Genomic DNA, 40,567 nt, shown 5'->3' on the forward strand with positions numbered 1-40,567 from the left:
TGGCACCACCCCCACGCGGCGGCATTGTTAGTCAACTGGTGGCAGAACCCGACAGCTACCGGGCTGCACGCGCAGCGGCAGCCGGAGTGCTCAGTTGCTGTCTGCGCGGGGCAGCGACGCCGTGGCGATCATGGCATCGGAGTTCATTTCAATGCGCGGTCCCACTGATTGGATGAAGTCTCGGCGGACCCTGGCAATGGCCTCGGGATCGCGGGGGAGGAAGGTGCGCCAACCGCTGCCCATGACCAGGTTCCAGGCCATGGCGTCGTCGACCGTCAGGGTCAGCGGATGCGTCGAGACTGAGACGTCCTTAAATCCCCGCTCGCCTAGCCAGCTGGTCAGCGATGCAACGGAGGCGACGCGTGCCATGTTTTTGTTGGCCAAGGGGACTACATCTGCCAGTCGCGGACGTTCCTTGATGGCGGCCTCAATGATTCGTGCCGCGAATGGTTCCAGGGCGCCTTCAAGCCAGGTGCTCGTGACCAGCCGGCCGCCAGGCCGGAGCATGGATGCCAAATGCTCGACGCCTGCCTCCATGTCGGCAAAGAAGAACATGCTGTAGGAACAGAGCACGGCGTCGAAGGTGCGGTGCCCGCGCCATTCCGTGACGTCCGCCTCTGTCAGGGTGGTGTTGAGAATCCCTTGTTCGGCTAGGTTTGCAGCGGCAATGCGCAACAGTCCGGTGGAGAGGTCCACCCCGTCGACCGTGCCGCCGGGGCCCACTGCCAATGCAGCGGGAATGGTTGCGGCGCCAGTGCCGCAGCAGGCATCAAGCACCTTTTCGCCGGGCTGCAGCATGGCTTCAGCAACCACGTCGCGGCCCATGGGGTCCCAGAGCTTTTCCGACCACGCCTCAAATTGCAGCGCCCCGTCGGTGAACGCCAGGCCAGGATCGCGAGCGGACATGCATGCCTCCAGTTGATGAAATGGGTCTTGGCTGAACCGGCACGCGGGCCGGCCAGTGAGTTTTAGGCCTGGATTTGTGCCCCGGCAAAATTGTTTTGGCGCCACGCCTCGAAGACTGCAATTGAGGCTGCGTTGGCCAGATTCAGGGAACGCAGTGCCGGGAGCATCGGCAGCCGCACCCTGGCAGTGAGGTGCGGGTCCTTTTTAACGTCCTCGGGCAGGCCTTCGGACTCGCGGCCAAACATCAGCACGTCCCCGGGCCGGTAAGCAATGTCCGTGTAGCTGGTTTCGCCGTCCGACGTAAAGGCAAAGACTCGTTCAGGAGCCAGGGCTTCCCACGCTGCTTCGAGGTTCTTGTGGACTGTCACCACTGCAAGGTCGTGGTAATCCAGCCCTGCCCTGCGCAATTTGGCGTCAGAGAAGTCGAAACCGAGGGGTTCGACAAGGTGCAGCTCGGCGCCGGTGATGGCGGCGAGTCGGATGGCGTTGCCGGTGTTGCCGGGAATCTCTGGGGTCAGGAAAAGGATGCGAAACACGGTTTTATCCTACCGTCAGACGCAGACGCGTTTGCACCAGGGGGCGGGCGCTGGTGCCGGGTGCAGGCGCCGACGGTGGAGGTCCCGCGTTAGTACATGCCGCCGAGGAGCCTGTCCAAGACGTGCAGGTCAACCACGTTGGGCGAGGGGCCGGATGCCAGGAAGTGCTTGACCTCGCGGGTGAAGCGGGCGGCGTTGGCGACGTTGACGGCATTGGAGCCGTCCGGGTCGGTGCCGCGGGCGTAGTCGATGACCGGTTCAAAGAGATTGCCGGTGTTGCTGTGCACGCACACCCAGGCTGTGACATTGCATTCGGGAAAGAGGTCCTGGAATTGGCGGGTTGCCGGCAGCAGCTGTGGCGGAGCGACTGCTTTGCTGCCGTGGACCAGGGTGCTGCCGTCCCAGCGGAATGCGCCGTTGGGGACAAGCATCGAGCCAATGATGGCAATGCGGTAGCCCGACACCAGGACATGGTCCACATAGCCGCTGTTGAAGGGTGCAGTCAGCCCGTTGATGAGCCGTGCGGCCGGGATGCCGGGCAGCACCTGCTGCATGATCAGCTGGGCCGTTCGCGCTTCGCGGGCCAACCGGGAAGAGGCGCCAAAAAGTCCTCGTTTGCGCGGCGCCCCGTGGACGGGTTGGGCGGCGGTGGGCCGGGGCATGATGGGCACTTCGCCCTGGGCGGGCCCCTCATAGGGCGGGAAGTACACGGCTGGATCCCCGGCCGTGCTGCTGTGCTCGGGTGCGCGGTGCGTGTTGAAGCCGCTGAAGCCCGTGCTGCCGGCGCGGGCGGAAGAGCCGTAGGAGCTGCCGCGGTAGCCTTCGCGTGCCTGTGCGTGCGCGCTGCCGGTGGGTGCTGGCGGGGTGGAACGGCCGGCGGCACCGTAGGATTTGTCGTAGGCGTTGCGTTTTGCCGGATCGACGAGTGTTTCGTATGACTCCGTGATTTGCCGGAACAACGCAGGGTCTCCGCCGCGGTCCGGGTGGGCAATTTTGGCCGCTTTGCGGTAGGCGATCTTGACGTCGCGTTCGGTGGCCGTGCGGGCAAGCCCTAGGACTTGATAATGCGTGAGGAACTTCTCGCCCACTGGTGGCCTTTCGCTAGCCCGGCTGTGCCAAGAGTTCAGTCTAACCGCCCAGCCAGGGCGTCACATCCTCTGAGTCAGCGGTCTCGCTGGCATACTTGCTTTTGCCATGAACACCTTCCATTTCACCGCGACGTGCCGCGGCAGCGGTCCATCCCGCAGCACAGCCGTGCCTGCATGAACGGGCCGGCGGATCCTGCGGGGCTGCGGCTAGCCGTGGCCATCAACCCGCGCGCTGCCTTCGGCGGAAAACGGAAGCGGTCGGCCGGACATACCGGCGATGTGGCGGTGCGCGCCCTGCGGTCGGCCGGGCACCGCGTCACGGTCCTGCGCCGCCGCGACTATGACGCACTTCGTGAAGCCGTCGACGCCGCAGTCGCCGCCGGTGCGCAGGCCCTGGTTGTTGTGGGCGGGGACGGCATGGTCCACCTTGGCGTCAATGCGCTGGCGGGCACCTCCATCCCGCTGGGCATCATCCCGGCAGGGACCGGCAACGATGCCGCCCGCGGACTGGGCCTTGACCCCGGTGACCCGGGCACCGCCGTCGAACGCTTCTTGAAAAGCTGCCAGGGGGAGCCGCGCAGCGTTGACCTGGGCCGCCTCGAACGCGCAGGCGAAGCCCCCGTCTGGTTTATGTGCGCGCTCTCAGCCGGGTTTGACGCCCTTGTCAACGAACGGGCCAACGGCTGGCGCTGGCCGCGCGGACCCCTGCGCTACCAGCTGGCAATACTGCGGGAACTGGCCGAGCTGAAACCGCTGCATTACTCGCTGGTGGTTGACGGGCAGGTCCGCACGCAGCGCGCCGTGTTGATTTCCATTTCCAACGGCGCCTCCGTTGGCGGCGGCATGAAGATCACCCCGGATGCCAGGTACGACGACGGCCGGCTGGACTTGTTTATCCTCTCGCCGGTGTCGCGGCTGGGGTTCCTGCGCATTTACCCGCTGGTCTTTTCGGGCCGGCACACGCGGCGCGCCGAGGTGCGGATTGAGCAGGTGGAAGAGGTTTTCATCGACTTGCCGGGGATGGTGGCGTATGCCGACGGGGAACGGATTGGGCCGTTGCCGGCGACCGTGAAGGTTGATCCGGGAGCCTTGAAGCTGTGGGCGTAGATCCATGCAATTTTGCTGCTGCTCGACTGGCCATGACGGGTTGGCGGTGGAGGACGCGGCAGGATCTGTACAGTGGAGCGTGTGAATCTACGAGGTGGCGGAATGAAGCAGGCGATTGCTGCTGCGGGGGCGGCGGTTCTGGCGCTCGCAGTCCTGAGCGGGTGCAGTATTTCCATTCCCGCACCGGCCCAGCCCACAGCTGGCCAGTCAGCCGCCCCGCCCACTTACGCCCCGCCAACAATCGTTGCCGGGCACGACGACGCAGCGGTGGCGGCAGCGCCCATGACCTTTGAGGCTGGCAACACACTTATGCCGGGCGTGCCGGTTGCTTTCAGTGACATCCTTGACCAGCCGCCGCAGGACTACGCCGAAACACCTGGCCCGCCGGAATGGAAACTGGTCAAGAAGAACGTGGCCGGACAGACACAGTACAGCAATGTTTCCGGCTGCCAACTGGCCCATTGGATTACCGCCAAGCAAGGGCCGCTGGTCACCGAGGGCGACGACAAGGCATCGACGGTGGCTCTCATGAAGTACTTGATCCCTTCGGCCATGGAAGGATCGTTGGCGGAGGCAAAGCTGCCATGGGCGGCCGAAGCCGGCAAGGCAGGACAGCAGATTTCCTTCCTCAGCTTCAACACCAAGGCTGCCAAGGACGTCATGGCAAGCACAGTGTGGGGACGCATGCTGGGAACTGCCGACACCGGTCTCGTGGTCAGCCTGGCCTGCCCCACTGATGAACTGCTTGCTGCCACCGCACCGAAGATGATGGAGAAGCTGTCGGTGGCTCCGCCGTCGAACTAGTGCGTTCCGCAACCCCGTGCAGCAGCGGTACTACGCGATGCTAGGTGGCGGGACGGACGTAGCGCAGGAACAGCATTGACTCGGCCTTGAGGATCCGGGTCAACGTCATGCCCGAGGCCACCGCCGCCTGGGCCCCGGCCACGTGGGACCCGGTCGCGTGGGACCCGGGGCTGTGGGCGATGCGCCCGGCCGAACCGCCCACCAGCATGGGGGACACCGTCAGGTTGAGCTCATCCACCCTGCCCGCAGCGGCAAAGCTGCCCAGCAGTGTGGGCCCACCTTCCGAATGAAGATTCTTGTAGCCGCGCCCCGACAGTTCCGTGATGAGACGTGCCACGTCCAGCGAATCCTCGCCAACAGTGACCACGTCGGACACCTCCGAGAGCGCCTCCCGCCGCTCCTGCGGTGCGGAGGCCAGGGTCAAAACCAGCGGCCGGACGGGTGCCTGCGTAAACACCTCAAGCCCCGGGTCCAGGTTGAGGGAGCCGGAGACAATGGCCACGGGGGGATGCTCCGAGAGCCAGTTCTCCGCACGCCACTTTTGTGCAGCCTTGCTCAGCAGTTCCCCTCCGTACCCCTCGGCCCTGACAGTTTGTGCGCCCACCAGGACGACGTCGGCGGTTTGGCGCATGAGTGAGAAAACGCGCAGATCCCACGCGTTTCCAAGTTTTCCCGACAATCCGTCCATGGTGGCCGCACCATCAATGCTGGCGATGAAGTTGAAGCTCACCCACGGCCTGGTGCTGCGCCGGTTCTCCGGCGGCGCAGCCAGCACCTCGTGTTCCAGGGCCGCTCCGGAGAGTACGGCCGGGTCGGGAAAGATGCGCTCCATCATGCGTGGCTCCTCGTTAAGTTAAGCGGGCGGCGGCAGGGGTGGCGCCCATGCGCAAGATCCTACACATCTGCCGGCTGCACGGGGTGGGCGGGCTCGTTGATCTGGCCCATGTTGTGTTTCAGGTATGCGGGTTCCCGCCAGCCCAGGACTGCTTCCGTCATGCGGATGGCCGAGCTGGCGGCGGCCACATTGTGCATGCGCAACACCCGGGCGCCGCCCAGAATGCAGATCACCCCGGAGGCAATGGAGCCTTCCAGCCGCTCATCCTTGGACTGGTCCAGGGTTTCCCCGATGAAGTCCTTGTTCGACACGGCGGCCAGCGCAGGGAAGCCGAGTGCGGCGATCTCGTTGAAGCGCCGCGTGATTTCCAGGGTGTGCAGCGTGTTTTTGTTCAGGTCGTGGCCGGGGTCGATGATGATCTTGTCGGCCGGGACGCCCAGCGACATCGCCAGCTCAACCCGGGAGGACAGGAAGGCCGCCACCTCGGTGACGACGTGGTCGTAGCGCGGCCGGGGATATGCGGTGCGGGGCGCGGCCAACGAGTGGGTGATGACAATGTGCGCGCCCGATTCTGCCACCACCGAGGCAATGTCGGGGTTGGACAGCCCGGTGGTGTCGTTGATGACGTTGGCGCCGGCCGCAATGCTGCGCGCCGCCACCTCCGGCAAAAACGTGTCAACGGAAATGATCACATCACTGGCGGCTGCCACCGCTGCAATGACCGGAACGACCCGCTCACTTTCCTCGTCTGCACTCAGCGCCGGCCCCGGCGCAAAGGGGACACCGCCAATGTCAACCCAGTCGGCGCCGTCGTTCACGGCAGCCAGTGAAGCGGCCACCGCAGCATCCAACGCAAAGGTGGCACCGCCGTCGTAAAAGGAATCGGGGGTGCGGTTGATGATCGCCATCAGGGCCACCTGGCGGCTGAAGTCGATGGTGCGCGGGCCGAAGCGGTGAACCGGGTGGAGCAGCGGCGGCGTGTGGAACGGGGCGGTGGTCATACCCTCCATCAAATCTCCTCGAGCGGGGTTTGCGGGTCAGCCAGCTTCACCGTGTCGACAATGCGGCGGGAGGTGATGAGCGCCTTGATGGCGTCCTGGACGTCCCAAATATTCACGTTCATGCCTGCCACGACCCGGCCTTCCAACACCCAGAAGGCGATGAATTCGCGCTTGGCGAGGTCGCCGCGGACCACGAGTTCGGCATCCTTGGTCAGCGCGCCGAAGCCGGAGTACTCCATGCCGAGGTCAAATTGGTCGGTGTAGAAGTAGGGGATGTCATCGAGTGCGGCAGCCCGGCCGAGCATGGATTTCGCCGCCACCTTGCCGCTGGCAATCGCGTTGGCCCAGTGCTCGGAGCGGGCAAATGTCCCGGTCACCGGGTGCATGGCATTGGCAACGTCCCCGGCGGCGTACACGTCCTCGGCGGAGGTCGCCAGCGCGGCGTCGACCTCAATGCCGTTGTTGATGGTGAGCCCGGCGTCCTTGGCAAGTGCGGTGTTCGGAACCACGCCCACGGCCACAATGACAATGTCGGCCGGCAGCACCTCCCCGGTGGTGGTCAGCACGGCGGTCACCTTCCCATCGGTGCCCCGGATCGCGGCGGCGCTGGCCGGCAGCACGAACTTCACGCCGGCCTCCTGGTGGCGGTTGACGAACACGCCGCCCAGCTCCGCGCCGATCGCCGCGGACAGCGGCACGACCTCCAAACCCAGCAGCGTGACATCGTTGCCCAGCTCGCGGGCAGTGGCGGCAATTTCCATGCCAATCCAGCCGGAGCCGATCATGACCAGCTTGTGGCCCCCGGCAGAGAGCAGCTCCTTCAGGGCAACACTGTCGGCCTTGGTCCGGAAGGTGTAAACGCCGGCAAGTTCGACGCCGGGAAACGGGATCCGGCGCGGGGCGGCACCTGTTGCCAGAAGCACCTTGGCATACGGGAGCACGGAGCCGTCAGCCAGCGTGACGGTGTGGGCGCCGGGGTCAAGGGCCGTGGCCGCCGTTCCGGTCAGGACGGTGACGTTGTTCTCGGGGTACCAGCTTGCGGGCAGGGGGAGGAGTGCGTCTTCGTCTTCCTTGCCGGCCAGGAAGCCCTTGGACAGGGGCGGGCGCTGGTACGGGATTTCGGCCTCGTCGGCCACGATCGTGATGGGGCCTTCGTACCCTTCCGCACGAAGGGTTTCCGCGGCCGTGGCGGCTGTGAGGCCGCCGCCGATGATCACCATGCCGGGAATGTTGGCGTCTGCTGCGCCGGGGGTCGCTGGTGTGCTGGGTGTTTGGCTCATGATCGAAACTCTTTCCGCTGGAAATGGCTGTTTCTGCTATGAAGGTTGGTTCGCCCGGGCGTTCGCTTGTGCGTCTCTCTGGCGAGGGCGAGTGTCAGTGCGGGAACTGCCCGCGGAGGGGTCCGGCGTCGGACAGCAAACCGGTGAAGACCGAGGTGCGGGTCAGGGTGCCGGAGGTCTGGACGCCGCGCAGGGACATGCACATGTGCTCCGCCTCCATGACCACTCCGACACCGCGGGGCGCGAGGGTGTCTTCGAGCCAGTCAGCCACCTGCTGGGTGAGGCGTTCCTGGACCTGCAGGTCGCGGGAGAACAGTTCCACGCCGCGGGCCAGCTTGGACAGGCCGAACAGGCGCTCGCCGGGCAGATAGCCCACATGGGCCACGCCGCGGAACGGCAGCAGGTGGTGCTGGCACAGTGAATGGAAGGGGATGTCCTTGACCAGCACCAGGCCCTGATAGCCGTCGTCGTTGGGAAACGTGGTCCATGACGTCTCGCGCGGGGTCAGCATTTCAGCATAGGCGGCCGCCACGCGGCGGGGCGTGTCCAGCAGGTGCGGGTCCGTCTCGTCACGGCCCAGGGCACGCAGGAATTCGGCAATGGCCGCCTGGGCGCGGGGCAGGTCAATTTCCGGCGCCGCGATTGCCGGCGCCGCCAGGGTTTCGGGATCGTCGAACGCAAGGAGGTCCGGCAGGGACGCGCTGGTGATGGACATATCCAACCCTTTCTAAAGCTTGTATTATTGACTTTAGAAGCGCAGACTCAAAGCGTCAAGTAGGCATGAAACAAACCGCAAACTGCCCACCAACGGCAAGAGAGCAAAAGGCCAGAAGCCATGATTCAACCGGAACGGCATCCGTCCACACGTCCGTCAGCGAAGGAATCTCCCAAGATCGCCGCCCAGGAGCAGGAAGCCATGCCAGCAGCGGGGCCCGCCGCGCTGAATTCCGGGCCCAATTCCGGGCTCGACGACGGTCAGCGCCTGCGTGCCGTGGCTTCCCTGGGCGATCCAGTGCGCAAGGATCTCTTTGACCTGGTCCGCGGAGCCGGTCATGCGCTGAGCCGGGACGAATGCGCGCAGGCGCTGGGGCTGCCCAAGAGCACCGTGCGGGTCCACCTGGACAAGCTGGTGGAGGAACAGCTGCTGCAGGTGGAGTACCGCAAGCTCGGCGAGAAGACCGGGCCGGGATCCGGCCGGCCCAGCAAGCTGTACGCCGTGGCCCAGGCCGAGATCAGCGTCTCCGTTCCGCCGCGCCACTACGACCTCGCCGCCGCACTGCTGGCCGCCGCCGTGCAGCGCTCCATTGACACCGGGGAAAACGTGGAGCGCTCCCTGGCCGCGGTCGCCCATGACGAGGGCCGACGTCTGGGCGCCGAGGCCGGGAGCATCCATCAGCTGCTGGCCACGACCGGTTACAGCCCCGAGCCCGACGGCGAGGGCGGGACCATCATGGCCAACTGCCCGTTCCACCGCCTCTCCCAGGACCACACCGGGGTGGTTTGCTCGCTCAACGGATCGCTGCTGGGCGGCGCCCTTGAGGGGTGCGGGGATTCGGTTCACGACCTGGCGCCGGACGAGGAAATCTCCCACTGCTGCGCACGTCTGGTTCCAAGGGAAGTTTAAACAGTTCCGGCGGCCACCGGGCAAGGTGGCCGCCGGAAGTGCACAAGCCGACGTTTTAGCGGACAGCCTGCAGGGCGTCAACAATGCCTTCGCCGTAGTAGCTGTTGTTGCGCAGGGTGCCGATGCACTCGGAGCCGGTCGGTGTCGCCGACGGCAGGCACTCATGATCCTCGGCCTGCTTGCGCAACTGGGAAATCATCTGCTTCGGCTTCAACCCGGGATGCTCGGACTTCATCAAGGCAAGCACGCCGGCAACCTGCGGCGAAGCCATCGACGTGCCGCTGAGCAGGCCGTATTTGTTGTCCGGCAACGTGGACAGGATCCGTGAGCCGGGTGCAGCCACGTCAATGACGTTCAGCCCGCGGTTGGAGAAGGACGAGAGCTTCCCGGCCTGATCCGTGGAGGCCACTGTCACCACGCCCTCCAACTCGGTGGGGATGTCCTTGCAGCCGTTGTTGATTTCGCGTTCAATCCCGACGACGTCGTTCGGGCTGGCGTCGTCGGTGGTCTTGTTGGCCAAATCGTAGGACGCATTTCCAGCAGCCGCGGCATGGACCACACCTTGTTTCGTTGACCATTTCACGGCGCGCTCAACGGCATCGAGCACGGCTTTCTGGTCGGGCTGGTCGCCGCACCAGAACTGCACGGGGTCCACGTAGTAGCTGTTGTTCGTGACGTCCATGCCCTTCATGCCCGCCCACATGAAACCGCAGATGGCGTACTCCGGGTAGATTGAACCGGCTTCGTTGACGACCTTGACGGAGGCCATGCGCACGTTTGGTGCCACGCCGACGATGCCAACGCCGTTGCGGGCTGCGCCGATGATGCCGGCGACGTGGGTGCCATGTGATGACGTGGTGGGGAACCAGCCTGTGGGCGAGGTGTCCGGGCGTCCGGCATTGGTGCAGTTGACCGAGTTGGCCACGTCAATGTTGGCCGCCAGGTCCGGGTGGTTTGGATCGATGCCGCTGTCCAACACCCCGACGAGCACGTCACGGGAACCGTCTGTGACCTGGTGGGCCTGGTCTGCCTTGATTTGAGCCTGGCTCCACTGTTCGCCTTCGCGCGGATCTGGTGCAACGCCGTCGAACGTGGCATCACCGTAGAGCAGATCGGTGGTGGCCAGTTGCTTGCTGCGCTGTGCAGGTGCCTGCTGCCAGGGGGTGGCAAGGCCCTCCGGGGTGCCCTCGGCCACGGTGATGGTGCGGGTTGCACCCACCGATTCCACGGCTGATTTTCCGAGTTTGAGGACCTGGGTGCGGAAGTTGGCCCGATCGGACTGGACAATCACCACGCCGATCTCGGGCCACTGCTGGACAGCGACGCCGCCGGCCGCCTCAATGGCTTTCACGGCAGTTTTTGTCTTGTTGGCGTTGGCAGCCTTGGCGTTGACCACGTAGCTCATGAGTTGGCCGTCGACGGCGGGAAAATCAATGGGTGTGGACTGGGCTGGTGGCGGCGCAGGGGTGGCGCTGCCGCCAATCAAGGCAGTGGCGGCCATGGCGACTGCGCACAAGGCGGCAGCCGTCGTGCGACGGAAAAATGCTTTCTGCATGGATTTAATCCCCCCGGGATCATTGTGTGATGTGAGACACCCCGATCCTGCCATCGCGGGCAGTCGTTGACAACCTCAGTCCCCTGGAACTGGAACTGCCGTGTGCCGCGTGTATCCGGGCTTCCCGGAAGTTCGACGGCGCGTTCCCGGCCGCCGCTGATGGCCTGCCTTACGGCTCCGGCCCGGATGTCCATGCGTTAGGCTCCGAGCATGGAAGCTGCAAGCGGTGCCGAAGGCCAGTGGATTGCCGATGCCCTGGAGCGGTACCTCACCAAGGAGCGTTGGGACCAGTGGATCGGGACGGTCGCCACAACGGTTCCCGACACCTTTGAAGCCCATGCGCGCATATTTCATCCTGTGGGAGGCCACGGCGAACACGAGCTCCGTTGGGCGGATGTGGCCCGGGCCAAGGGAACCCGGATGCACCCGGAAGCCCAGTTCCACCGGCTGGCACGGACGGAACTCTACGCCCAGGTCGACATCGACGGTGTGAGTCAAACACGGCCAAGCAACGGAGAGCTGGATCAGGGGCAGCTGGTGGCGCTCGCGGACGTGCTGGGCGCACACACTGCCGAACACCAAGATATTTTCCAGGCCGTGTGGGTCGGCTGGGGCGGCTTCGAACCCGGCCGCGGCAGCATCCCAACAGGTCCCGCCACCAAACTGACAGTTGCCAAGGGCCTGCGGGAATATTGGGTCTTCCGCGGCACAGTCGAGGAACTGGCCCGGCCGCCGTGGTTTGACGAGGAGGCGGGCAGGAATGCTCAACCACCAAATCTGGCCTGGCCCGCGGACCGCAGCTGGTGCCTGGCCACCGAGATCGACTTTGACTCCACCCTGGTGGGCGGAACGGCGGAACTGATCGCCGCCGTCGTGCATTCCCTGGATCTGGAGGCGCTTGAGGTGACCCCGGCCGGCAACCTCAGTTCCGAAGGTGACAAGTTCAACGGTCCGGGACGCTGATCCGCGCCGCCCCGGGACGATCCGTGCCGTAGAATTGAGCCGTGCCCGTGTATCTAGATCACGCGGCGACCACGCCAATTTCGGCCCCGGCCCTCGCCGCACTCACTTCCGTTATCGCCCGTAGCGGCAATCCGTCCTCCCTGCACGGATCGGGCCGCCGTGCCCGCGCCACCGTCGAACAGGCCCGCGAAACCATCGCCAAGGCAGCCGGAGCGCACCCCACCGAGGTCATTTTCACCTCCGGCGGCACCGAGGCCGACAACCTCGCCGTGAAGGGCTTGTTCTGGTCCCGGCGCGCCACCGACCCCGCCCGCACCCGCATCCTCGTCTCCAGCGTTGAGCACGCTGCCGTGCAGGACACTGTTGAATGGCTCGAGAAGCACGAGGGCGCCGAAGCCGTCTGGCTGCCCGTCGATGCTGCCGGTGTGCTGGACCTGTCTGCCCTTGAAAAGGAATTGGCCGACGGCGGGGCCTCCTCGGTCGCGCTCCTCAGCTGCATGTGGGCCAACAATGAGGTGGGCAGCGTTCAGCCCATCGCCGAGGTCGTTGCGCTCGCCGACACGTACGGCATCCCGGTCCACTCGGACGCCGTCCAGGCCTTTGGCTCCGTTTCTGTGAACTTCAAGGACTCCGGCCTGGCCGCCATGTCCATCAGCGCCCACAAGATCGGCGGCACCGTGGGCGTCGGCGCGCTGCTGCTGGGCCGCGCCGTGAAACTGACCCCCGTGCTGCATGGCGGCGGGCAGGAACGTTCCGTCCGTTCCGGCACGCTCGACACCGCCGGCATTGCCGCATTCGCCGCGGCCGCCGCGGACGCAACCACCAACCTGGCGGCTGAAAACGAGCGGATCGCCGGCCTTCGGGACGCCGTCATCGCGGCCGTCCGGGACCTGGTGCCCGAGGCCGTGCTGCGCGGGGTGGATCCGGCGGAAAACCCGGCCGGCAGGCTGCCCGGCAACGCCCACTTCACGTTCCCCGGTTGCGAGGGCGACTCCCTGCTGTTCCTCCTGGACATGGCCGGCATTGAATCCTCCACAGGCTCCGCCTGCACCGCCGGCGTGCCGCGACCCTCCCACGTGCTGCTGGCCATGGGCTTGGACGAGGACACCGCGCGTGGCGCACAACGCTTCAGCCTCGGGCATACATCGAGCCAGGAAGACGTTGACGCCTTTGTGGCCGCGCTGCTTGACGCACACGCACGCGCAAAACAAGCCGGCATGGCCGGGCACAAGTCAAGCATTGAAACCGCAAGCACCCGGGCCGCCGGCTGACCAGCCGCATCCTGCACCACCACCGCACCAGCAGAAATGAATTGAAAGGCAAGTAATGCGAGTATTGGCCGCCATGAGCGGCGGAGTTGACTCCGCCGTAGCCGCAGCACGGGCAGTGGATGCCGGGCACGACGTCGTCGGCGTCCACCTGGCGCTCTCCCGCATGCCCGGAACCCTGCGCACCGGCAGCCGCGGCTGTTGCACCGTGGAGGACTCCAACGACGCCTGGCGTGCCTGCGACCTGCTCGGCATCCCGTACTACGTCTGGGACTTCTCCGAACGGTTCAAGGAGGACGTGGTTCAGGACTTCATCGACGAATACGCGGCCGGGCGCACGCCCAACCCGTGCATGCGCTGCAATGAGCGGATCAAGTTTGCCGCGCTCTTGGAGAAGGCCATCGCGCTGGGCTTCGACGCCGTCTGCACGGGCCATTACGCCAAGGTCATCACCGACGCCGACGGCAACCCCGAGCTGCACCGCGCCGCCGATTGGGCCAAGGACCAGAGCTACGTGCTCGGCGTGCTGACCCACGAGCAGCTCAAGCACTCCATGTTCCCGCTGGCCGACACCCCGTCCAAGGCCGAGGTCCGCGCCGAGGCCGAGGCCCGCGGGCTGTCTGTGGCCAAGAAGCCGGACAGCCATGACATCTGCTTCATCCCCGACGGCGACACCGCCGGCTGGCTGGCCGAAAAAATTGAGATGACCGACGGCGACGTCGTCGACGAAAGCGGTGCGAAGGTCGGCGGCCACACCGGCTCCAACCAGTTCACCGTGGGCCAGCGCCGCGGCCTGAAGCTCGGCACCCCTGCCGCCGACGGCAAGCCCCGCTTTGTCCTGGAAATCCGGCCCAAGGAAAACAAGGTCATCGTCGGCCCGCACGCACTGCTGGCCATCGATTCCATCCAGGGCATCAAGGTCTCCTGGGCCGGGATGCCCATCGCCGAGGTCGCCACCGGCGACGAGTTTGACTGCTACGCGCAGGTTCGTGCACACGGGGATCCCGTGCCGGCGCGCGCCTCTGTCACCGAAGTGAAGGACACCGAAGAAACGGACGACGGCGTCACCCGCCAACAGCTGCATGTCACCCTGGTCGAGCCGTTGCGCGGTGTTGCCCCGGGCCAGACCATCGTGCTGTACCAGGGGTCCCGCGTGCTGGGCCAGGCCACCATCGACACGGCCCGCTCCCTGGCCCGCCCCGAGCTTCCCTAGCCAACGCGGCAAAAGGTCCTACAGTCCTGCCTTAGGCAACGCTCTCGCAGCAATGGTGCCATTTCGGTGAACGCTATCGCACCCACTGCGACAGCGTTGCCAAAAAACCGACCATTGCTGCGAGAGCGTTGCAGAAAAGCGGGGCCTTGCGCTGCTGGCGTAAACTTCCAATAAGGTGACTTGACTCACGGAAGGTTTACACAATGCCCCCGCACGCAATTCCCAACCCACTGCAATTTCTGGACAGCGCACTGAATCAGTGCGCCGAAGTTATAAGCTCCATCTCCTCCAACCAGGCGGAATGGCCCACGCCGTGCACCGACTGGAACGTCCAGGAACTCCTGCACCACCTGGTCGTGCAGGACCTGCACAAATACACCGTCATGGCCCGCGGAAACAATATTGACCCGCTCGCCTCGGATGCGACAGTTGGCGCCGACTGGTCGACGCGGTTCAGCGACGGTGCCGCACTGCTGATGCGGGCATGGTCAACCGCTGACCTGAGCGCCCAGGTGGCCCTGCCCGGAGGCGGCGAAGCCCCCCTGCGCAGCCGCATCGGCCTGCAAATCACCGAATTCACCGTTCATGGCTGGGACCTGGTGAAAGCCACTGGCGTGCCGGTCATCCTTGACCCGGTCCTCGCCGACCAGTCCCTGGCCTGGGCCCAGCGGATGCTGAAGCCCGAATATCGGGGCATTGAGAGGGGCATCGGACCTGAAGTTCGGGTGCCCATAGCCTCGGATGCCTATACGAAACTGGCCGGCTGGTTCGGCCGCAGTCCGTATTTTGTGGCTGGGCCGCGGGCGGAGTCCCTTAGGTAACCTTCTGGTTGCAACTTTGGCTTCAGTACGGCGGTGGGCAGCAAAGTCTGATAAAGATTGACTATCAATCAAGTGGTTCAGGTCACACAATGACGTGTGGCCTGTTCCATGTCAGCCACAAGAGAAAGTTTGCTGATGGCAAAAAGTAGGATTGCCTTAAAATCTGTTATTGCCCTTGCCGGTGTTTCCGTCCTGACCATGACGGCCTGTACCGGCCCCGCAGGCGGCGGCAGCACCGAAGACGGTGGGGCCGCGGGCGGGCCGGTAGTTGTGGGCACGACCGACAAGGTCACGTTCCTGGACCCGGCAGGGTCGTATGACAACGGTTCGTTTGTTGTGATGAACCAAATCTATCCATTTGTGTTGAACTCCGAGCCCGGAAGTGCAGAGCCGAAACCGGACCTGGCCGAAACGGCGTCGTTCACCACCCCCACCGAGTACACGGTGAAGCTCAAATCAGGTTTGAAGTGGGCCAACGGCACCGAACTGGACTCCAAGGATGTGAAGTTCTCCTTCGACCGGCAGCTGAAGATCAACGATGCCAAGGGTCCGGCTTCGCTGCTGGGCAACCTGGAAAGCGTGTCGGCCCCCGACGCCACCACGGTGGTGTTCAAGCTCAAGGTCGGCAACGACCAGACGTTCCCGCAGGTGCTGACCAGTCCCGCCGGCCCGATCGTCGATGACAGCGTTTTCAGTCCGGACGCCGTCACAACCGATGAGGACATCATTGCCGGGAAGTCCTTTGCCGGACAGTTCACCATTGAAACGTACAAGAAGAACGAGCTCATCGCGTTCAAGAAGTACGCCGGCTACAAGGGCCTGCTGGGTCCGGCCAAGTCGGACTCGGTGACCATGAAGTACTTTGCCGACTCCAACAACATGAAGCTGGAAGTCCAGAAGGGCAGCATCGATGTTGCGTGGCGAGTCCTCACGGCCACTGACATCGACAGCTTGAAGTCGGACAAGAACGTCAAGGTCGACATTGGGCCCGGTGGCGAAATTCGCTACATCGTGTTCAATTTCGACACGATGCCGTTCGGTGCCAAGACGGACACGCCGGACGCCGCCAAGTCGCTGGCTGTCCGCCAGGCCATGGCTGACTCAATTGACCGCCAGGCCATAGCCGACGAGGTGTACAAGGGCACCTTCCTGCCGCTGTACTCGCCGGTGCCGGCCGGCTTCACCGGCGCCATCGAGCCGCTCAAGACCATGTATGGCGACGGCAACGGCGGGCCGGATGTGGACAAGGCCAAGAAGGCACTGGCCGACGCCGGTGTGGAAACACCTGTGACGCTTGACCTGCAGTACAACCCCGACCACTACGGCAAGTCCTCGGGCGATGAGTATGCAGCCATCAAGGCCCAGCTGGAAAAGACGGACCTGTTCAAGGTGAACCTGCAGTCAACCGAGTGGGTTTCCTACTCCGACCAGCGCGTCAAGGACGCCTACCCGATGTACCAGCTGGGTTGGTTCCCTGACTACTCGGATGCGGACAATTACCTGACACCGTTCTTCAGCAAGAACAATTTCCTGAGCAACCACTACGACAACCCTGAAGTTCAGAAGATGATCACCGAACAGGTCACCATGAACGACCAGGCCAAGCGCACCCAGCTGATCGAGGACATCCAGACGGCTGAGTCCAAGGACCTGTCCACGCTGCCGCTGCTGCAGGGTGCCCAGGTTGCCGTGTCCAACGTCAAGGTCAACGGCACCAAGGACACCCTGGACGCATCGTTCAAGTTCCGTTTGGGCGTCTTGTCCAAGTAATGCCTCTCCGGCAATCACTGACGAGTTGAGCAACTGGCACAAGGCGGGGCTTTCTGCAAAGGATGCCCCGCCTTTTGCACGGCCTGCTCGTGTTTTTGCACGGGCTGTGCGGGCGCGAAGCAGGACTGCGCGAACGCCCGGGTGCAGACACCGTGATCCCCTGAACCAAAAGAATTTTGAAAAGAATATAGGCGCACATGACCGCAATGATTGACCTGCCGGTGGAAGAACCCGCCGCGCAGGTGCCCAAGAGCAAGGGGAAGTCGGGTGGCAGCCTCGGTAAATACCTGGCCATCCGCTTTGTCTTGATTTTTCCCACCATCTTCATCCTCGTCACCATGGTGTTTTTCCTGATGCGCCTGACCGGCGATCCCATCTCGGCCGCCCTTGGCGACAGGCTGCCTCCCGAGCAGCTGGCCATCCGTGTCCATGAGGCCGGCTACGACCGGCCCCTGTTCATCCAGTACTTTGAATACCTCGGGCAGATCGCCACAGGAAACTTTGGCCGCACCATCTCGGACAACCTGCTGATCTCCGACATGCTGGCAACCTACGGCGCAGCCACCCTTGAACTGGCCTTCAACTCCTTGATCGTGGCCCTTGCCATCGGCATCCCCTTTGGCATGCTCGCCGCCTACCACCGCGACAAGTGGCAGGACGCCATCTCCCGCGTGCTGGCCATCGCGTTCTACGCAACCCCGGTCTTCTTCGCCGGCCTGCTGTTGAAACTGGTGTTTGCCGTGTGGCTGGACTGGCTGCCCGTGGCCGGCCGCGGCACCACAACCACCGAAATATCCATGGCCCAGTTGGCGGCGCCAACCGGCATTTACTGGCTCGATGCGCTCCGCAGCGGGAACATGACAGCGTTTTGGGACGTCGCCCAACACGCCATCCTGCCCGCCGTCGCCCTCGGACTGCTCACCGCGGGAATCTTCCTGCGCCTGGTGCGCACCAACGTGATCGGCACTCTCAGCAAGGACTATGTTGAGGCCGGGCGTTCCCGCGGCGTCAGCGAATTCCGGCTGCTCACCAAGCACGCCTACAAGCCGGCACTGATCCCCATCATCACCGTGATGGGCCTGCAGATCGCACTCCTGCTCGGCGGCGCGGTCCTGACCGAAACCACCTTTGAGTGGAAGGGGCTGGGCTTCCAGCTGGCCCATTACCTCACAGCGCGTGACTTCGTCGCCGTCCAGGGCATCGTGGCCCTGCTGGCAGTGATCGTGGCGGTCACCAACTTCATCGTCGACGTCATTGCCGCGCTGATCGACCCGAGGGTGAGGTACTAGGCCTTGGAGACCAAAAAATCGCTCTTGAGCCGCCTGCCCATCGTCGCCCAACTGAAAAAAAGTGTGGGACTCCAGCGCGGCATGCTCATTGCAGGCATCGCCATGACGCTCCTGTTCCTGCTGACGGCGGCACTGGCGCCGTTGCTTGCCCCGTACGGCGCCAGCGAACGCTTCAACGAAACCCAGGCACCGCCGTCGTCCGTCCACATTTGGGGCACGACGGCGGGAGGTTACGATGTCTTTTCCCGCACCATCTGGGGTGCCCAGACGGCATTCCTGGTGATTGTGGTGGCCGTTGCGCTGTCAATCTTCCTTGGCGTGATCCTGGGGCTGCTCTCCGGATACATTGGCGGCTGGCTTGACCGGATCCTGGTGGTTGTCGCCGACGCCATTTACGCGTTCCCCACGCTGCTGCTGGCCATGGTGATGTCCATCGCCATCAGCCAGGGCCGCTCCGACATGTGGTCGGGAATTTTTTCGGCGGCCATTTCCATCACCGTGGTGTTCATCCCGCAGTACTTCCGGGTCATCCGCGCCGAAACGATCCGCCTGAAGGCCGAACCGTTTGTCGAGTCAGCCATTGTGGTGGGTGCCTCCAGCGTGCGCATCATGGCCCGGCACATCTACAAAAATGCCACCCGGACACTGCCGTTGATCTTCACACTCAACGCCTCGGAGGCCATCCTGACCCTGGCCGGGCTGGGCTTTTTGGGCTTTGGCATTGAGCCGTCGGCCGCGGCGGAATGGGGCTACGACCTTAACCACGCACAATCGGATGCCACCTCCGGCATCTGGTGGACGGGAGTGTTCCCGGGCGCCGCCATCGTGCTGACGGTGCTGGGGCTGACCCTGCTGGGTGAGTCCATGAACGACCTCAACGACCCGCGCCTGCGCGGGCGCAAGCGGGCCGCGAAGAAGGCCCGCGGCAACAAAAAACAAGAGGAGTTGGTGGAGGCATGAGCCGCTCCACAGATAAAGCTGCAACCGGCAAGTCCGCAGGCAGCACCAGCCGGCGCGGTCCGGCCCCCGCCGGCGAATCCGCACCTCGGCAGGTGCTGGACATCGCCGAGCTGAAGGTCACCTTTGCCACCGACCAGGGCGACGTGAAGGCCGTCAAGGACGTCTCCTTCAGCGTTGCCCCGGGTGAGATTGTGGCGATCGTGGGCGAGTCTGGCTCGGGCAAGACCGTCACGGCGAAGGCCATCCTGGGTCTGCTCCCCGAGACCGCCCAGAGCAGCGGGGCCGTGGTCATCAGCGGCAACGACATCATCACGGTCAGTGCGCACCAGCTGCGCCAGATCCGTGGACGCGACGTGGCCATGGTGTTTCAGGAACCGTCCACGGCGTTGAACCCCGTATACACGGTGGGCTGGCAGATTGCCGAAGGGCTGCGCGCACACCGGCCGGAAGGGAAACGGGTCGGCAGGAAGGAAGCCCGCAAACTGGCCATTGAGGCACTGGGCAAGGTCGGCATCCCCGAACCGGACAAACGTGTCGACTACTACCCGCACCAGTTCTCCGGCGGGCAGAAGCAGCGGGTTGTCATTGCCGCGGCACTTGCGCTGAATCCCGGCCTGATTGTGGCGGATGAACCCACCACCGCCCTCGATGTGACCGTCCAGGCCGAAATCCTGGAACTGCTGCGGGACCTGCGTGATCGGTACGGCACTTCCATTGTGCTGATCACCCACAACATGGGCGTCGTCGCAGACCTGGCCGACCGTGTCGTTGTCATGTTCCAGGGCGACGTCGTGGAGGAAGCCGGCGCCGAGGAGCTGTTCGCGGCGCCGAAGGAGCCATATACGCAGAAGCTGCTCGCCGCCGTGCCGCACCTGGGCCGCAACTCCGCCTCGGCGGGCTTTACCGAGCGCGCGTTCCAGGACAAGGAGGTGCTGGTCCGTGCCACCGATCTGGAGATTGAATACCCCGGAAGGCTGGGCAGTCCGGCCTTCCGGGCGGTGGACAAGGTCTCGTTCACCATCAGTGCCGGGGAGGTTTTTGGCCTGGTGGGGGAGTCCGGTTCGGGCAAGACCACCATCGGCCGGGCCATCGCCGGGCTGAACCGCACCACCGGCGGTTCCCTGAACGTGCTCGGCTACGAGATGCTCAACTACAAGGAGCGCACGTTCCGGCCCCACCGGAAGGACATCGGCTTTGTGTTCCAGGATCCCGCAGCCTCGTTCAACCCGCACCTGACAATTGGCGAGTGTGTGGCCGAGCCGCTGATCATCCACACCGATCTGTCGGGGCCGGCCGTCACCAAAAAGGTCCAGGAGCTGCTCGACTCGGTGCAGCTGCCCGGCGCCTACGCCAAACGGTATCCGCACGAACTCTCCGGCGGCCAACGCCAGAGGGCCTCGCTTGCCCGCGGTCTGGCGCTCAAGCCAAGGCTGCTCATCGCCGACGAGCCCACCTCGGCACTGGACGTTTCGGTGCAGGCGAAGGTCCTTGAACTGTTTCGTGAGATCCAGACAGAGCTGGGCTTCGCGGCCTTGTTCATCAGCCATGACTTGGCCGTGGTCGACATCCTGGCCGAGTGGGTCGGGGTGCTTTACAAGGGCAAGCTGGTGGAACAGGGGATCGGCAACCAGATCATGGGCAACCCGCAGGACGCCTACACGAAGCGCCTGATCGCCTCGCTGCCCGTGCCCAACCCGGCAGAGCAGGCGCAGCGCCGGGCGGCACACCAGGCATTGCTGGCTGCCAAGTAGTTTTCGGCGGTGCACCGGATGGACACGAGTTTTGTCCGCCCGGTGCACCGCCTAAACTGTGTCTATGACCGAACCGAGCCACACGCAGCACCTGTCCGTCGAAGATTTTGACCCGGCCGCCAGTTCCCTGACAGGCGCCGTCGACCCTGCCGTCATGGCCGAGCTGCTGTCCATCCGCTCCAGCATCGACAATTTTGACGCAACCCTGGTGTATTTGCTCGCCGAGCGGTTCAAGGCGACCCAGCGCGTGGGCATCCTCAAGGCCAGGCACCAGCTGCCCCCGGCCGACCCCAACCGCGAGAAGGCCCAGATCCACCGGCTGCGTGCCCTAGCCGAGTCCGCCAACCTCGATCCCGCCTTTGCCGAAAAGTTCCTGAACTTCATCATCAGCGAGGTCATCCACCACCACCAGGCCATTTCGGAGAGCCACTCCGCCGTCGCCGCAACCGGTGTTGTTCCCGTGGTGAGCCTTGACGGCCAGGGCTTTGTGGCCGACCCCGCCGCCACCTCCGCCGCCGATGAATCCACGGCAACCACGGACGACGGCGGCACGCAGCTTCCGTGATCCCCGCACCCAGCCAGCCCCCGAGTGCCGCGCGCGGCAGTGCTTTCCCCGAGGTTGCCACCGCCACCTCGCTGGGCCAGTGGCCGGGCACCGACCCGGTCGAGGCGGCCAAGGTCTCACTGGGCTTGTTCACTGTCCCGCACCTGCCTTCTCTTGTTGATCTGCCGGCCCGCGGCGTCGGCTCCGACGCCGTCGGCCGCACGGCGGCATTGCTGGTGGAGCTTCCCGTTGACGTGCAGCCGTATGGCTGGCGCTTTGTTGACAGGCCCGGCCACGACCACCGACGGGCCGCGTCGGCGCTTTCAACCGACGTCAACGTGCTGGCCGACGTTGCCGGTGCAGGCGGGACCATGCCGCCGGAACTCAAGGTCCATGTGACCGGTCCGGTGTCACTGGCCGCCGCAATTCATTTGCACTATGGTGAGCGGGCCTTGCGTGATTACGGTGCCCGGCGTGACATTGCCCAGTCGCTGGCCGCCGGGCTGGCGGTGCACGCGCAAAAGGTGGGAGCCGCGGTGCCGGGCGCAGAGTTGACCCTGCAGATTGACGAACCGGACGTGGCGGCGGCCCTGGCCGGGACCATCCCCACGGCGTCGGGTTACAGGACGCTGCGCGCAATCCCGGTATCGGAACTGCGCCAGACCTGGAACACCCTGGTTGGCGAAGCCCGCAAGGCCGGCTTCGCCAAGGTTGCCATCAACCTGGCTCCCGCGCAGTTGGTGCCGGGCGGGACCGGGGTCACCGGTACCAGCGCCTCCGAGCCGGGGGCCCCAGCCGCCGAAACGGCCGCGTGGCGCACAGCACTTGAGGCGGCGCTCGACTCCGGCATCGACGCCGTGGCCGTTCCCTTGGCCATCCTCGACACGGGGCACTGGGAACAGCTGGCCGGCGCCATCGAATCCGGCATGGGTGTGTGGGCTGGAACTGTCCCCGCCATGGCAGGCCAGGCCCCGCCGTCGTACGCTGCACTGGTGGAACGGATCATGCGGCCCTGGCGCGGGCTGGGGCTGGCTGAAGCCTCGCTGAACCAGCTGCGCATCACCCCGGAAACCGGGCTGGCGGCGCTGACACCGCAGGAGGCCCGGTCCGTGCTGAACCGGGCGCTGGACGTCGCGGAGGAATTGAGCGGAATTCGTTACCAATAGGGCCTTAAAAGTTAAAGTTCATTGACTAAGATTGCCTTTCGACAGCACTGTTTGAAAGGTACGGCTCATGACTCACCGCAGCGTGGCACGCGGCTCGGCAGTCCTTTTGACGCTTGCCCTGGCCGTGGCCCTGGTTGGACCCACCTCGGTTCTCCAAGGCGTGGCCGGGTGGGAAATGGCGGCCGCGGGCGGGGCGGAAGTTGTGACGCCGCCGGGAACACTGGCACCCACCCCGGACCCGGTGCAGCCAGAGCACAATGCTGTTCCCGACGGCGGCCGGGCCATCAGCCCCGGGCCCAAGGATGAGACCGTGACGGTGTGGGATCTGCCAGCCGGTGCGCGGGTCGTCAATCCGGTGTCGGGCCGAACCGAAGTCATTGATCCTGCCATTGCCCGGTCAGCGGTGCTTTTCGGCGATTCCCAGTCGGCGGGTGCCAAGGGAGTCAGCGCCTCCGACACGTGGGTGGAGAAGGGGCTCGCGGCCCGCGGCTACCAGGTCAACTTCGTGGGGGCACAGGGAATTGGGTATGTCACCAAGACGTCGTTGTCCGCGAATTATCCTGATTCCGTGGAGAGCGGAGCGGTGGTCCTGCCATATGGGAATCCAGCCCTCGTGGTGGTTCAGGGTGGCGGCAACGATGCTGCCCGGGGAGCGTCCGATGCCGAGATTTTGGCGCATGCAGCCCGCCTGCTCAGGGATCTGAAGGCCAGCTACCCGACGTCCAAGTACTTGTTCATCGGCACCCTGGCCAGCGGCACTCCGGGAGGGCGGCGCATGCAGGTTGATGCCCTGCTGGCAGGTTTTGCCAAGCACAACGGTGCGATGTTTGTCAGTGCCGGTGACTGGCTGACCCGTTACGGTGTGGCCAACCAGATGGCCGACGGCGTGCACCTGACAGCAGGCGGGCACGAGGTCCTGGCCAAGGTCCTGGCCGCCAAGCTCGCGGCACTGCAGCTCGAGGCCCCCAGCTCGCAGTAACCGGCCCCAAGTAACAGGTCCGAAGCAGCCGTCCCGAAATGGCAGCCCCCGCGGGGACGGCACCTTGCGAAGACCGGTCCTACAGGCGTCCGGCGGCTTTGAGCCTGATGTACATGTCCGCCAGCTGCGGCGGGAGTTCCTGCGGGGGTGCGTCCACAACTTCCACGCCCGCCTGCTTGAGGACGGCGGTGATGGCGGCGCGCCGGTTCAGCGCATGTTCGGCGGCAGCCGCACGATAGGTCGAGGCGGTTGTGGAACGGTCCAGCCGGGCCACATCCACCGCAGGATCGCGGACGGCCGCAACCACCACAACATGCTTTTGCGCCAGTGTTGACGCCAGCGGGATGAGGCCTTCCTCCGCAGCGCCGGCATCCAGCGAGGTCACCAAGACGACAAGGGCCCGGTGCGCGGTCACGTCGCGGACCTGCCCGGCAATGGCCGAGGCGTTCAGCTCAATCAGCTCAGGCTCAAGCGGGGCAAGACCCTGCACCATGGCATTGAGCATGTTGCCCTTGCCCGTGGAGGAAACCTTGGCCCTGACCCGGCGGTCGTACGCGACCAGGCTGACCCTGTCACCGCCGCGCTCGGCCAAAACGGCGAGCAGCAGGGATGCTTCGATGCCCGTGTCCAGGGCAGTCTCGTCGTCAATCCTGGCAGCCGAAGTGCGTGAGGTGTCCAAAACGATGACGACGCGTCGGTCCCGCTCGGGCCGCCACGTGCGGACCACCACGTCCTGCCGCCTGGCCGTGGCCCGCCAGTCGATCGAGCGCACATCATCCCCGCGCACATAGTCACGCAGTGAATCAAACTCCGTTCCGGCGCCACGGATCTGCACTGCCGCCCTCCCGTCCAGTTCACGCAGCTTCCGCAATTTTGAGGGCAGATGGCGCTTGGAATGAAAGGGTGGCAGGACCCGCAGCAGGCCGGGGGCCGGGATGCTCCGTTGCCGTGCAGCCATGCCCAACGGGCCAAATGACCGGATGGTGACATGGTGGGTGAGCAGGTCTCCACGACGGGACGGCTGCAGGGCCACGCTCAATGCCGCCCGTTCGCCCGGCCGGATCGTGGTCCTCTGCAGGGCGTTGGAAGCCCCCGCCGAAGGCTGCCAGCCGTCCTTGACCTGGGCGCGCAGCGTCTTGGCTGATTCGTTGGCCAGCCGCAAAACCGCAGTGCTCTGCTCACCCAAACGCACACCGGAGGGCAGCGCGCGGCGCAGGGCGACATGGCGCGGTGACGCGGCGAGCATCAGGTCGAGCAGCAGGACGACGGTCAGCACCGCCAATGCCAGCAGCCAGGTCATTGCTCCCGGCAGGACAATGATGGGCACCAGGGCCGCCAGCGCCAAGTAGAAGAACCTGCCTGAAATGGCCATCGGGTTCTCGCTCCTCGTCAGCGCGGCACTGGCACTGTGGCCAGAATTGAGAGCAGAATGTCGTCCACGGCGACGCCGTCCATCTCGGCTTCCGGGCGCAGGGCGACCCTGTGTCGCAGGGTGGGCAGCGCCAATGCCTTGATGTCGTCGGGGGTGACGAAGCCGCGCCCCGAAAGCCAGGCATAGGCGCGGGCCGACTTGAGGATGGCCGTCGCGCCACGCGGGGAAACACCCAGCTGGAAGGACGGGGCCGTGCGGGTGGCCCTGACCAGGTCAACCACATAAGCCAGGATCTCCCCGGCAACACCGACCTGCGCCACCTCGGTGCGGGCCTGGGCCAGCTCGGCTGCGCCGGCAACGGCACGCACGCCGGCGCCAGGCAGGTCCTGAGGGTCAAAGCCCAGGCTGTGCCTGCGGATCACTTCAATTTCATCGTCGCGCCCGGGCAGCTCCATGGTGAGTTTGAGCAGGAAGCGGTCCAGCTGGGCCTCGGGCAGCGGATAGGTGCCCTCGTATTCAACCGGGTTTTGGGTGGCGGCCACCATGAACGGCGACGGCAGCTTGCGCGAAACGCCGTCGACCGAGACCTGGTGCTCCTCCATGGCTTCCAGAAGTGAGGCCTGGGTTTTGGGCGGCGTCCGGTTGATCTCGTCGGCCAGCAGAATGTTGGTGAAGACGGGCCCCTCCCGGAAGGTGAAGGCTGAGGTGCTGGCATCGTAAATCAATGATCCCGTCACATCGCCGGGCATCAAGTCAGGGGTGAACTGCACCCGCTTGGTGTCCAGGCTCAACGCTGCGGACAAGGCGCGGACCAGCAGTGTCTTGGCCACACCCGGCACGCCCTCCAGCAACACGTGCCCGCCGGCCAGCAGGGCAATGAGCAGCCCGGTCACGGTGGCTTCCTGGCCGACGACGGCCTTGGCCACTTCGCTGCGGACGGCCAGCAGGGACTGCGCCGACGGGCTCAGGGCAGGCGGATGCTGTGGTTGGGTGCGGCCCTGGTACTGCGGAGCCTGGGCAGGCGGCATGGGGGCGGGGGGCGCGGATTCCGGGTGGGGCAGGCTCATTGCTTTGCCACTTCTTCCTCTAGGGCCGTCAGTTCAACGGCCATGGACAACATGTCTTTTTCGGTTTGTGGTGCCTCGCCCAGCAGCAGGGCGTGCACTTCTTGGTGCTTGCGTCCGCTGACGGCAACCACGGCTTCCACCACCGCGGCAGGCTCGGCGGAAATTCCCAGCCGCAGTTTCCGCGCCAACCGGGTCAAGGTGGCGTGCTGCAAGGTGCGCGCGGCAGTGTCGACGGCCCTGGCGTTCTGGTACAGGCGTGCCCGCCCGGAGAGCGTTTCGGAGGCTTTCACGATGACAGGCAGCGGCTCCGTCACGAGCGGACCGTTCCGCCGCCCGCGCCAGAACATGCCGAGAAGGGCAACAATCAGCAGCCAGGCCGACGCGGGGAAGACCCATTCCGGCATGAAATCGGACAGGGGCTGCTGCTGCTCGGCCACCGGAATGTCTTTCACCGACACCGTGTACCAAAGCAGGTTTGGGGTGCTGCCCAACAAGCCGAAGGTCAGGGCAGCGTTGCCGCGGTTGGCCAGGTTTTGATTGATGACGACGCCGGGATTGCCCAGTACTGCAATGTCGCCTGAGCTGTTGCCGGCCAGGTAGCCTCCGGCCGTGGTCTTCCCGGATGGGGAAAAACAAGTTTCGGCACCCTTGTACAGGCGCAGGGGAACAGTGGCCGAGGCGGCGCCGAGGGCGGGGGCTCCGCCGTCGATTGTTTCGGCGGCCAGCGCGGCGGGAATGTTGCAGCGGGCGGCCGCCGACGCCGTGCCGGCGGCGGTGCCCGTGCTGGCGAGGTCTGGACTGAATTTCTTCGTCGTCAGCGGGCCGGGGGCAACGGCCACCAGTTTGCCGCCCGAGCCCTGCACGGCCGCCGACAGTGCTGCCGCCTTGTCAGGGGTCAGGAGGTTGTTGGGATCGTAAAAGAGCACTGTGCTGTTGCCGGGGCCGTTGGCAGCGAGGGCATGTGTGGTGTCGGCGAGCGAATCCGTCGCCGTGACACTCACTCCCTGGTTGCGCAGCACCGACGCGGCCGCTTGGGCTCCTGCCGGGGCCGGGTTGGTGATGGACAGGGTGCCCGAAGATCGTTCCCCGCTGCTGCCCACAATGATGCCCAGCAGGGAAAGGACAACAAAGATGGCGGCGCAGACAAGCCAAAACTTGTGCTGCCGCCACCACCGTCCGGCCCGCTTGGGCGCGCTGGGGTGCTCCGCACGAAAAACCGCGCCTCCGTCGGTGCCGGCAGCCCCGGTGCCCCCGGGCACGGTGGGTCCGGAGTTCCCAGGCGGTGGCGCTTGTTCGGTGGCGGTCACGGCTGCGCCTCCTGAAAGTCTCCGGCATAGACAGGCGTTGTTTCGGCCATGGCCGTGTCTGTCGCAGCCAGCTCCTCGTACATGTCCGCCGTGGGTGGCAGGTGCCCGTAGCGCACGGAGTTGAAGAGTTCTGCGCTGTGGTGCAGGGCAACGCTGTGGGAGGGGAATGCCAGTTCCAGTTCCGCCGCGATTTCCAGGGCCGTGCGTCCGGGGGCCGGAACAGAGACATCACGTTCTTCCGCGGCTCGGACGATGGCCCGAAACTGCTCGCTGACCGCGGTGTGGAAGTCTCCGGCCTGGGCCGCCGTGCGGGCCAGCTTGCGGTGCTGCTCGGCTGTCAGCAGGAGCACACCGGCAAACACATCCCGGTCGGCGGCCTTCCTGCGGTTGAGCCGGGGTCTGACAATTAACACGATGGCAATGACGGCCACCAGTGCAAGGCCGGCAACAATGGCCAGGCCCGCGTAACCGTTGGCAACCCCGACGTTGTTCAGGAGATCCTCCACGGCCCGTTTGATCAACGCGGCGAGCTGCTCCGCCCAGCCGGGCTTGGCATCCTGATACACCTTTTGGGCAAGTTCGTCCTGTGCCCACCGTCGGGCCTCGTCGGCCCCGGGGGCAACAGGAACTTCGGCCAGGCGCAGGGCTGGGCCAATCAATGGCAACGGCATGTGGGCGGCTGCCTACTGTCCGTAGTGTCCGGGCTGCTGCGGGCCCGGGTTGTAGGGGTTGTGGCCGAAGGCGTCCGTTGCCTGGCTGCCGGGCACCACGGCACCGGGAACGGGGGAACCCGGGATCCCGCCGTCGTCCTTGCCTGTCTCGGATTCCTTCAGCAGGGCAATGTCAAAGCCGTCGCGGCGCATCCGCAGGTCAACGTAGATCAATGCCATGACGCCGGTTTGGAAGGCCAGGGTCACCGCGCCGACGATCGCACCAACGACGCTGGCGATCGCCTGGGCGACAAGCATTGCGGTGACGGATTGGTCGGCGGTGGGGTCGCCACCCATCATCAGGGGCACCAGGAAACTGACCAGCAGGCTCACCGGGGTGGTGATGACGCTGCCAATGACGGCGGCAATGATGGCCGCCAGGATCGAGGTGCCAAAGGTCCGCCACCAATTTCTGCGCGTCAGCTGCCACGACCTTTTGATGCCGGCGATGGCGCCGACATTCTCAACGACAATGGCTGCCGGGGCCAGCAGAACCTTGGTGCCAAGCCACACTGCGGCCGCCACGAAGGGCAGGCTCAGCAGGAGTGAAAGGCCGATGACGCCAAGGACCGCCGTGGACGAATTCGGTGCGTCCATGGCGAATATCAAGCCGACGACGATCGCCGTGAACAACAGGATCGCGACCAGGGTGGCGGCGGCGTAAAGCACGGCCAGGAGGATGAGGCTGCCGACGCGCGGCTTGGTCAGGCGCCACATCTGCCCAAAGGTGGTTTTGCGGTTGAGCACGGCGCGGAGCACGGGCACCACCAAGGCGCCCTGGAGGACCATTTGGATGAGCACGGCAAAGAAAGCCGTCAACAGCATGGACAGCGAAAATGTAACCAGCCCGCCGCCGAAGGCTTCCAGTTCCGCTGCGTCGTTGCTGTTGATCGTGTCCATGGTGAAAAGATCTGACATGAACCGGCCAAAGACCAGGAACATGACGGCCAGGCTCACGGCTGTCGTGGCGAGCTGGAAGATCAGGGCTGAGCCAAACATGGCCTTCCCATTGCGGCGTGCAGCCTGGAAGGCACCGTCCAGGATCTCGCCAAGGCCCAGGGGGCGCAGGGGGATGACGCCGGGTTTGGGCGGGGCGACGTAATTGTTGAATCCGGGCTGCATTCCGGGCTGGCCGGGCTGGGGCTGGCCGTACTGAGGTTGGCCGTACTGACCCCATTGGGGCTGTTGCGGCTGACCCTGGTTCGGCAGGCCCCACTGAGGCTGCTGAGGCTGGCCGTATTGTCCCCACTGAGGCTGCGGAGGCTGCTGGGGCTGGCCGTATTGTGGCTGAGCCTGCGGTGCCTGCGGCTGTGGAGGCTGCGGTGCCTGCGGTGCTTGTGGGGGCTGTCCGTATTGGCCCCACTGGGGCTGCTGAGATTGTCCGGGTTGGCCTTCTGGCTCAATCGGTGGTTGTCCTGGTTCCTGCGTCATCGTGTTCCCCTCAAAGAATCCCCCGTCAAAACATGGCGGCTCGAACAACGGTGGGTCACTGCGGGCCGCTGATGCCTGTCCAAGCAGTCGCCGACCCGGGACCTGTTGCCCGGCTCCGTCCACCATCAAACCCTATCCGGAAGATCCGAATATATTCTGTGAATGCCTGGACATTGCGGAAAGATTTGCCGTTTGTGGACAGAAGCGGGCGGTCCATGCACCAGATAGAAGGGGTGATGGGCTTTGGCACCCCTCGCAGCTGCCCAATGGATGCGTCGGATCCCCAGCAACCCGAACGTCAGTCGCAGCCAGCTTCGGCGGAAATGGGCACAAAAACCCTCGGATGGGACCCCAGTTGACGGCCGTGTGGAGCGTCGATGGGGACAATGTGGTGGTAATAGGCAAATATAGAGGTATGAAGGCACGTATTTTAGTTGTTGACGATGACGAGGCACTGTCCGAGATGATCGGCATCGTGCTCCGCAATGACGGTTTTGATCCCGTATTTTGCGCCGACGGAGCAAAGGCACTGGAGGTATTCCAGGCCAGCAAGCCGGACCTTGTCCTGCTCGACCTGATGCTGCCCGGAATGGACGGCATTGAGGTTTGCCGGCTCATCCGTGCCGAATCCGACGTCCCGATTGTCATGCTGACGGCCAAGTCCGACACCTCCGATGTCGTCCGCGGTCTTGAGTCGGGGGCCGACGATTACGTTGCCAAGCCTTTCAAGCCCGCCGAACTGGTTGCCCGCGTCCGGGCCCGGCTGCGTCCCGGCGACGTCAAGGCCCCGGAAACGCTTGTCATCGGCGAGATCTCCATCGACGTGGCTGGTCATTCCATCCGGCGCGCAGGAGAAAAGATCTCACTCACGCCGCTCGAATTTGACCTTCTCGTTGCCCTGGCCCGCAAACCGTGGCAGGTGTTCTCCCGTGAACTCCTGCTGGAGCAGGTTTGGGGATACCGCCACGCAGCCGACACGCGGCTCGTCAATGTCCATGTGCAGCGCCTGCGCTCAAAGATCGAACGTGATCCGGAAGCCCCCGAGGTTGTCCTCACCGTCCGCGGCGTCGGCTACAAGGCCGGGAACTAAGCGCTGATTGCCATGCGGCTGCGGTGAACAAGCCATGAGTCAGGACCAGGCCAAGAACGACGCCGTCACACACCGCGCTGCTCAACACCCACCCTCCGTCGGGGCTGGACAGGAGACGGCCGGCAACGCGGTGCCCGGAACCGTGTCCGCCCAACCGCCCGGCAGCGCAGACGCCCCGGGCAAGTTGTCTGAGGACAAAGCTGTCTCCGTCGAACCGTCTGCCGGGAATTCGCCCGAAATCCCGGCTGAGCCGCACGACGGAACGCCAGCTGGAAATCCGGTCCGCGCCGTGCTGGCCAAAACAGGCCACGGGCTGCGCGCCGCAGGCGCGACCCTGTGGCGCCTGGCCGTGAGGTTTCGACAGGCATGGTCCACACGGTGGCGCACATCGCTGCAGTTCCGCACCGTTGTGACCACCTTGTTGATTGCCTCGGTCGCCGTGGTTGGCGTTGGCGGCTACCTGGCCGGGCAGATTTCCAATGGTTTGTTCAAGGAACGGCTGATCCAAGCGCAGCAGGAATCGACACGGGGCGCCACCCAGATTCAAGACAATTTTTCCAATGCGAGCCTGAGCGACCAGCCGGGCGTGTCGAAATATGTGAAAGACACCCTGAAACTGCTCGAAGTGGGTGGCGCGGACGACAACCGTAAATACCTGTTGGTCAAGATCCCGGGTCAAAACAGCAAACTTGCCGTGAGTTCCGCGGATTCCGGCGGCTTGACGACCGCCATCCTCCCCGACGAATTGCGCAAGTCTGTCCAAGGGGATCCCAAGGGCCAGTTTTGGCAGTCAATCGCGCTGCCGACGGGCAGCTCCGGCGTCCATGCGGCAGTGGTTGTGGGCAGCCAGGTCGAACTGCTGAAGACCAACTACGAGCTGTACATGATCTATGACTTGAACAGCGCGCAGGTGACGTTGGACTATATTCAGTCAGTTCTGTGGCTCGCCGGCGGCATCCTCCTGGTGCTCATTGGTGTGATCATTTGGTACGTGACGCGCACGGTGGTGAACCCTGTCAGCCAGGCGGCGGCCGTCTCTGAGAAGCTGGCCGCGGGCGAGCTGGAGGAGCGCCTGGTGGTCAAGGGCGAGGACGAAATGGCCAGGCTTGCGACGTCGTTCAACAAAATGGCCACGTCACTGCAGGACCAAATCACGGCCCTGGGCACGCTTTCGGAGATGCAGCAGCGTTTTGTCTCGGATGTTTCCCACGAACTGCGCACCCCGTTGACAACCGTGCGCATGGCCGCGGAGGTCCTTTTCGATGCCCGCGAGCACTTTGACCCGATCTACAAGCGTTCCTCGGAACTTCTTTTTCACCAGGTCGAGCGCTTTGAGCTGCTCCTTGCCGACCTGCTGGAGATCTCCCGCTTCGACGCCGGCGTGGCCGATCTGGACGTGGAATCGCTGGATATTTTCTCCGTGGTGCATTCCGTGATCGACGGCGCAGCCCCGGTTGCCGAGGCCAACTCAACAGAGCTTTCGGTCGTGACCCGGCTGCGCAACCACAAGTGCATTGTCGAAATGGACTCCCGGCGCATCGACAGAATTCTGCGCAACCTGGTGCTTAACGCCGTCGAACACAGCGAGGGCAAGCCGGTGAAGATCTTTGTCTCGGCGGATGATTCGGCTGTTGCGATTGCCGTGCGGGACTACGGCATCGGCATGTCCCCGTCCTCGCTGGAACATGTCTTTTTCAGGTTCTGGCGTGCCGATGCCGCCCGGGCCCGCACCACCGGCGGCAGCGGACTGGGCCTTTCGATCGCCATGGAGGACGCCAAATTGCATGACGGCTGGCTCGACGCGTGGGGCATTCCCGGCGAGGGCTCCTGCTTCCGCCTCACGCTTCCGCGGCGCCGCGGTGAAATCCTGGACCACTCTCCGGTCCCGCTCCCTCCCGACGGCGGTCAGGGTGGCTATTCCTCGTCGTTGACCACCGGGCCGGTGCTGACCAACACCGGTGCAATGCGTGTGGTGGGTGCGTTGGGAAGCTTGAAGGCCCCTACCGGGCATGCATCCGCCAGCAGCCCGGACAAGAACAGCACCGACAAGAGCAACGTGGAGAAGAACAAAAGCGTGCGGAAGAGCTCCGGGAGCAGCAACCCGGCGACGGAGGAACAGTGATGAGTCCCATGACGAGAACCGCGGTGCGGCCTGCCCGGGGCAGTGCGCGCCGGTCCAGGACAGGGGCAGTGCGGCACTGGGCGTCCACTGCGTGGGTGATGGCCGTCGTCGTGCTTCTGTCCGTGGCAGGCTGTGCGACAATTCCAACCCATGGGCCGGTGGGCAAGAGCGATCCGCTGGCTCCGCGCAGCAATACCGTCAACATCAATTTTGAGCAGTTTGCACCTGTGGAGGGCGCCTCGCAGGAGAGCATCGTGCGCGGCTTCATTGAGTCGGGCACGGGACTCAGCGACGACTTCCAGGTGGCGCGGGAGTATTTGTCGTCGGGGCTGGCGCAGTCGTGGGCGCCTGACAAGCGCACACTTGTGTACAAGGACGCTTTTTCGGTGTCTCCGGGGAAGGAAAAAGACTCCTTTGTGCTGAAATTTGATGTGGTGTCCACGGTGGACGCCACGGGAGTGCTGACCCCGGCCAAGGACGGAGCCACCGAGAGCCTGAACATGAAGCTGGTGCAGGTGGACGGCCAGTGGCGCATCTCCGAGGCGCCCGACGGCGTGGTGCTGACCGAGGCAACCTTTGAAACGCTTTTCAGCCCCTTGTCCCTGTATTTCTACGACCCCACGTTCACCTACGGCGTTCCGGACGTCCGCTGGCTTGTCAGCCGTTCCTCACGGACCACAACGGCGATTGTCAAGGCGATGCTGAACGGTCCCGCACCGTACCTGCAAGGTGCTGTTGTCAGTGCCTTCCCCAACGGGATCACGCTCGAGCGTGATTCCGTGCCCGTCAGCGACAACGGTGTGGCGAAGGTTGGCCTGACGGCACCGCAGCTGCTGGACACTAGCGTCAAGCAGCGCCAGCAAATGCACGACCAGCTGCTGGTGACACTGCAAAAGAGCCTCAACACGGTCACCGAGGTGCAGTTTTTGGCCGACGACAGGCAGATCGACATGGGTGGGGCGGCCGACGACAGCACACCCATGATCATTGACAACTCGGTGATGACAACCCAGGTTGCGCTGTCGAAAAATGAGCTTGTCACCTTCGACGGGACCAAGATTGTGCCCATTCCCGACATGGTGTCGGTGGCGGCGTTGGTGCCGTCGGTGCCGGCAATTTCATACTCAGGCAAGGAGTTTGCCTTCCGTTCGGGTGCCGGCAACCAGATTTATTCGGTGCGCCCCGGCCAGCAACCGCTGCTCGCCATTGCCGGGGTCGCACTGACGGCGCCGTCATTCGCCCCCAACGGCTGGCTGTGGTCTGCGTCCGGGGACGGCTCCGGGGATGTCATTGCCATCAACCCGAACGACGGCGGCAAAATGGGTGCCCCTGTTGTCCTGAAGGTTCCATGGCTGGTGGGGCAGGAGGTGACAACCCTGCGTGTTTCGCGCGATGGCACCAGGGCCCTGGTCATTTCCGAGGCCAACGGTGTGAGCAACGTCAGTGTCACCGGCATCTTCAAATCAGGGGAGGTGCCCAAGGAGCTCACGGCGCCGCTGAGCCTTTTTCACACAGGCACACCGACTTTGGGTGTGTGGGTGGGGGACTCGAGTGTTGCCGTGATGGCGCCGTCGGACGCCGACCCCGTCACCATCGAGATTCTGGACCTGGCCCGGGGGCCGCAGCAGATGGACAAGCTGGCGGGCATTGAATGGCTCAGCGCCGGTTCGGGAGTGCGCAACATCCATGCGCAGACCGACAACGAGTACTTTGCGAATGTTGGCAACAGCTGGGAAGTGGTGGCCAAGGAGCTGCGACAGGCGTCGTTCGCCGGATAGCTGCGCTTCTGGTCGGGGATCGCCCCCAGCCGGAATCGCCACGGCGCGGACGGCCATGGCGGCTCATTCCTCCACAGCCGGGCTGCCCGTCGAGTAGTCCACAATGCGCCAGTTGCCGTCGTCCGCGGACGGCAACAGGCGCATGCTGGACTCATGGACAGTGACGGACGTTGACATGGACAGTGGCAGACGTGGCGGCCGTACTGACGGCCGTGATGGCGGCAGGGCCGGCGGTGGGTGGGGCAACCTCGGTGGGGGAGTCGAAGAACCAGACTTTGCACCGCTGCCGGTGACGCACAGGGGGCGTGCCAACTCGCCCTGGTTGCGGTTTTGGCTGTGGTGCGAGGGAGCTTGGCACGATTTTCTTTACTTGGTAATGCCCGCTGAGTGCGTCGCATGCGGTCGCGAAGACCAGTCCTTGTGCCCGGCATGTGCTGCCGTGCTGCGCCGACAAACGGCGGCCCCCTTCAGGGCCGAAAGCTCGGCCGATGCGCTGGTGGGAGTGTTGGGTGATTCCCATCTTTCCGTGGTGGCTGCCGGAGAATACCGGGACGCCTTGGCTGCGACCATCCTGGCCTTTAAAAACCACGGCCGCACGGAGCTTTGCGCACCGCTGGGCCGGTGCCTCGCCCGGGGGCTTTCCCACGCTTTGGCAGACGTGATGCGGTCTTCGGCGGCCTCCGTTGGGTCAGGCGGCACAGCCGCGGAGCTGCGGAACCCTCCGGATCGGCTCTGGCTGGTTCCAATCCCCAGCAGCGGCAGCGGCTGGCGCCGCCGCGGCTACGACCCGGTCGCCATGATTCTGCGATCGATGGTGCGGGAGGGGCGGCTGCCACCGGGAGTGGTGATCGCCCCGGTCTTGCGGATCAAGGCGGGGCTGCCATGGCGCCGCCACCACCAGAAGGGCCTGGGCCGGGCGGCACGACGCAGCAACGTTCGCAACACCATGAAAATCAGTCGTTGGCGGGCTCGCAACTTTTGGCTCACAGCGAAGCCGAACGGCCAACCGGCCGTCATCGTCGACGACGTGCTGACCACGGGATCAACCTTGCGGGAAGCAGCCAAAACACTGGGCCAGACAGGGCTCGAGGTGCGCGCTGCAGTGGTGCTGGCAGCGGCGCGGGCCCCGGATCGGAGCTCCGAAATGTCTGCCAAAAAAGGACTCGCCAAAAGTTTTTTGACGCAAAAGATGAATAAACCGATGCGGTGAACTAACGTGAGTAAACGGGTACCTCTAGCAAGGGGAAACCGCCCGTCGGCGGTCAGGATTGTAGCGCCAAATGCTAGCCGGCCGCCGTGTCACCGAAGATATTTGGAGGGCACCATGGAGTTCATGATCACCGGTCGCAACTTGAGTGTTTCGGACCGATTCCGCGAATATGCTGGCGAGAAGCTCACGAAGATCGAACAGTTGGCCAACAAGGTCCAGCGCGTCGATGTGAAGGTTTCCAAGGAGAGCAAGGCCCGCACCGCAGAAACTCCACTCACTGTTGAGCTGACGGTTTTGGGTCGGGGTCCGGTCATCCGCGCGGAAGCTGCCGCCTCGGACAAGTTCGCTGCTTTTGATCTGGCCTACGGGAAGTTGCTGGAGCGGCTTCGCAGGGCCAAGGACAAAAAGAAAGTCCACCATGGCAGGCACGCCCCCGTGGCCGTCAATGAGGCCACCGGCTCCCTGCCCCCCGTCAGCAGTTCCGAGCCAATCTACGCTCAGACTCCTGCCGAGGAAGTCACGGACACGTCGCCCTACGACATTGAGAACGACATTCCCGCCGGCGATTCACCAGTGCTGATCCGCCGCAAGGTCTTCCCGGCCACGGCATTGTCCCTCGACGATGCGGTGGACAACATGGAAATGGTCGGCCACGACTTCTACCTGTTCGTCGATTCAGCAACCGGCATCCCCTCTGTGGTCTACCGCCGCAAGGGCTGGACCTACGGTGTCATTTCCCTCGATGACAACGCCGAGGTTCCCGAAGAAATCTCCGCCTACCGGTCTGCGGATGAGCCGGCCAAGGTCTGATCCCAGATTCAGACACACGCAACATGCCAGCAACGAGGATAGTCAAGGGACGTAGGGAATGAACGCACGGTTGAGCCTGCCACAGGCCCGCCGCGTTGCACTCCACTCCCAGGGACTGGCCAGAGTCCGGTCCACGGAACCCGTCACACCACGGGCCGTGGGCCGGACTTTTGCCAAATTGCAGCTGGTGCAGATCGACTCAGTCAACATTATTTCGCGCAGCCATTTTCTGCCGTTCTTCTCCCGACTGGGAAATTATGACCGCAGCATCCTCAATTCGATGGCGGGGACGGCACCGCGAAAGATGATGGAGTACTGGGCGCACGAGGCCAGCTTCATCCGGCCGGTCCACTTCCACGACCTGCGTGTGTGGCAAAACCGCAGCTGGGTGGGATCCGACAGCCTCGAACCAGCGCTGCGGGAGGCCCTGGAGGCCCAGATTCTGGAACTGCTGGCGGGGAGCCGTGCGCTGACAGCCCGTGAGGTCAAGGCCCGCATTGGTCACGAGGAACAAAACAACAAGGACGGCTGGGGCTGGAATTGGAGCGCCGTCAAAAGAACCCTGGAGGGGCTCTTTGAACAAGGGGTCGTTGGTGCAGCGTCTCGCAATGACCAGTTTGAACGTAAATATTCGCTGGTGAAAAGGGTCCTGCCGGCCGCAGTCCAAGCCGCAGGGGATGACAACCCGGACAAATACGAGGCGATGGAACGGCTCATTGCCGCGGCTGCCCAAGCCCACGGCATTGGCACAGTCCGTTGTTTTGCCGATTATTTCCGCCTGCCCGTGAAAGCCAGCGCAGCAGCTGTGGCCGCGCTCGTGCACAAGGGCGAACTGCAGCCGGTCACAGTGCAGGGGTGGAATGCCGAGGTGTTTGCCCACACCAAGGCAAGCGTCCCACGCGCCGCCCAGGCGCGGGCGCTGCTCAGCCCCTTTGACTCGCTCGTGTTTGAACGCCGCCGCCTGGAGCAGTTGTTCGGCTTTCATTACCGCCTGGAGATTTACACCCCGGCCGGGCAACGCAGATACGGATATTACGTGCTGCCCTTTCTGCTGGGCGAGAACATCGTGGCCCGCGTGGACCTGAAGGCCGATCGGCAGCACGGCCTGCTCATGGTTCGTGGCGCGTTCGGTGAGCCGGATGCGCCGGCGCACACCGCCGTCGAACTTGCCGCGGAACTGGTGCTGATGGCAGAGTGGCTGGGACTTGGCGACGTCGTCGTGCTTCCCCACGGTGACTTGGCACCGGCACTCGCTGCGGCCCTTGGGTGATTCTCCGATGCCTGCCGAGGCACTTCTGGAGGATTTGCTCGGAAACTGGCGGGAAACTGTACTTCTTCTCACGTAGACTGAACACGCCACTTTTAGGCAGCAATAGATTGGGAGCAACTTCGTGCCATCACTTCTTGAGCGGGTCCTTCGCACAGGCGATCGCAAGACACTAAAACGACTCAACGTCCTTGCCGACGCCATTGATTCGCTGGAGGACTCTTTTCAGACCTTCACCGACGCTGAACTGCGCGAGGAAACGGACAAGCTCAAGGCCCGCCACACTGACGGCGAGTCGTTGGATGATCTGCTCCCGGAGGCGTTCGCTGCCGTGCGTGAAGCGTCGTCCCGCACCCTCGGCCTGCGCCACTTCCGCGTCCAGCTCATGGGTGGTGCCGCCCTGCACCTGGGCAACATCGCAGAAATGAAAACCGGTGAAGGCAAGACCCTGGTCGCGACCGCGCCGGCGTATCTCAACGCGCTCACCGGCAAGGGCGTCCACATCGTCACCGTCAACGACTACCTGGCGCAGTACCAGTCCGATCTGATGGGACGCGTATTCAGGTTCCTGGGGCAAACCAGCGGTTGCATCGTCTCCAACCAGGACCCCACCGTCCGCCGCGCCCAGTACGCCGCCGACATCACCTACGGCACCAACAACGAATTTGGTTTTGACTACCTGCGCGACAACATGGCATGGAGCAAGGACGAACTGGTCCAGCGCGGCCACAACTTTGCGATCGTGGATGAAGTGGACTCCATCCTCATCGATGAGGCCCGCACCCCGTTGATCATTTCCGGCCCGGCGTCCGGCGATGCCAACCGCTGGTACGGCGAATTCGCGAAGGTCGTGCTGCGCCTGAACGTTGAAGAAGACTACGAAGTTGACGAGAAGAAGCGCACCGTCGGCGTCCTTGAAGACGGCATTGAAAAGGTTGAGGACTACCTTGGCATCAGCAACCTGTACGAATCCGCCAACACGCCGCTGATTGGGTTCCTGAACAACGCCATCAAGGCCAAGGAACTGTTCAAGCGCGACAAGGACTACGTCATCATGGACGGCGAAGTCCTCATCGTTGACGAGCACACCGGCCGTATTTTGTCCGGACGCCGCTACAACGAAGGCATGCACCAGGCCATTGAAGCCAAGGAAGGCGTGGAGATCAAGGCTGAGAACCAGACCTTGGCCACAGTCACCCTGCAGAACTACTTCCGGCTGTATGAGAAGCTCTCGGGCATGACCGGCACCGCCGAAACCGAAGCGTCGGAATTCATGGGCACCTACTCGCTCGGCGTTGTTCCCATCCCCACCAACAAGCCGATGGCCCGCGCCGACCAGGCTGATCTGGTGTACAAGAACGAAGTCGTGAAGTTCGACGCCGTCGTGGCCGACATTGCCGAACGCCACGAGACCGGACAGCCGGTCCTGGTGGGCACAACAAGCGTGGAGAAAAGCGAATACCTGTCCAAGAAGTTGGCCGAGGCAGGGGTCAAGCACGAGGTTTTGAACGCGAAGAACCACGCACGGGAAGCCGCCATTGTGGCACAGGCAGGCCGTCGCGGCGCCGTCACAGTAGCCACCAACATGGCCGGCCGAGGTACCGACATCATGCTCGGCGGCAACGCCGAGTTCAACGCTGTTGCCGAGCTCGCCGCCCGTGGACTTGACCCGGAAGAAAACGCGGAAGAGTACGAGGCAGCCTGGGACGAGGCGTTCGAGCAAGCCAAACTGGCCGTCAAGGACGAGCACGAGGCTGTTTTGGAAGCCGGTGGACTGTACGTCCTGGGCACCGAGCGCCACGAGTCACGCCGCATCGACAACCAGCTGCGCGGCCGTTCAGGCCGTCAGGGTGACCCGGGCGAATCCCGGTTCTACCTCTCCCTGACCGATGACTTGATGCGCCTGTTCAACTCAGGTGCCGCCGAACGGCTCATGTCACGCTCGTCCATGCCCGACGATGTTGCGCTGGAGTCCAAGCTGGTTTCCAAGGCCATTGCCTCCGCACAGGGACAAGTCGAAGGCCGCAACGCGGAACAGCGCAAAAACGTCCTCAAGTACGACGACGTCCTGAACCGCCAGCGCGAAGCCATCTACAGCGACCGCCGCCGCATTTTGGAAGGCGGAGACCTGCACGAAAAGGTCCAGCACTTCCTGGAGGACACGGTCAACGAGATCATCGAGGCTGCGCTGAGCAACGGACACCCGGGAGACTGGGATTTCCAAACTCTCTGGAACAACCTGCGCACCATCTACCCCGTGGCTCTCACGGTCGAGGAGATCGCCGAAGAAGTTGGCGGCGAAGGCCGGATCACGGCTGAAACGCTCAAGACCGAGCTGCTTTCCGACGCCAAGGTGGCCTACCAGGAACGCGAGGCGGCCCTGGGCTCGACCACCATGCGCGAGCTGGAACGCCGTGTTGTGTTGTCCGTGGTGGGTCGCAAGTGGCAGGAACACCTCTACGAAATGGATTACCTCAAGGAAGGCATCGGACTGCGCGCCATGGCCCAGCGTGATCCGCTCGTTGAGTACCAGCGTGAAGGCTACGAGATGTTCCTGTCCATGATGGCGGGCATCCGCGAGGAGAGTGTCGGCTTCCTGTTCAACCTGGAAGTGCAGGTTGAAAACTCACCCGATGCCGCCGTAGGCGTCGTGGCAGACGCACCGTCGGCACTGATGGGCCGCGTGGACGGCGCCGCACCCGGTGCCGGCGACCACGATCACGATGCGCCACACATCACGGCTCCGGGGCTTGAGGCACCGGCCAAGCCGGCACAGCTTCAGTTCAGCGCCCCCGATGCCCAAGGTGATGCCGAGACGCATGTCGAGCGCCGCAGCGGCGGCCTGCCGCCGTCGGCCAAGCGTCCGGCAAGCAAAAACAACAAGAAGAAGAAAAAGCGCTAACACCCGTTTTCGCACTTCTGCAGGGAATGCCGCCGGTGTTG

At 64.4% G+C, this 40,567-nt stretch carries 34 protein-coding genes; 21 read left to right on the forward strand and 13 right to left on the reverse strand.

Annotated features, from left to right (window positions below; genetic code table 11):
• Positions 1–90 precede the first annotated feature (90 nt).
• The 3 genes from ACT3TS_RS14835 to ACT3TS_RS14845 form a co-directional block, all read right to left on the reverse strand.
• The gene (locus ACT3TS_RS14835; protein ID WP_444532288.1) at positions 91–906 is read right to left on the reverse strand and encodes a class I SAM-dependent methyltransferase; all 816 of its coding nucleotides are present in this window, start codon (positions 904–906) and stop codon (positions 91–93) included.
• 62 nt (positions 907–968) lie between these two features.
• Positions 969–1,442, reverse strand: coding sequence for a tRNA (cytidine(34)-2'-O)-methyltransferase (locus tag ACT3TS_RS14840; protein WP_444532289.1), 474 nt, complete (start codon positions 1,440–1,442; stop codon positions 969–971).
• 89 nt (positions 1,443–1,531) lie between these two features.
• On the reverse strand, positions 1,532–2,530 hold the full coding sequence (locus ACT3TS_RS14845) for a J domain-containing protein (RefSeq protein ID WP_444532290.1): 999 nt from the start codon (positions 2,528–2,530) through the stop codon (positions 1,532–1,534).
• A gap of 174 nt (positions 2,531–2,704) precedes the next feature.
• On the opposite strand from ACT3TS_RS14845, the gene ACT3TS_RS14850 reads away from it, so the two are divergent.
• Both ACT3TS_RS14850 and ACT3TS_RS14855 read left to right on the forward strand, forming a co-directional pair.
• On the forward strand, positions 2,705–3,637 hold the full coding sequence (locus ACT3TS_RS14850; protein WP_444532291.1) for a diacylglycerol/lipid kinase family protein: 933 nt from the start codon (positions 2,705–2,707) through the stop codon (positions 3,635–3,637).
• Positions 3,638–3,739: 102 nt separating this feature from the next.
• The gene (locus ACT3TS_RS14855; protein WP_444532292.1) at positions 3,740–4,441 is read left to right on the forward strand and encodes a hypothetical protein; all 702 of its coding nucleotides are present in this window, start codon (positions 3,740–3,742) and stop codon (positions 4,439–4,441) included.
• Between the two features lie 40 nt (positions 4,442–4,481).
• Here ACT3TS_RS14855 and ACT3TS_RS14860 read toward each other — a convergent pair whose 3' ends face one another.
• The 4 genes from ACT3TS_RS14860 to folE all read right to left on the reverse strand — a co-directional run bounded on the left by ACT3TS_RS14860 (position 4,482) and on the right by folE (position 8,272).
• A complete protein-coding gene (locus ACT3TS_RS14860; RefSeq protein WP_444532293.1) occupies positions 4,482–5,276 on the reverse strand; it encodes a pyrimidine reductase family protein in 795 nt (264 codons plus the stop codon).
• A gap of 59 nt (positions 5,277–5,335) precedes the next feature.
• Positions 5,336–6,286, reverse strand: a complete 951-nt coding sequence (gene folP / locus ACT3TS_RS14865) for a dihydropteroate synthase (protein WP_444532294.1) — start codon at positions 6,284–6,286, stop codon at positions 5,336–5,338.
• The gene (locus ACT3TS_RS14870) at positions 6,286–7,557 is read right to left on the reverse strand and encodes an NAD(P)/FAD-dependent oxidoreductase (protein WP_444532295.1); all 1,272 of its coding nucleotides are present in this window, start codon (positions 7,555–7,557) and stop codon (positions 6,286–6,288) included. The genes folP and ACT3TS_RS14870 overlap by 1 nt, the downstream gene beginning before the upstream one ends.
• Positions 7,558–7,651: 94 nt before the next feature.
• Positions 7,652–8,272, reverse strand: a complete 621-nt coding sequence (gene folE, locus ACT3TS_RS14875; protein WP_444532296.1) for a GTP cyclohydrolase I — start codon at positions 8,270–8,272, stop codon at positions 7,652–7,654.
• A gap of 120 nt (positions 8,273–8,392) precedes the next feature.
• Here folE and ACT3TS_RS14880 point away from each other — a divergent pair, with 120 nt between their 5' ends.
• The gene (locus tag ACT3TS_RS14880; RefSeq protein ID WP_444532297.1) at positions 8,393–9,181 is read left to right on the forward strand and encodes a helix-turn-helix transcriptional regulator; all 789 of its coding nucleotides are present in this window, start codon (positions 8,393–8,395) and stop codon (positions 9,179–9,181) included.
• A gap of 55 nt (positions 9,182–9,236) precedes the next feature.
• Here the strand turns inward: ACT3TS_RS14880 and ACT3TS_RS14885 are convergent, their stop codons facing one another.
• Complete coding sequence (locus ACT3TS_RS14885) at positions 9,237–10,736, reverse strand: S8 family serine peptidase (protein ID WP_444532298.1); 1,500 nt, start codon at positions 10,734–10,736, stop codon at positions 9,237–9,239.
• 210 nt (positions 10,737–10,946) lie between these two features.
• Between ACT3TS_RS14885 and ACT3TS_RS14890 the strand changes: the two genes are divergently transcribed.
• The 11 genes from ACT3TS_RS14890 to ACT3TS_RS14940 all read left to right on the forward strand — a co-directional run bounded on the left by ACT3TS_RS14890 (position 10,947) and on the right by ACT3TS_RS14940 (position 23,460).
• Positions 10,947–11,699: a hypothetical protein gene (locus ACT3TS_RS14890; protein ID WP_444532299.1), complete on the forward strand. Its 753-nt coding sequence runs from the start codon at positions 10,947–10,949 to the stop codon at positions 11,697–11,699.
• 41 nt (positions 11,700–11,740) lie between these two features.
• A complete protein-coding gene (locus ACT3TS_RS14895) occupies positions 11,741–12,970 on the forward strand; it encodes a cysteine desulfurase family protein (RefSeq protein WP_444532300.1) in 1,230 nt (409 codons plus the stop codon).
• Positions 12,971–13,025: 55 nt separating this feature from the next.
• The gene (mnmA, locus tag ACT3TS_RS14900; protein WP_444532301.1) at positions 13,026–14,180 is read left to right on the forward strand and encodes a tRNA 2-thiouridine(34) synthase MnmA; all 1,155 of its coding nucleotides are present in this window, start codon (positions 13,026–13,028) and stop codon (positions 14,178–14,180) included.
• A gap of 203 nt (positions 14,181–14,383) precedes the next feature.
• Positions 14,384–15,001: a TIGR03086 family metal-binding protein gene (locus ACT3TS_RS14905; RefSeq protein ID WP_444532302.1), complete on the forward strand. Its 618-nt coding sequence runs from the start codon at positions 14,384–14,386 to the stop codon at positions 14,999–15,001.
• A gap of 135 nt (positions 15,002–15,136) precedes the next feature.
• The gene (locus ACT3TS_RS14910) at positions 15,137–16,771 is read left to right on the forward strand and encodes an ABC transporter substrate-binding protein (protein WP_444532303.1); all 1,635 of its coding nucleotides are present in this window, start codon (positions 15,137–15,139) and stop codon (positions 16,769–16,771) included.
• Between the two features lie 197 nt (positions 16,772–16,968).
• On the forward strand, positions 16,969–18,060 hold the full coding sequence (locus ACT3TS_RS14915) for an ABC transporter permease (RefSeq protein ID WP_444532304.1): 1,092 nt from the start codon (positions 16,969–16,971) through the stop codon (positions 18,058–18,060).
• Between the two features lie 3 nt (positions 18,061–18,063).
• Positions 18,064–19,020 (forward strand): ABC transporter permease, encoded by a 957-nt coding sequence (locus ACT3TS_RS14920; RefSeq protein ID WP_444532305.1) that lies wholly within the window; start codon positions 18,064–18,066, stop codon positions 19,018–19,020.
• A complete protein-coding gene (locus tag ACT3TS_RS14925; protein ID WP_444532306.1) occupies positions 19,017–20,771 on the forward strand; it encodes a dipeptide ABC transporter ATP-binding protein in 1,755 nt (584 codons plus the stop codon). Before ACT3TS_RS14920 ends, ACT3TS_RS14925 begins: the two co-directional genes overlap by 4 nt.
• Before the next feature lie 64 nt (positions 20,772–20,835).
• Positions 20,836–21,336, forward strand: coding sequence for a chorismate mutase (locus tag ACT3TS_RS14930; RefSeq protein ID WP_444532307.1), 501 nt, complete (start codon positions 20,836–20,838; stop codon positions 21,334–21,336).
• On the forward strand, positions 21,333–22,481 hold the full coding sequence (locus ACT3TS_RS14935) for a hypothetical protein (protein ID WP_444532308.1): 1,149 nt from the start codon (positions 21,333–21,335) through the stop codon (positions 22,479–22,481). Before ACT3TS_RS14930 ends, ACT3TS_RS14935 begins: the two co-directional genes overlap by 4 nt.
• Positions 22,482–22,548: 67 nt before the next feature.
• Positions 22,549–23,460 (forward strand): SGNH/GDSL hydrolase family protein, encoded by a 912-nt coding sequence (locus ACT3TS_RS14940; protein ID WP_444532309.1) that lies wholly within the window; start codon positions 22,549–22,551, stop codon positions 23,458–23,460.
• 79 nt (positions 23,461–23,539) lie between these two features.
• Here the strand turns inward: ACT3TS_RS14940 and ACT3TS_RS14945 are convergent, their stop codons facing one another.
• Genes ACT3TS_RS14945 through ACT3TS_RS14965 form a run of 5 tightly spaced genes read right to left on the reverse strand, consistent with a single transcriptional unit; the run spans position 23,540 to position 29,038 of the window.
• Entirely contained in the window at positions 23,540–24,832 is a 1,293-nt protein-coding gene (locus ACT3TS_RS14945; RefSeq protein ID WP_444532310.1) for a DUF58 domain-containing protein, read from the reverse strand.
• A 17-nt stretch (positions 24,833–24,849) separates the two neighbouring features.
• Positions 24,850–25,899, reverse strand: a complete 1,050-nt coding sequence (locus tag ACT3TS_RS14950; protein WP_444532311.1) for an AAA family ATPase — start codon at positions 25,897–25,899, stop codon at positions 24,850–24,852.
• The gene (locus tag ACT3TS_RS14955; protein ID WP_444532312.1) at positions 25,896–27,206 is read right to left on the reverse strand and encodes a DUF4350 domain-containing protein; all 1,311 of its coding nucleotides are present in this window, start codon (positions 27,204–27,206) and stop codon (positions 25,896–25,898) included. The genes ACT3TS_RS14950 and ACT3TS_RS14955 overlap by 4 nt, the downstream gene beginning before the upstream one ends.
• Positions 27,203–27,877 (reverse strand): DUF4129 domain-containing protein, encoded by a 675-nt coding sequence (locus tag ACT3TS_RS14960; protein WP_444532313.1) that lies wholly within the window; start codon positions 27,875–27,877, stop codon positions 27,203–27,205. Before ACT3TS_RS14960 ends, ACT3TS_RS14955 begins: the two co-directional genes overlap by 4 nt.
• 12 nt (positions 27,878–27,889) lie before the next feature.
• Positions 27,890–29,038, reverse strand: a complete 1,149-nt coding sequence (locus ACT3TS_RS14965) for a DUF7847 domain-containing protein (protein WP_444532314.1) — start codon at positions 29,036–29,038, stop codon at positions 27,890–27,892.
• 724 nt (positions 29,039–29,762) lie between these two features.
• Here ACT3TS_RS14965 and mtrA point away from each other — a divergent pair.
• The 7 genes from mtrA to secA all read left to right on the forward strand — a co-directional run bounded on the left by mtrA (position 29,763) and on the right by secA (position 40,526).
• Positions 29,763–30,437 carry an MtrAB system response regulator MtrA gene (mtrA, locus tag ACT3TS_RS14970; protein WP_444532315.1) on the forward strand — a complete coding sequence of 225 codons (675 nt, stop codon included), beginning with the start codon at positions 29,763–29,765 and terminating at the stop codon, positions 30,435–30,437.
• Between the two features lie 34 nt (positions 30,438–30,471).
• Positions 30,472–32,559: an MtrAB system histidine kinase MtrB gene (mtrB, locus tag ACT3TS_RS14975; RefSeq protein ID WP_444532316.1), complete on the forward strand. Its 2,088-nt coding sequence runs from the start codon at positions 30,472–30,474 to the stop codon at positions 32,557–32,559.
• Positions 32,559–34,337, forward strand: a complete 1,779-nt coding sequence (locus ACT3TS_RS14980; RefSeq protein WP_444532317.1) for an LpqB family beta-propeller domain-containing protein — start codon at positions 32,559–32,561, stop codon at positions 34,335–34,337. The genes mtrB and ACT3TS_RS14980 overlap by 1 nt, the downstream gene beginning before the upstream one ends.
• 439 nt (positions 34,338–34,776) lie before the next feature.
• On the forward strand, positions 34,777–35,547 hold the full coding sequence (locus tag ACT3TS_RS14985) for a ComF family protein (protein ID WP_444532318.1): 771 nt from the start codon (positions 34,777–34,779) through the stop codon (positions 35,545–35,547).
• 114 nt (positions 35,548–35,661) lie between these two features.
• Entirely contained in the window at positions 35,662–36,357 is a 696-nt protein-coding gene (hpf, locus tag ACT3TS_RS14990) for a ribosome hibernation-promoting factor, HPF/YfiA family (protein ID WP_444532319.1), read from the forward strand.
• Positions 36,358–36,415: 58 nt separating this feature from the next.
• Positions 36,416–37,627 (forward strand): winged helix-turn-helix domain-containing protein, encoded by a 1,212-nt coding sequence (locus tag ACT3TS_RS14995; RefSeq protein WP_444532320.1) that lies wholly within the window; start codon positions 36,416–36,418, stop codon positions 37,625–37,627.
• Positions 37,628–37,748: 121 nt separating this feature from the next.
• Complete coding sequence (secA, locus tag ACT3TS_RS15000; RefSeq protein WP_444532321.1) at positions 37,749–40,526, forward strand: preprotein translocase subunit SecA; 2,778 nt, start codon at positions 37,749–37,751, stop codon at positions 40,524–40,526.
• Positions 40,527–40,567 lie beyond the last annotated feature (41 nt).

Source organism: Specibacter sp. AOP5-B1-6 (assembly GCF_052376555.1).
Lineage (GTDB): Bacteria > Actinomycetota > Actinomycetes > Actinomycetales > Micrococcaceae > Specibacter.

What these genes read in the sequence shown, in the direction of transcription:
- ACT3TS_RS14885 (WP_444532298.1), bottom strand. Translation starts at nt 10,736, where the DNA reads ATGCAGAAAGCATTTTTCCGTCGCACGACGGCTGCCGCCTTGTGCGCA.
- ACT3TS_RS14860 (WP_444532293.1), bottom strand. Translation starts at nt 5,276, where the DNA reads ATGATGGAGCGCATCTTTCCCGACCCGGCCGTACTCTCCGGAGCGGCC.
- ACT3TS_RS14940 (WP_444532309.1), top strand. Translation starts at nt 22,549, where the DNA reads ATGACTCACCGCAGCGTGGCACGCGGCTCGGCAGTCCTTTTGACGCTT.
- ACT3TS_RS14980 (WP_444532317.1), top strand. Translation starts at nt 32,559, where the DNA reads ATGAGTCCCATGACGAGAACCGCGGTGCGGCCTGCCCGGGGCAGTGCG.
- hpf (WP_444532319.1), top strand. Translation starts at nt 35,662, where the DNA reads ATGGAGTTCATGATCACCGGTCGCAACTTGAGTGTTTCGGACCGATTC.
- ACT3TS_RS14995 (WP_444532320.1), top strand. Translation starts at nt 36,416, where the DNA reads ATGAACGCACGGTTGAGCCTGCCACAGGCCCGCCGCGTTGCACTCCAC.
- folP (WP_444532294.1), bottom strand. Translation starts at nt 6,286, where the DNA reads ATGGAGGGTATGACCACCGCCCCGTTCCACACGCCGCCGCTGCTCCAC.
- mnmA (WP_444532301.1), top strand. Translation starts at nt 13,026, where the DNA reads ATGCGAGTATTGGCCGCCATGAGCGGCGGAGTTGACTCCGCCGTAGCC.
- ACT3TS_RS14870 (WP_444532295.1), bottom strand. Translation starts at nt 7,557, where the DNA reads ATGAGCCAAACACCCAGCACACCAGCGACCCCCGGCGCAGCAGACGCC.
- ACT3TS_RS14925 (WP_444532306.1), top strand. Translation starts at nt 19,017, where the DNA reads ATGAGCCGCTCCACAGATAAAGCTGCAACCGGCAAGTCCGCAGGCAGC.
- ACT3TS_RS14855 (WP_444532292.1), top strand. Translation starts at nt 3,740, where the DNA reads ATGAAGCAGGCGATTGCTGCTGCGGGGGCGGCGGTTCTGGCGCTCGCA.
- ACT3TS_RS14835 (WP_444532288.1), bottom strand. Translation starts at nt 906, where the DNA reads ATGTCCGCTCGCGATCCTGGCCTGGCGTTCACCGACGGGGCGCTGCAA.
- ACT3TS_RS14915 (WP_444532304.1), top strand. Translation starts at nt 16,969, where the DNA reads ATGACCGCAATGATTGACCTGCCGGTGGAAGAACCCGCCGCGCAGGTG.
- ACT3TS_RS14880 (WP_444532297.1), top strand. Translation starts at nt 8,393, where the DNA reads ATGATTCAACCGGAACGGCATCCGTCCACACGTCCGTCAGCGAAGGAA.
- ACT3TS_RS14950 (WP_444532311.1), bottom strand. Translation starts at nt 25,899, where the DNA reads ATGAGCCTGCCCCACCCGGAATCCGCGCCCCCCGCCCCCATGCCGCCT.
- ACT3TS_RS14905 (WP_444532302.1), top strand. Translation starts at nt 14,384, where the DNA reads ATGCCCCCGCACGCAATTCCCAACCCACTGCAATTTCTGGACAGCGCA.
- ACT3TS_RS14910 (WP_444532303.1), top strand. Translation starts at nt 15,137, where the DNA reads ATGGCAAAAAGTAGGATTGCCTTAAAATCTGTTATTGCCCTTGCCGGT.
- folE (WP_444532296.1), bottom strand. Translation starts at nt 8,272, where the DNA reads ATGTCCATCACCAGCGCGTCCCTGCCGGACCTCCTTGCGTTCGACGAT.
- ACT3TS_RS14965 (WP_444532314.1), bottom strand. Translation starts at nt 29,038, where the DNA reads ATGCAGCCCGGATTCAACAATTACGTCGCCCCGCCCAAACCCGGCGTC.
- mtrB (WP_444532316.1), top strand. Translation starts at nt 30,472, where the DNA reads ATGAGTCAGGACCAGGCCAAGAACGACGCCGTCACACACCGCGCTGCT.
- ACT3TS_RS14930 (WP_444532307.1), top strand. Translation starts at nt 20,836, where the DNA reads ATGACCGAACCGAGCCACACGCAGCACCTGTCCGTCGAAGATTTTGAC.
- ACT3TS_RS14945 (WP_444532310.1), bottom strand. Translation starts at nt 24,832, where the DNA reads ATGGCCATTTCAGGCAGGTTCTTCTACTTGGCGCTGGCGGCCCTGGTG.
- ACT3TS_RS14850 (WP_444532291.1), top strand. Translation starts at nt 2,705, where the DNA reads ATGAACGGGCCGGCGGATCCTGCGGGGCTGCGGCTAGCCGTGGCCATC.
- ACT3TS_RS14960 (WP_444532313.1), bottom strand. Translation starts at nt 27,877, where the DNA reads ATGCCGTTGCCATTGATTGGCCCAGCCCTGCGCCTGGCCGAAGTTCCT.
- mtrA (WP_444532315.1), top strand. Translation starts at nt 29,763, where the DNA reads ATGAAGGCACGTATTTTAGTTGTTGACGATGACGAGGCACTGTCCGAG.
- ACT3TS_RS14890 (WP_444532299.1), top strand. Translation starts at nt 10,947, where the DNA reads ATGGAAGCTGCAAGCGGTGCCGAAGGCCAGTGGATTGCCGATGCCCTG.